This window comes from Pseudomonas sp. B20(2017), assembly GCF_002113125.1.
In the GTDB taxonomy this organism is placed as follows: Bacteria; Pseudomonadota; Gammaproteobacteria; order Pseudomonadales; family Pseudomonadaceae; genus Aquipseudomonas.
In genome coordinates, this window is sequence record NZ_NEJP01000015.1 from 57,672 (window position 1) to 115,342 (window position 57,671).

Below are 57,671 nucleotides of genomic sequence, written 5' to 3' on the forward strand. Positions count from 1 at the left end.
ATGTCCGGACATTCTGGTCATCGCCCGACTCTCGGACGGATGCCTGCTGGAAGTCAACGAAGCCTTTGAAGAACAGATCGGGCTCAAGGCCGAAGAAGTCATTGGCCAGACCGCCACCGAACTCAACATCTGGGGTATTCCCGGAGTCGGCCCGGGCCTGCTTCAGCGCCTGCAGGCCGGCAGCATTCGCAACCTTGAGATGCCCTTTCGTCGCAACAATGGCCAGGTGTTCACCGGGCTGATTTCCGCCGAACCCTTCGAGCTCGACACCACACCGGCGCTGGTTGTGGTGGTCCGCGACATTACCCAGCTCAAGGAAACCCAACAGCAATTGCAAACCTCCGAAGAGAAGTTCGCCAAGGCCTTCCACGCCTCGCCGGACGGTCTGCTGTTGTCGCGCCAGAGCGATGGCCTGCTGCTTGAGGTCAACGAGGGTTTTAGCCGCATCACCGGTTTCAATAGCGCCATGTCGGTGGATCGCTCGGCGCTGGATCTGGGCATCTGGGTCAACCTCAACGAACGCAAACAAATGCTCGACCTGCTGCACCGCGACGGGTTCGTTCGCGACTTCAGCTGCCATATCCGCCGCAGCGACGGGCAGATCCGGCTCTGCGAGGTGTCCAGCCGTCCACTGCCGATCGGCGACGAAGAGTGCATGCTGACCATCGCCCGGGACATCACCGAACGCCACCTGATGCAGGAAAAACTGCAGCAGGCCGCGACCGTGTTCGAAAGTACCGCCGAAGGTGTGTTGATCACCGACACCCAGCAACACATCAGCGCTGTAAACCGAGCGTTCACCGAAATTACCGGCTACAGCGAAAGTGAAGCGCTGGGGCACACTCCGCGCCTGCTGGCGTCCGGCCTGCACGACAGCGCGTTTTACGCGGCGATGTGGCATCAATTGACCGACGAAGGTCACTGGCAGGGCGAAATCTCCAACCGACGCAAAAATGGCGAGCTGTACCCGAGCTGGCTGACCATCAGCGCCGTGCGCAATCGCGACAAGTTCATCACGCACTTCGTTGCGGTGTTCGCCGATATCTCCAGCCTTAAGCACGCCCAGGCCAAACTCGACTATCAGGCGCATCACGACCCGCTCACTGGCCTACCGAATCGCACGCTGTTCGAAAGTCGTCTGTTGATGGCACTCAACAGCCAGCAGGAAAACGGCGGTCAGGGCGCAGTGCTGTTCCTTGACCTCGACCGCTTCAAGCACATCAACGACAGCCTCGGTCACCCGGTCGGCGATCTGTTGCTCAAGGGCATCGCCGTGCGCCTCAAGGAGCAACTGCGCGATATCGACACCGTCGCGCGCCTGGGTGGCGACGAATTCATCATTCTGCTGCCCGGCCTGCAGCAGCCCGGGGATGCAGACAACATCGCCACCAAACTGCTGAACTGCTTTGGTGCGCCATTCCAGGCTGGTGAGCATGAGTTCTTCATCAGCGCCAGCATCGGCACCAGCCTTTACCCGCGCGACGGCTGCGATGTTGCGACCCTGATCAAGAACGCGGACGCGGCGATGTATCGCTCCAAGGCCAAGGGCCGCAACCGGGTCGAAAGCTACACCCGCGATCTCACCGCCCAGGCCAGCGAGCGTGTGGCGCTGGAGCACGAACTTCGCCGAGCCATCGAGCGCGAGGAGTTGTACCTCTATTACCAACCGAAAATCAGCCTCGACGATCACAGTCTGGTCGGCGCCGAAGCCCTGATCCGCTGGCGCCATCCGAACTTCGGCGACGTGCCGCCGGAGCATTTTATTCCGCTGGCGGAAGAGAACGGCATGATTCTGCAAATCGGCGACTGGGTGCTGGAAACTGCCTGCCGACAGATGTTCGAGTGGGGCCAGATCTACGAATCCCTCGGCCCGCTGTCGGTGAACCTCGCCGGCGCTCAACTGCGCCAGCCGAACCTGTTGGGACGCATCGAGCAACTGCTCAAGGACAACCGTCTGCGGCCGGAATTACTGCAACTGGAAATTACCGAAAACTTCATCATGAGCCAGGCCGAAGAAGCGCTGGCGGTGCTGCACCAGCTCAAACACCTGGGCGTGCAACTGGCCATCGACGACTTCGGCACCGGTTATTCCTCGCTGAGCTACCTCAAACGCCTGCCACTGGACATCCTCAAGATCGACCAGTCTTTCGTCCGCGGCCTGCCCGATGACCCGCACGATGCGGCGATCGTGCGCGCCATCATCGCCCTGGGCCGCAGCATGCAATTCACCGTGATCGCCGAAGGCGTGGAAACCCAGGCCCAGCAACAATTCCTCGCCGCCGAAGGCTGCGAACAGATCCAGGGCTACATCGTCAGCCTGCCGCTACCGCCAGAAGAGTTTGCCGCGACGTTTCTTCGTATAGCCGTATCAGATTTTTCGGATAGCACAGCCGAGAAACCGTCGCTATAATCCGCGGCCTACTGAGGGCCTATAGCTCAGTTGGTTAGAGCAGAGGACTCATAATCCTTTGGTCCACGGTTCAAGTCCGTGTGGGCCCACCAAACATGAAAAAGCCGCGCTTATGTGCGGCTTTTTTTCGCCTGTTGTCTCGTCCTGAATAAGGTTTACACCTTCTGGCTTCTTATCAGGAGTGTGCAATGGATTCGGGCGCAAAACGCAGTCAACGCGATTACACGCTGACTTTTAAATTGTCGGTTGTCGACCAAGTCGAAAAAGGCGAGTTGAGTTATAAAGAGGCTCAACGGCGCTACGGAATTCAGGGTCGGTCGACGGTGTTGGTTTGGTTACGCAAGCATGGTCGGCAAGACTGGAGCCAAGGCGCCTCCATTCGTTCCCAAAGGAACCGACCGATGGACGAGCCCACTTTGCCCTTAACTCCCGAGCAGAGAATCAAAGAGCTTGAGGAGCAGTTGGCGCTGGCGAATCAGAAAGCCAAGTTTTTTGAAGACGTGGTGGATGTACTGAAGAACGACTACGGCGTCTCTGTCGTAAAAAAGCGGCCCGGCAAGTCGTTGCGCAAACCCAAACCCTGAGTGTCAGCAGGGCTTGCCAGTTTATGGGGATCAGTCGCCAAGCCTTTTACAAACGTAATCGCGTCTGTCGGGCTCGCATCGAGCAAGATCAGAAACTCATCCAGTTTGTGCAGACAATCCGAGTGCGCCAACCCTGCATTGGCGCCCGCAAACTGCACTCGTTGATGCACGCGGAGCGTGAGAAACAGTAGCTGCATGTCGGCCGCGATCGGTTATTGGCGGTCTTGCGTGATTACCGCCAACTGGTCCGCAGGAAGCGGGCTTATCACAAAACGACCGATAGTCATCATCACTTCCGCTGCCATCCCAATCTGCTTAAACCAGGCCCGTCGCAAGTTGTCGCTACCGGTCCGGAACAGGTTTGGGTGGCCGATATCACGTATCTGTCCACCAAACGTGATGATCCGGTCTATTTGAGTCTGGTGACGGATGCCTTCTCAAGAAAGATCGTCGGCTATCACGTGCATGGCAGCTTGCATGCCGACTCAGTGGCTCAAGCCTTGCGTATGGCCTTGAAGACGCGTCGAACACGCCAGAAACTGGTTCATCACTCGGATCGAGGTGTGCAGTACTGCTCGGCGCTATATCAAAAGCTCCATGCCAAACATGGCATCACGTGCTCAATGACTGATGGGCTACGACTGCTACCAAAACGCCTTGGCAGAGCGGGTCAATGGCATCTTGAAGACAGAGCTCTTGCTCCATCGGCCAACAGACCTGGCGCAAGCGGAGCAAATGGTGCGGGAGGCCATCTTGATCTACAACCAGGAGCGCCCGCACCTGTCCTTAAAATACAAAACGCCCGATGCGGTGCATCGGGCGTTAGGGTGAAACATGTGTAAACCTATTTCAGGACTAGACATGTCGTTTGGCGATTACGGTCGTTACAAGCGCCATACTCGGAAGACTACCGCGAGGTCTGTAGGTTATTTCCCAAGCTGTGTTTTCACTCAGTTTTCGGCCTTGTTGGCCTTTTCTCCGAACGAGTAATCTCCGGGCGCCGCTGTTCGCCAGGGATTACTTTCATGCTCGTGAATGCTGCGCCACTTATAAAAGAATCAGGTGGCCAACAAACATGGATCGACTTAGCTTTGCCCGACCTGCGAACACTGGCCAGGGAGCTTCGCTCGGCCACAATTGATGAAGTGAAAAGGGCAGACGATGCGCAAGGAGCCCTCAGAATTCTCCTGACTCATTTCGGATTCATCGATGAGGCATTACTCGCAGTCACTATCCTCACACCGATCGGAAACGTTGCGGTCATGAGGGACAAACTCGCCCACATCGTCGAAAAACGCGCTGACTCACGAGAGCGCTACGTTCGGCATGCGATTGACACGCTGACGGGGCCGTTTGAAATATGGAGAGTGCTGTACGACAACGGCGGATACCGCATGGCTTTCATCAACGCCTATGAGGCAAAAAATGACATGCTCGTCGTGGTAGATGTCAGGCACGGCCACGTCCTGTGGAACTTCATGCATGCTCCGGCAAGAGCGATGAACAAGCACCGTCAGGGCGAACTTCTCTACAAGAGATACATTCTTCAGGACAAACAAAAAGAGGAGCCTGTTGGCTCCCCCTTGAATATTTGAATCCTGATATTGGCATCCTCAGGAAATGGGATGAAGAGGTCTCACCTTACACCGATGTTGCAGCATCGCTGAGGTACCTACGTCTGCTGAGGCCCTGCAAGGCAGCAGATTTCGCGCTCTTGAGGCCATTTTTGATAAAGGCAGCAGGCAAGTCAAATCATTTGTCTGTTCTTTTGTTTCAGTAAAATCCCCGGTGACTGCCTAATCCCTCGCCACTCAATCAGCGCTCACAAGCGCCTCGCGTGACGAGCCTGTAACATGCAGCCACATTGATCCGTACCGCTGGAGCCTGCCCTTGCCCGACATCCGCCCACCCGTGCTCGATGAAATCGACCGCCAGCTGATCGCAGCCCTGCAAATCAATGCCCGTGAGAGCGTGGCGATGCTGGCCCGGCAATTGGGGATCGCCCGTACCACCGTGACTTCGCGACTGGCGAGGCTGGAAAAGGCCAAGGTCATCACAGGTTATGGCGTGCGTCTGGGCCAACGCGTGGTGGATGGCGGTTTGCAGGCCTACGTCGGGATCAAGGTGCAGCCACGCTCCGGCAAAGAGGTACTGCGCCGCTTGAGCGCAATGGCTCAGGTACAGCAATTGTGCGCAGTGAGTGGCGAATTCGATTACGTGGCGTGGCTGCGTACCGATTCACCGGAACAGCTCGATCAGCTTCTGGATCAGATCGGCAGTGTAGATGGGGTAGAGAAGACCACGACGTCGATCATCCTCAGCAGCAAGATTGATCGCGGACATCCAGTCTGATCACTGCCTTCGTCATATTGCAGCATCAACGCTCAAAACGACGACACATTGCGTCTTATTAACGTGTTCTACGCTCCCTAGAATGGCTGGCATCTTTTCCTATACTCAGACGCGCATCCAGCGTCGGGTCGCCAGCAAGGTCAGCCATGAACAAGAACAATCGCCATCCTGCAGACGGTAAGAAACCAGTCACCATTTTCGGCCCGGACTTTCCTTTCGCCTTCGACGACTGGATCGAACACCCGGCCGGTCTGGGCAGCATTCCCGAGCACAACCACGGTGCCGAAGTGGCAATCGTCGGTGCTGGTATCGCCGGTCTGGTGGCGGCTTATGAGCTGATGAAACTCGGCTTGAAACCCGTCGTGTATGAGGCCTCGAAGCTTGGCGGCCGTCTGCGTTCGCAAGCGTTCAACGGTACTGATGGCATCGTCGCCGAGCTCGGCGGCATGCGCTTTCCGGTATCTTCCACCGCGTTCTATCACTACGTCGACAAACTCGGTCTGGAGACCAAGCCCTTCCCCAACCCGCTGACGCCGGCTTCCGGCAGCACCGTGATCGACCTGGAAGGCAAAACCCATTACGCACAAAGTCTGAAGGACCTTCCTGCACTGTTCCAGGAAGTGGCTGACGCCTGGGCCGATGCTTTGGAGGCCGGTTCGCAGTTCTCGGATATCCAGCAAGCGATTCGTGACCGTGATGTGCCACGCCTCAAGGAGTTGTGGAACACCCTGGTGCCGCTGTGGGACGACCGCACGTTCTACGACTTCGTCGCCACGTCCAAAGCCTTCGCCAAACTGTCGTTCCATCACCGTGAAGTATTCGGCCAGGTCGGTTTCGGCACCGGCGGCTGGGACTCGGACTTCCCCAACTCGATGCTGGAAATCTTCCGCGTAGTGATGACCAACTGCGACGATCACCAACATCTGGTGGTCGGCGGCGTCGAACAAGTGCCGCAGGGCATCTGGCGTCACGCGCCGGAGCGCTGCGTACACTGGCCGCAAGGCACCAGCCTGAAATCGCTGCACCACGGCGCGCCGCGCTCCGGGGTGAAGAAAATCGCCCACGCGCCTGACGGACGTTTCGCAGTCACCGACAACAACGGCGACACCCGCGAATACGCCGCCGTACTGACCACCTGCCAGAGCTGGCTGCTGACTACCCAGATCGAATGCGACGAAAGCCTGTTCTCGCAGAAGATGTGGATGGCGCTGGACCGCACGCGCTACATGCAATCGTCGAAGACCTTCGTAATGGTCGACCGCCCGTTCTGGAAGGACAAGGACCCGGAAACCGGCCGCGACCTGATGAGCATGACCCTCACCGATCGCCTGACCCGTGGCACCTATCTGTTCGACAACGGCGACGATAAACCGGGCGTGATCTGTCTGTCGTACTCGTGGATGAGCGATGCGCTGAAGATGCTCCCGCACCCGGTAGAAAAACGCGTGAAGCTGGCGCTGGATGCATTGAAGAAGATCTACCCGAAAGTCGACATCGCCGCGCGGATCATCGGCGATCCGATCACCGTGTCGTGGGAAGCCGACCCTCACTTCCTCGGCGCGTTCAAGGGCGCCCTGCCCGGCCACTATCGCTACAACCAGCGCATGTATGCGCACTTCATGCAGGACGACATGCCGCCGGAGCAGCGCGGGATTTTCATCGCCGGCGACGACGTGTCGTGGACGCCGGCCTGGGTTGAAGGCGCGGTGCAGACCTCGCTCAACGCGGTCTGGGGAATCATGAAGCACTTCGGCGGGTCCACACATAAAGAGAACCCCGGCCCGGGTGATGTGTTCAACGACATCGGCCCGATCACCCTGCCCGAGTAAGAGGAATCCCTGATGCGTGTAGCCCTTTACCAATGTCCACCGCTGCCTCTGGAACCCGCCGCCAACCTCCAGCGCCTGCATCAACTGGCGATGGAGGCCAAAGGCGCCGACCTGCTGGTGGTGCCGGAGATGTTCCTGACCGGCTACAACATCGGCAAGGAGGCGGTTGCGACATTGGCCGAGGTCTTCAACGGTGAGTGGGCGCAGCAAGTCGGACGGATCGCCAAGGCTGCCGGCCTGGCGATTCTCTACGGTTACCCGGAGCGCACTGCCGAAGGACAGATCTACAACGCCGTGCAGTTGATCGATTCGAACGGTGAGCGCCTGTGCAATTACCGCAAGACGCATCTGTTCGGCGATCTGGATCGCTCAATGTTCAGCCCCGGTGAAGGCGAGTTTCCCATAGTCGAGCTCAACGGCTGGAAGCTCGGCTTCCTGATCTGCTACGACCTGGAGTTCCCGGAAAACGCCCGGCGCCTTGCTCTTGAAGGCGCCGAGCTGATTCTGGTGCCGACGGCGAACATGATTCCTTTCGATTTCATTGCCGATGTTTCCGTGCGCTCCCGCGCGTTCGAAAATCAGTGCTACGTGGCTTACGCCAACTACTGCGGCCACGAAGGCGACATTCATTACTGCGGGCAAAGCAGCATCGCCGCGCCGGATGGCAGCCGCATCGCCCAAGCCGGACTGGACGAAGCCTTGATCGTCGGTGAGCTGGATCGCCAGTTAATGGTCGACTCCCGCAGCGCCAACCGTTACTTCAACGACCGCCGCCCCGAACTTTACGACGCGCTCAGCAAGCGCTAATCCGCTAGCATTGGCACTTCACTGTTCTGGAAGTGCCCATGTCTGCGCCGACCCATCCCCGTGCCCACACCGAAACCCTGGCCAACGGCTTGCGCGTGACCCTGCGTCACGTGCCCGGCCTGAAGCGCAGCGCCGCCGCGTTGCGGGTAGCTGCCGGCAGTCATGACGTGCCATTGGCGTGGCCAGGGCTGGCGCATTTCCTTGAGCATTTGCTGTTTCTCGGCACTCAGCGTTTTCCTGCACAGCAAGGGCTGATGGCCTACGTGCAAGGACGTGGCGGCCAGGTGAATGCCAGCACCCGCGAGCGCACCACCGATTTCTTCTTTGAGTTGCCGCCAACGTCCTTCAGCGGTGGGCTGGAGCGTCTGTCGGACATGCTCGCTCACCCGCGTATGAATCCGGACGATCAGTTGCGGGAACGGGAAGTGCTGCAGGCGGAGTTTGTTGCGTGGTCGCAGGATGCTGCGGCTCAGCAGAAAGAGGCGCTGTTTGAGGGATTGTCGGCGGCGCACCCATTGCGCGGCTTTCATGCCGGAAATCGCGAGAGCCTGCCGGTAGAACAAGCGGATTTTCAGCAGGCGTTGAAAGACTTCCATCAGCAGTTTTACCGCACCGGGCAGATGACTCTGAGCCTGGTCGGACCGCAGAGTGTGGAAGAACTGCGAGCGCTCGCGGAGCAGTTTGCCGCCGCGCTGACGGCTGGGGATAAAACTGCACAGGCAGCCCCCGTTCGCTTGATGGACAACACACAGAAAAGTTATCAACAGGCTGGCGAGCAACGCGGTGATCTGCTGTTTGCGCTGGAGGACTTGCCGGAGTCGTCGGCCGAAGCGCTGGCGTTTCTCTGTCACTGGTTGAACAGCGCCAAACCCGGTGGGTTGCTCGCGCATTTGCAGCAGCAGGGTCTCGCCGACGGCTTGCACGCCAGCGTGCAGTACCAGTTCGGCGGGCAAGCCTTGCTGCATCTTCAGTTCACGGCGACATCCGGATCACTCGACGCCATCCGCGCACAGTTTCTCGACTGGTTGAGCTTCTTCGCAGCGCAGCAGGACTGGCCGGCGTTGCGTCAGGAGTATGCAACGCTGCTTGAACGGCAGCAGCAGGTCAGCGGTGCATTGCATTTGGCCCGACTCGACAGCGAACAACTCGAGAATGAAATCTCCGAATCGGCCATTGCAGTGCTCAAAGCAATCCTCGGCAAAATCGGCACTGTGGATAACTTCAGCAGTCACTGGCATCTGCCCGCCGCCAATCCGTTCCTGCGCACAGCCGAGCCACTGGCCAACGCGGGTCTGATCCGCGGCCAGACCAGCGCCCACCGAGGCCTGCGCACGTTTGCTCAGGATCGCTCGCGCAGCCGCCGCGAACGTTCGCCGATGCAATTCAACCAGGCGCTGCCGGATAACGGTGACGAAGGGGCGGTGTATGTGCGCTGGCAGACAGAGGCGGCGGCCACGGCCGAGCTGCAGGCGAAACTGCAACGCAGTCTGCGGGAGGTTTCCGGCGACGCACGTCAGGCCGGAGTCGAGTTGTCCTTCAGCGCCATAGGCAATCAGTGGCTGCTGAGACTCACCGGCCTGCAGGACACGCTGCCTGTTGTGCTGGAACACGCGCTGAAATCTCTGACACAGGTGGGCGTCGATTGCGCAAAAGGCGAACCGAAAACGGCGCTGATACCGATCCGCCAGCTGCTCAAAGTACTGCCCGAACTGTACCTGCCAGCGGTAGGCGAATCCGATGACGCCGCGCACCTGTGGACAACTTCTCGCTGGGACGGTCTGGCTTTGGGGCTAAACCCACAGACCCAGTCAGCCATGGGCCTGGCCCTGAGCCGCATCCCGGGCATCCCGGACAATCAAATCCCCTCACCGTCGGCAATCCATAACGGATACCGGTGGAGTCAGATCGACAGCGCGTCCAGCGAACACGCCTTGCTGCTGTTCTTTCCGACTGCCAGCCGTGAAATCGCCGACGAAGCCACGTGGCGCCTGCTTGCGCAACTGTGCCAGACACCTTTCTACCAACGCCTGCGAGTTGAATTACAACTCGGCTATGCGGTGTTCAGCGGCCTGCGCCAGCTCCACGGCCAGACCGGCTTGCTGTTCGGTGTGCAATCGCCCTCGGCCACCGCCGCGCAATTGCTCGAGCACATTCAGCAGTTTCTCGAAGGACTGCCAGCCCTTGTCGAACAACTCGACGACGCCGGCCTCGCCCGGCAACGCCAGACACTTGCCGATCAATTCGATGACAGCGTCCTGTCCGGCAAAGATGCGTCCGAGATCCTGTGGCAGGCCCGACTCGCCGGCCACTCGTCGGATTATCTGCCCCAGCTACGCCATGCCATCGCTCAACTGGATCGCCCGGCATTGCTGACCGCCGCAAAACGTCTGATCCGCGCCGAAGGCGGCTGGCACGGCCTGGCCAACGGCCCTGCGCCAGGCGCGCCATGGCAATCGGCAAAATGATCATTACCGGGGCTGCAAGGAGCTTTCTCAAAGATTCACGGGCCAACCCCCTGAAATTTTGAGTAACATAGCCACCTAACTATTTGGAACATCCCTGCGCTGCCGTGGACTATACCTATGGATAGCGCTATCTCACCCACCTGAAAAAGGAGTCACCCGATGGCTTGGACCAAACCTGCTTACACCGACCTGCGCATCGGCTTCGAAGTCACCATGTACTTCGCCAGCCGCTGAGTCCTGCCTCAAGCAGAACACTGCAGTGCAACGCCTCGGCTCGCCGGGGCGTTTTATTTTCAGCGTTGAAATGATGGAGCGTTCATGTTCGTCCAGATTCTGGGTTCGGCCGCCGGTGGCGGTTTTCCGCAGTGGAACTGCAACTGCGTCAATTGCGCCGGTTTTCGCGACGGCAGCCTGAATGCCCAGGCCCGTACCCAATCGTCCATCGCGATTTCCGATGACGGCGTGAACTGGGTGCTGTGCAACGCCTCGCCGGACGTCCGCGCGCAGCTTCAGAGCTTCGCCCCGATGCAACCGGGCCGTGCCCTGCGTGACACCGGCATCAGCGCGATCATCTTGATGGACAGCCAGATCGACCACACCACCGGCCTGCTCAGCCTGCGCGAAGGCTGCCCGCATCAGGTCTGGTGCACGGACATGGTTCACGAAGACCTGAGCACCGGTTTCCCGCTGTTCACCATGCTCAAGCACTGGAACGGCGGGCTGGACTGGAACCGCATCGAACTCGACCAGAGTTTCACCGTCGCCGCGTGCCCGAACCTGCGCTTCACTCCGCTGCCGTTGCGCAGCGCCGCGCCGCCCTACTCGCCGCACCGTTTCGACCCGCACCCGGGCGACAACATCGGCCTGATCGTCGAAGACCTCAGCACCGGCGGTAAACTGTTCTACGCGCCGGGTTTGGGAAAAGTCGATGCGCCGCTGCTGGAAATCATGGCCGGCAGCGACTGCGTGCTGGTGGACGGGACGATGTGGGACGACGATGAAATGCAGCGCCGTGGCGTCGGCACCCGCACCGGCCGTGAAATGGGCCACCTGGCCCAGAACGGCCCTGGCGGCATGCTCGAAGTGCTGGAACAGCTTCCCGAGCAGCGCAAGGTGCTTATCCACATCAACAACACCAACCCGATTCTCGACGAAGACTCCCCGGAGCGCGCGGAACTTGTTCGGCGCAATGTTGAAGTGGCGTATGACGGCATGAGTATCGTCCTGTAACGAATGGCCCGGAGAACCGCTATGACCGACACCCCGCTGTCCCCCGCCGAATTCGAAGCGGCCCTGCGCGCCAAGGGCGCCTACTACCACATACATCACCCGTATCACGTGGCGATGTATGAAGGCCGGGCCACCCGCGAGCAGATCCAGGGCTGGGTCGCCAACCGCTTCTACTATCAGGTGAACATTCCCCTGAAAGACGCGGCGATCCTCGCCAACTGCCCGGATCGCGAGATCCGCCGCGAGTGGATCCAGCGGCTGCTCGACCACGACGGCGCTCCCGGTGAAGACGGCGGCATCGAAGCCTGGCTGCGACTGGGCAAGGCCGTCGGTCTCGATCCGGATCAATTGCGCTCCCAGGAACTGGTGCTGCCCGGCGTGCGGTTCGCCGTCGATGCCTACGTCAACTTCGCCCGCCGCGCCAGTTGGCAGGAAGCCGCCAGCAGCTCGTTGACCGAACTGTTCGCGCCGCAGATTCACCAGTCGCGGCTCGACAGCTGGCCGCAGCATTACCCGTGGATCGACCCGGCCGGCTACGAATATTTCCGCACCCGTCTCGGTCAGGCCCGGCGCGATGTCGAGCATGGTCTGGCAATCACGCTCGAGCACTACAAGACCCGCGAAGGCCAAGAGCGCATGCTGGAAATTCTCCAGTTCAAACTGGACATTCTTTGGAGCATGCTCGATGCCATGAGCATGGCCTACGAACTGAACCGCCCGCCGTATCACAGCGTCACCGATCAACGGGTCTGGCATAAAGGAATCGCCTTATGAGTTTCGACCGCAGCAAGACCCCGAACTGGCGTCCCGGCTACCGTTTCCAGTACGAACCGGCCCAGAAAGGCCATGTGCTGCTGTACCCGGAGGGCATGATCAAGCTCAACGAAAGTGCCGCGCTGATCGGCGGCCTGATCGACGGTGAGCGGGATGTCGCGGCGATCATCGCCGAACTCGACAAACAGTTTCCCGGCGTACCCGAGCTCGGTGACGACATCGAGCAATTCATGGAGGTTGCCCGTGCGCAGCACTGGATCGAACTTGCCTGAGTCATCGGTGCAAGTCCCGGCCAAACCGGAAATCGGCCTGCCGCTGTGGCTGCTCGCCGAGCTGACTTATCGCTGCCCGCTGCAATGCCCGTACTGCTCCAATCCGCTGGATTTCGCCGAGCAGGGCAAAGAGCTGAGCACCGAGCAGTGGATCAAGGTGTTCCGTGAAGCGCGGGAGATGGGTGCGGCGCAACTGGGCTTTTCCGGGGGTGAACCGCTGGTGCGCCAGGACCTTGCCGAGCTGATCCGTGAAGCGCGTCAGTTGGGTTTCTACACTAACCTGATCACCTCCGGCATCGGCCTGACCGAACAGAAGATCAGCGACTTCAAGAAGGCCGGGCTCGATCACATCCAGATCAGTTTCCAGGCCAGCGACGAGCAAGTGAACAACCTGCTCGCCGGCTCGAAAAAAGCCTTTGCGCAAAAACTGGAAATGGCCCGTGCCGTGAAAGCCCACGGCTATCCGATGGTGCTGAACTTCGTCACCCATCGGCACAACATCGACAAGATCGACCGCATCATTGAACTGTGCATTGCGCTGGAGGCCGACTTCGTCGAACTCGCCACCTGCCAGTTCTACGGCTGGGCGCAGCTCAATCGTGTCGGCCTGTTGCCGACCAAAGAGCAACTGGTGCGGGCCGAACGCATCACCAACGAATACCGCGCCAAACTGGAAGCCGAAGGGCATCCGTGCAAGCTGATTTTCGTCACCCCGGACTATTACGAAGAGCGCCCGAAAGCCTGCATGAATGGCTGGGGCAGTCTGTTTCTGACAGTCACACCGGACGGCACCGCCCTGCCCTGTCATGGCGCCCGACAGCTGCCGGTACAATTTCCCAATGTGCGCGACCACAGCATGCAGCACATCTGGTACGACTCGTTCGGCTTCAACCGTTTCCGCGGTTATGACTGGATGCCCGAGCCATGCCGCTCCTGTGACGAAAAGGAACAGGATTTCGGCGGCTGCCGCTGCCAGGCGTTCATGCTCACTGGTGATGCCAGCAATGCCGATCCGGTGTGCAGCAAGTCCGAACATCACGGCGTGATTCTCAAGGCCCGCGAAGAAGCCGAGCACGCCACCCAGACCATCGAACAACTGGCCTTTCGCAATGAACGAAACTCGCGCCTCATCGCCAAAGGCTGAGCCTTTCAGCGCCACCGCTGCGGTTGCTGCCGGCGTGGATTTCGCCGAATTGCAACTTGGTGCCCATGGTTTGTTCTGGAATGAATATCGCCCGACCGACGCCGCCTGCCGGATCTGGCACTGGCGCGATGGCGCGGCGAAATGTCTGACGCCTGCGGGTTTCAGCGTCCGCAGCCGGGTGTACGAATATGGCGGAGGGGCGTTTTGTCTGACGCCTGACGGGGTGGTTTTCGTTAACGAGGCGGACCAGCAGCTGTACCGACAGACGCTGGGCGGCGAGCCGGTGGCATTGACGTCCGGGGAATGCCGATATGGTGATCTGCACTTTGCCGATGGGCAGGTGCTGGCTGTTGAAGAGAATGGTGATCGGCATCGGCTGGTGGCTATCGATCTGGCGAATGGCGACGGCCATAGTCTGGTTGAAGGCGCGGACTTCTACGCTGCGCCGATCGTCAGCCCGGACGGCCAGCGCTTGGCGTGGATCGAGTGGAGCCGTCCGCATCAGCCGTGGACATCCACCCGACTGATGCTCGCCGAGCGCTCTTCCAATGGATTTTCCGCCCCGCGTTGTGTGGCGGGTGAAGCGTTTGAAGAGTCGATCCAGCAACCGCGTTTCGATGCCAATGGCCGACTGGGCTGTCTGAGCGATCGTGGCGGATATTGGCAACCGTGGTTCGAGTCGGCAGACGGCTTGCAACCGTTAGCCAGCGCCGAAGCCGATCATGCGCCGGCCCCATGGCAACTAGGCGGCTGCACTTGGCTGCCCACCGACGAAAGCTTTATGGCGAGCTGGAGCGAAGGCGGTTTCGGTCGTCTGGCGCTCAACGGTGAAGACTTCACCGGCGACTACAGCCGCTTCCGTCATCTGGCTGTCGATGATCAGTTCATTTACTGCATTGCCGCCTCACCGATCAGCCCTTCAGCGGTGATCGCCATTGATCGCGAATCTCATGAGGTGAATGTCCTGGCTGGCGGTGTCGCACCGCTGCCAGCCGAGCGCATCAGCCGCCCGCAAACCCTGCGCTATCCCAGCGATTCGGGTGAAGCACACGGCTTCTTTTACCCGGCAACGAATGGTGATGTGAAACCGCCGTTGGTGGTGTTCATTCACGGCGGCCCGACGTCGGCGTGCTACCCGATGCTCGACCCGCGCATTCAGTACTGGACGCAACGCGGCTTCGCCGTCGCCGACCTCAATTACCGCGGCAGCAGCGGCTATGGGCGGGAGTATCGGCAGGCGCTGCATCTGAGTTGGGGAGTGGTGGATGTCGAGGATGCCTTTGCAGTGGTGGCCTATCTGGCCGAACGCGGGATGATCGACGGTGAGCGTGCATTCATTCGTGGCGGCAGCGCCGGTGGTTACACGACACTTTGCGCACTGGCATTCCATCAAGTGTTCCGCGCCGGCGCCAGTCTGTACGGCGTCAGTGACCCGGTGGCCCTGGCCCGCGCGACACACAAGTTCGAAGGCGACTACCTGGACTGGCTGATCGGCGATCCGGAGAAAGATGCCGAACGCTACGCGGCTCGCACGCCGTTGCTGCACGCAGGCAACATTCGCGTACCGGTGATTTTCTTCCAAGGAGAACTGGACGCCGTCGTCGTGCCGCAACAGACCCGCGACATGGTCGCGGCCCTGGAGCAAAACGGCATTGAAGTCGAAGCGCATTACTACGCCGATGAACGCCACGGCTTCCGCCGGGCCGACAACCAAGCCCATGCGCTGGAGCAGGAATGGCGGTTCTATCGGCGAGTGATGGGTTTGACGGACTGAGACTCAGCGCTTGGCGATGATGTACACCGCGTGCACGATCCCCGGAATATAACCGCACAGCGTCAGCAGAATGTTCAGCCAGAACGCGCCGCCAAACCCGACCTGCAGAAACACACCCAGTGGCGGCAAGATAATGGCGATGATGATGCGGATAAAGTCCATGGGGTAGCTCCTGATTGGGGGTTGGCTCACCTGAGCCATACAAGCTAATCGACCCGTGCCGTTTGTCAGGGTTCAGTGCAAACTGCAATCCCGCCATCTGATTGCCATTACCCGCCACAAAAAAAACGCCCCACGCCAAAAGAATCAGGCGTGGGGCGTGCGTTATACCGCGAGACGGTTCTTGAATTCGGGTGGGAAACTTCAGCTCAGACGGCAATCCCTTTGCGGCATTGCAGTTGCGCGGTGCGTACCCGGGAGAAGGCGCGAGCCAGGCGCAGGAGCATTTCGTCGATGTTGGCCTTGCTGACGTTGAGCGCCGGGGTGAAGCGCAGGCAGTTGGCTTGAGGAGCGTTGAGCAGCAAGCCTTCGTGAAGCGCGGCTTTTACCACGGCCTCAGCGGAGTCTTCCGACAGGGTCAGTCCCCAGAACAGGCCTTGCCCGCGCAACTCGCCATGTTCATAACGATGGGCCAGACGGGCGAGCCCTTCGCGCAGATGCTGGCCGTTGTCCCGGATCTGTTCGAGGAAGGCGCGATCCTGCACGCTGTCGAGCACCACCAGGCCGGCGGCGGTCATCAGCGCGTTGCCATGATGAGTGCCGCCCAACTCACCTGAGTCGAAACAGCAGGCCTTGCCTCGCGCCAGCAACGCCGCCAGTGGCACGCCACCGCCGAGGCCTTTGCCGAGCACGACGATATCGGCGCGCACGCCGTAGGACTGTTCGGCGAGCAAGGTGCCACAGCGGCCGATGCCGGTCTGAACTTCATCGAGAATCAGCAGAATCCCCAACTCACGACACAGGCGTTCGACACCCTTGAGGTAATGCTCGGTCGCAGGGATTACCCCGGCATCGCTCTGGATCGGCTCGAGCATGATCGCCACGGTCTGCGCATCAACCGCCGCGTGCAGCGCCGGCAGGTCATTGAACGGCACCAGATCGAAACCCGGCAGCAGCGGCGCAAAACGGTTGTGCAGGTTGCAACTGTCCGACGCCGAAATCGTCGCCAGACTACGTCCGTGGCAGCCTTGTCTGGCAACAATGATCCGCGAGGCGCCGCCGCGATGCAGTTGGCCCCATTTACGCGCCAGTTTGATCGCCGCTTCGCAGGCTTCGCTGCCGCTGTTGAGCAAGTAGGCCTGATCGCTGGCAGTGCTCGCACAAAGACGTTCGGCGAGGCTGAGCATGCCGCGGTTGTGCAGATTGAAGCCGGGATTGATCAGGGCCTGAGCCTGGTTGGCAATAGCTTTGACCAGTGCCGAAGGGCTGTGGCCGAGGCTGTTGGCGCCACCACCTTGGGAAAAGTCCAGGTAGGCGCGGTCATTGCTGTCCCATAGCCAGGAGCCCTGGCCGCGAACGAATACTTGCTGCGGGCGCTCGACGCTGGGCATCAGGCGCTCGGCATTCAGGCCATCAGCGGCGTCCGATTCCTGGGTTTCAAAAGCCAGGTCATCGAGGCTCGGCGTCTGGCGCCGCAAACTGAACAGATTCATTGAAAAAAACCTCGCTCGAGGTTTTTTGAACTGCCTATGCAAACACTTTCAAAACAAACGCTGGTCATTGCGCTTTCCGGCCCTGTAAGCCTTGTGAATGCGGTTAGACTAGGCCGGTTCACGGCGTCGAGCCATTTCGATTTCCCAGCATTTTCGATAAGTATTACTTATGGATTTCAAACAACTGCGTTATTTCGTCGCGGTCTACGAAGAAGGTCATGTCGGACGCGCCGCCGAACGCCTGTCGATCTCTCAACCCGCGCTGTCCCAGCAGATTCGCCATCTGGAACAAAACCTCGACGTCATCCTGTTCGAACGCAGCAGCAAGCGCCTGTTGCCGACCCTCGCCGCCCACACCTTATACAACCACGCTTTGCCACTGCTCGACGGCATGCAGCGGGCGCGAGAGGCGCTGGGCAACTTCAAGGGTCAGGCACTGCGCACATTGGCGATCGGCGTGCTGCAAACCGTGCACACCAGCCTGGTGCCGCAAATGCTGGAACGAGTGCGCAAGGCCCAGCCGCATCTGGTGGTACAGATTTATGAACTGACGGGACTTGAGATCGAGCGGCGTTTGCTCAACGGCTCGCTGGACATCGGCATCAGCTATCTGCCGCCACGCCAGCCGGGGCTGCACGGCGTGATGCTGTACGAAGATGAACTGACGCTGGTCATCCCGGCGGATCATCCGCTGCGGGAATTCAAGAAAGTCTCCATGAGTCAGGCGGCCGAATTGCCGATGTTGCTACTGGGCGAAGAGTTTCAGATCCGCCAGATCTGGCAGGCGCAACTGGCCAGCCTCGGGCGACGCCCGCAAGTGCAGGCCGAATTGAACAATATGGTGGGGATTCTCGACAGCCTGCCGCATACCCGTCTGGCGACGGTGCTGCCCGGCCGCTCGCAAAAGGAGTACGACGATCAGGATCTGCTGTGGAAACCGTTGAGTGAGCCGCGCGTGCCGTTGAAGGTCGGGCTGGTGTGTCGCGATGTGCAGCGCCAGCAGGCGCCGTTGGCCTTGCTGCGAACGTTGCTGGAAGAGGTGATGCAGCGTGAGGACAAACCGCTGAAAGGGGCGCCACCGCTGGACGCGCTGAGCTGAAAACTTTTCTGCGGGCATAAGAAAACCCCGCCGAAGCGGGGCTTTGCAGACTGTTTCCCTGACATCCATTTCACTCCGCCACCCTGGCAGAATCCTACGTGTCCGTGTTGTTGCTTTGCGCTTCCTGCGCGACGTCCATGGAAAGTAGATTAGCTCTGGATCCAATCTACGCCTATGGGAGAACAGCAGCACGTCATGTAAGAGATCGCTTACATGACGTTACATCATCAGAACTGCGCAGCGTCCAGCAGGAACAGCGACTCGCTGCCGGCCTTGACCGACGCGCTCAACGAGTGAATCCGCGGCAGCAGACGGGCGAAATAGAACCGCGCCGTGCCGAGTTTGCTCGCATAGAAATCGTCCTGCGCTTCTTTGCCCAGCGATGCCTTGGCCATCAGCGCCCACATGTAGGCGTAAGCGGTGTAGCCGAACACCTGCAGGTACTCGACCGATGCCGCGCCGATTTCGTTCGGGTTGGTTTTCGCCCGGTCCAGCAGCCACGAGGTCAGCTCGTCGAGGGTGTCGACAGCGTCATTCAGCGGCTTGGTGAACTCGCCCAGATCGGCACTGGCGGTTGCAGTGAAATGGCGGATCTCGTCGGCGAACAATTTGTAGAACGCGCCGCCGCTGCCGACGATCTTGCGACCCACCAGGTCCAGCGCCTGAATGCCGTTGGTGCCTTCGTAGATTTGGGTGATGCGCACGTCACGCACCAGTTGCTCCTGGCCCCACTCACGGATGTAGCCGTGGCCGCCGAAGATCTGCTGACCGTGGACGGTGGTTTCCAGACCCAGATCGGTCAGGAACGCCTTGGCCACTGGCGTCAGCAACGCAACCAGATCTTCCGCACGTTTGCGGGTGGCGGCGTCTTCGCTGAACTTGGCAGTGTCGAGCTGCATCGCCACGTAAGTGGAGAACGCACGGCCGCCTTCGTTCGAGGCTTTCATGGTCAGCAGCATGCGACGCACGTCCGGGTGGACGATGATCGGGTCGGCCACCTTGTCCTTGTTCTGCGCGCCGGTCGGCGAACGGCTTTGCAGGCGGTCGCGGGCGTATTCGATGGCGTTCTGGTACGAGCGCTCGCCGGTGGCCAGGCCCTGGATACCGACGCCCAGACGCTCGTAGTTCATCATGGTGAACATCGCGGCCAGGCCCTTGTTCGGCTCGCCGACCAGGTAACCCACGGCTTCGTCGAAGTTCATCACGCACGTAGCGGACGCCTGGATGCCCATCTTGTGTTCGATCGAACCGCAGTTCGCCGGGTTGCGTGCGCCCAGGCTGCCATCGGCATTGACCATGAACTTCGGCACCAGGAACAGCGAAATGCCTTTCGGCCCCGCCGGTGCGTCCGGCAGTTTGGCCAGCACCAGGTGGATGATGTTTTCGGTCAGATCGTGTTCACCGCCGGTGATGAAGATCTTGGTGCCGCTGACCTTATAGGAACCGTCGGCCTGAGGCTCGGCCTTGGTGCGGATGATGCCCAGGTCGGTGCCGGCATGCGGTTCGGTCAGGCACATGGAACCGGCCCAGACGCCGGCGTACATGTTCGGCAGGTACGCGGCTTTCAGCTCTTCGCTGGCGTGGGCGTTGATCGACAGGCACGCGCCGGCGGTCAGCATCGGGTACAGGCCGAAAGCCAGACTGGCGGAGTTGACCATTTCTTCGACCTGAGCCGACACGGCTTTCGGCATGCCCATGCCGCCGTAGGCCGGATCACCGCCCACACCGACCCAGCCGCCTTCGGCATAAGTCTGATAGGCCTGTGGGAAACCGGCCGGCGTGGTAACGGCACCGTCGGCCCAGTGGCAGCCTTCTTCGTCGGCGGCACGGCTCAGGGGCGCGATGCTTTTGCTGGTGACCTTGCCGGCCTCCTCGAGAATGGCTTCAACGGTTTCCGCATCCACGGTTTCGGCCAGGGCCGGCAGTTCGGCCCAGAGTTTGGCGACTTCGAACACTTCATTGAGGACGAAGCGCATATCGCGCAGCGGCGCTTTGTAGTCAGCCATGGCAAACCTCGCAAAGATCTAAACAGGTGGTTCGTGGAAAGGTGATTTCGTTGAGCCGGAGTGTAACCCAACAACTTTTGCGACACATAGGGTCAGGCGGTGACTGTTTTGTTATTTTTAGTCATCAGCAATCAATCATAAAGAAGCCCGCAATCAGCGGGCTCTTTTGTTTAACAGGGGCTTGTTACAGCGAGAACAACTGAGCCGGCAGTTTCATCAGGCAATCGCTGCCCGCCTCGATCGCCGAACAATGCGCTGCGGTGCGCGGCAACAGACGCTTGAAGTAGAACTCGCACGTCGCCAGTTTGCCCTGGTAGAAATCGCCATCACCCTCGCCCGACTCCAGCTGCGCCTGGGCGACCAGCGCCATGCGCAGCCACAGGTAGCCGAGAGCGATGTAACCGCTGTACATCAGGTAATCCACCGACGCGGCGCCGACTTCATCGGGATTCTTCATCGCGGCCATGCCGACCTTCACGGTCAGCTCGCCCCATTGCTGGTTGAGGCCATCGAGCTGCGCGACAAACGCGCCCAGTTGCGGATGCCCGGTGTTGGCGGCGCAGAATTTGTGGACGATTTTGGTGAAGTTGCGCAGCAGCTTGCCCTGGCTGCCCAGCACTTTGCGCCCGAGCAGGTCCAGCGCCTGAATGCCGTTGGTGCCTTCGTAGATCGGCGCGATCCGGCAATCGCGAACCAGTTGCTCCATGCCCCACTCGCGGATAAATCCGTGGCCACCGAAAATCTGCATGCCGTGGTTGGTCACCTCAAGGCCGGTGTCGGTCATGAACGCTTTGCAGATAGGCGTCAGGAACGCCAACAGATCTTCGGCTTCCTGACGCGCGTCGGCGTCCGGGCTAAGGTGCGCGACATCGAGCATCTGCGCGGTGAAATAAGTCAGCGCGCGGTTGCCTTCGTTGAAGGCTTTCATGGTTAGCAGCATGCGTCGCACGTCCGGGTGGACGATGATCGGGTCGGCCGGTTTGTCCGGGGCTTTGGCGCCGGTCAGGGCACGCATCTGCAAGCGGTCGTTGGCGTATTTGATTGCGCCCTGGAAACTCGCTTCGCCCAGACACAGGCCCTGCATTCCGGTGCCGAGGCGCGCGTGGTTCATCATGGTGAACATGCAGTTCAGGCCTTTGTTCGGCTCGCCGATCAGGAAGCCTTTGGCGTCGTCGAAGTTCAGCACGCAGGTGGCCGAGGCCTTGATTCCCATCTTGTGTTCGATAGAACCGCAGGAAACGCCGTTGCGCTCGCCGGCCTCACCGGAGGCGTCCGGAAGGAATTTCGGCACGATGAACAGCGAGATGCCTTTGGTCCCCGCCGGCGCGTCCGGCAGTTTGGCCAGCACCAGATGAATGATGTTGTCGCTCATGTCGTGCTCGCCGGCGGAGATGAAAATCTTGCTGCCGGTCACTGCGTAACTGCCGTCGGCCTGCGGCACGGCGCGGGTCTTGATGATGCCCAGGTCGGTGCCGCAATGGGCTTCGGTCAGGCACATGGTGCCGGTCCACTGACCGGCGGTGAGTTTGCGCAGGTAGGTGTTTTTCTGTTCGTCGGTGCCGTGGGCGTGGATCGCCGACATGGCGCCGTGGGTCAGGCCCGGGTACATGCCCCACGAGGTGTTGCTGGAGGCGACCATTTCGCTGATCACCAGCCCCAGCGAACTCGGCAGGCCCTGGCCGCCGTAGGTCGGATCTGCCGCCAGACCGTGCCAGCCACCTTCCACGTATTGTGCGAAGGCCTGCTTGAAACCTGTAGGCGTTGTCACCACGCCATTGTCGAAATGGCAGCCCTCTTCGTCACCGCTGCGATTGAGCGGTGCCAGAACGTTCTCACAGAACTTCGCACCTTCGTCGAGGATCGCGTTGATCATATCCGGGCTGGCGTCGTGGGCGCCGAGGGCCGCGTACTGGGTGTGGAAGTCAAAGACGTGGTCGATCAGAAAGCGCATGTCGCGCAGGGGAGCTTTGTATTCGGGCATCGTGGCTTCTCCTTCAGCAGATTGCTTCAACCTACTGCCGGCCACCCTGCCCCACAATCACTGTCCAGACGCTGAATGCGCCGTCATCACTCAACCTGCGGCGTTGTCCATGCGCACCGCGCCACGGCGGTTCTGCCCGAACGCCATCACGCAGTTACGGCCTGCGCCCTTGGCGCTGTAGAGCGCCTGGTCGGCGGATTTCAGTACCTCTTCCGGAGTGCGCTGTTCCAGACGTTCGGCCACGCCGATGCTGACCGTGACCGACACACTGGACGCGCCCGAACCCGAGCGCCGCTGGCGGCCCTGCTGATCATCCTGCGGGCGGCTTTCCTGATTTCGCAGCTGGATGTTGTAGGACGCAATCGACTCGCGGATGACCTCAAGGTGGGGCATGCACTCCTCGAGGGTCTTGCCCGCAAACACCAAGGCAAATTCCTCACCGCCATAGCGATAAGCCCTACCGCCGCCGCTGATTTTGGACAGCTTGCTGGCGACCAGTCGCAGGACCTGATCCCCCACGTCATGGCCGTGGGTGTCGTTGAATTTTTTGAAGTGATCGACATCGCTCATCGCCAGCACATAGTTGCGACCCAGACGCTGCATGCGCTCGTTGAGTGCGCGGCGCCCGGGCAGACCGGTGAGTTCGTCGCGGAAGGCCATTTGATAAGCCTCGTGCGCCACCGCCGCGGCAATCATCAACATCACCTGGCTGCACATGATGTTCAGGGTGAACGGCAGGATGAAGGTCTTCGGCAGCATCCAGAACACGCCGAGCAACCCCACCAGTTGCGCCGCATGCAGCGGACGCGGGTTGCGCCAGTATTGCCAGGCCAGCAACAGGAACGCCGAGAGGAACACCGGATAGGACATCTGGATCAGGCTCATCCACGCGCCGTGCAGCGCCGGCCAGCGGATCTCGGAAAGCCACATCAGCAACGCCTGCGGATAACTTTGCTCAAGCCCCAACGCCACGCTGCCAAAGGCCAGCAGCACGGCGAAGCGCGCGACCATGTCCTGAAACAGGTGCGTGCGCTCTTGCCACGCGGCGAACAGACCGAATAGCAGCGGCAACAGCAGACAGACCAGATGGAACACCACGGCCGCGTCTTCGCGAACCTTGCCATTGTCGCGGTAATAGTCGGTCTGGGTGTCGAGCAGGAAGTAGGCGATGTACACCGTGACCATCAGAAACAGCTCGCGCTGGCGTCGGTAAACCGCGCAATACGACCCACCCAGCAACAGCACCAAGGTTGGCAGCACGTTGAACAGCGAGGTGAAGAACACGTTGAGGTCTTTGACGTACGCAGCCGCCAACCCCGCGAGCAACAACAGCAGTGAAGGCAGGAAATGACTGAAACGTACAGCGGAAGAACGCGGCAAGGGTAAAGCTCCGACCCGTCATGGCAAAGAGATAGCATTGTGCCTGCAATGTGGCCAGTTAAGCACACACAATGTGATCCAGATCACAGGCTGTCTCTTTAACGGCCGAAATCTGCGGTTGCTGAGGGATTTAGTAAGGTTTTTTGCGGAATGGCCGTTAGACGGCCACCATGGCCATCATTCTTGATGGCCATGGTCTGTTTTTCTATTCAGAGATCGTTATAGAAAGGCTGTAATGGCCCTTCGGACGCCGGCCGGCCTTCAGCACCGTAAGGCTTGAGATTGAGCGATGCGTCCATCGCCTGACGGGTGGTGACTTTTGGACTGGCCGGGCGCTGGGTCACGGCATTTTCATCGCCGATATGGCCTTGCGGGATCACTAACGACGGATGATCGAACGGTGCTCGCTCCCAGGCTACGCGCGGATCGGTCAAGCCGACTTCCATGAATTTCACCAGCGCGTCGATTTCATCAGGCGTCAGGTTCAGCGCCGTCATGTCCGGGTCGAGGTTGGAAGTGTTGTGCTGGTTCACCGCCGGATGCTCGAAGCCGCTGGTGTTGTTGGCGTCTTCCCCGCGCCGGTCCCCGCCACGGTTGTAGAACTCCATCACCTGTTTGAGCGTCGAGCGGCTGCCGTTGTGGAAGTACGGCCCGGTCAGCGCGATGTTGCGCAGAGTAGGCGTCTTGAACGCGCCGTCGACCGAATCGCGGAAACCGACATTCGGCTTGAGCGTGGCATCGCATGGAATGGCCGCGCTCAACGGCGCCTCGAACGTGCAGACATCGACGTCCAGCGGATCGACCGATTTTCCGCCCTGCAACACCGTGTTGTACTGCCGAGTGAACGACCACGGATTGCCCCACGCATCCGCGCCGCCGAGGGCCAGGTCTTCCGAGGTCGGACGCACGCCGGTGTTGTAGAAGCCGTTGTCGTAGAGGGTGGTCAGGTTGTCGGCCATCACCATCCGTTCGATGCGTTCGCGCGGATGCATCAGCAGGCGGCTGGCGGCGTTGGTCAGCTCCGGACCGCCGTGGCAATTGACGCATTTACCCTTGCCGAGAAACAGGTTCATGCCTTCGACCTGTTGCGCGTTCATTGCGGTGTGATCGCCTTGCAGGTAGGCGTCGATCGGCGCCTGATCGGACACCAGCGTCGCCTCATACATCTGGATCGCCAGGCCGAAGAACAGCGGGAAGTTGGCCTCCATCTGGGTGTACGGCGCGCCGCCCACCAGAACGTTTTGCGTGGCGTTCCACAGCCGGGGCTGGAAGGCGTTCTTGATCAGCTCGCGATAGGTCGGCCGCCGTGCGCCGGACACAGGGCCCAGCACCGAATCGGTGGATGAGATCCGCTGCTGCTTGAGCATCAACGTGTCGAGCATCCTGCGGCCGATGTCGGCAAAGGTGCGACCGCCGCAGGACATTTCCACCGGGCTACCGGGCGGGCCGACGGCTTGCGAGGCGGCTGACGCATCGTTGAGCGCCAGCCGCACTTTGGTCGCGATTGTGCTGCGCTCGCTGGTCACGTAGATCCCGGCATCCGGATCGCGATTGCCGAATGGCGAGAAGCCGTTGAACACGTTGTTGGCCCGACCATCCCAGAAGTTGCGCACGTTGAACGCGGCGTTGATCACCGACGGCGCGTTGCGTCCGGTGCTGCGCCGTACGTTGATGCCGCCGACCTGGAAAATACCGTCCGGCTGCTGAGTACATTTGTCGAAACGCGCCTGATTGGGTTTGACGAAGTTGGCGTCGAACACGCCTTGCGAGCCGACCACATCGTCCGTCGAGTAAACGATGGGTGAGTTGCGCTCCAGCGGATTGCTCAGCACGTGAGTCGGGAAGTCGGTTTTCTTCAGCGTGTAGTTCGGGCCACCCTTGCCGCCGGACAACGTTGCGTAGGACGCCACATCACCGGGAATATCCGACGCCACAAACGGCTTGTTGAAGATCGACGCGACGTTGGCGTTGGTATGCGCCTGGCCGGGGTTGAGCTGGTTGGTGATGCGGTGATCGACGCCGGCGTGGTAGTGGCAGGAGGCGCAGGCGGTGGCGCCATCGCTGCCGATCTCCATGTCCCAGAACAACGCCTTGCCCAACAGGATCGCGGCCTGGCGATTGAGCACGTAGTCGGTCATCAGGTCGACCTTGCGCCCGCCTTCGGTTCCGGACGGATCGGGGGGCACCATCCCGCGCAACGATTGCAGCGACGGCACCTCCGGCACGGGAGGATCGACCTCGGCGGGGTCGGCGGCCCATGCGCTGTGGACTGACAGCGAGATGGGTAACCAGAAGGTCAAACGAGCGAGTCGACTGATGTTCATAGGCTTCACCCTGACTGTTGTTGTTAAGTGCCGGGCGTCTTGCTTCTTTGAGCAGGCAGTTCTGATAAGCACCGGTAAATCGGGCAGTGCAATTAATTGGCCACTCTTCTGGAAACATTTTGAATCAATAAGCGCAAGGGTTCGGCTGAGCAGCGCCCTTATCCATGCTGGGGAATGAGCCCCGGGATTGGGGAAATCCGGGTACAAAAAAAACCGCTGCCCCCGAAGGAGCAGCGGTTTTTTGAAGGACTGCGTTAAGGCTTAGTAGCCCAGTGCGAAGTCTTCTTCTTTCATGTCCATCAGGTTGTTAGCGCCCGACAGCATGGTGGCCACGTGCGTACGGGTACGCGGCAGGATGCGCTGGAAGTAGAAGCGCGCGGTTTGCAGCTTGGCGGTGTAGAACGCCTCGTCGGTGGTGCCGGCAGCCAGTTTTTCGGCAGCCAGACGCGCCATGTCGGCCCAGAAGTAGGCCAGGCAGGCGTAACCGGAGTACATCAGGTAGTCCACGGAGGCCGCGCCGACTTCTTCGCGATCTTTCATGGCGGCCATACCGACCTTCATGGTCAGTTCGCCCCACTCTTTGTTCAGTGCAGCCAACGGTGCGACGAATTCTTTGACCGCTTCGTTGCCTTCGTTGTTCTGGCAGAACTTGTGGACGATCTTGGTGAAGCCTTTGAGAGCCTCGCCTTGAGTCATCAGCACTTTACGGCCCAGCAGGTCGAGTGCCTGGATGCCGGTGGTGCCTTCGTACAGCATCGAGATGCGGCTGTCGCGAACGTTCTGCTCCATGCCCCACTCGGCGATGAAGCCATGGCCGCCGTAGATCTGCACGCCGTGGTTGGCGGATTCGAAACCGACTTCGGTCATGAACGCCTTGGCGATCGGAGTCATGAAGGCCAGCAGTGCGTCGGCTTTCTTTTTCTCTTCTTCGTCCACGCCGTATTTGACGATGTCGACCTGTTTGGCGGTGAAGTACACCATCGCACGGTTGCCTTCGGCGAATGCCTTCATGGTCAACAGCATGCGGCGTACATCTGGGTGAACGATGATCGGGTCAGCGGCCTTGTCCGGCGCTTTCGGGCCAGTCAGGGAACGCATTTGCAGGCGATCGCGAGCGTATTTCAGGCCGCCCTGAAAGCCGATTTCGGCGTGGGCCAGACCTTGCAGCGCGGTACCCAGACGTGCGGTGTTCATGAAGGTGAACATGCAGTTCAGGCCTTTGTTCGCCGGGCCGATCAGGAAACCGGTCGCGCCATCGAAGTTCATCACGCAAGTGGCGTTGCCGTGGATGCCCATCTTGTGTTCGATCGAACCGCAGGTCACAGCATTGCGTGCACCGACGGTGCCGTCGGCGTTCGGCAGGAACTTGGGAACGATGAACAGCGAGATGCCTTTGGTGCCGGCCGGTGCGTCCGGCAGGCGGGCCAGCACGATGTGGACGATGTTGTCGGCCATGTCGTGTTCACCGGCCGAGATGAAGATCTTGGTACCGGAAACTTTGTAGGAACCGTCGGCCTGAGGCTCGGCCTTGGTGCGCAGCATGCCCAGGTCGGTGCCGCAGTGCGGCTCGGTCAGGCACATGGTGCCGGTCCATTCGCCGGAGACCAGTTTGGTCAGATAAGCTTCTTGCTGCTCTGGGGTGCCGTGTTCGGAGATGGTGTTCATCGCGCCGTGCGACAGGCCCGGGTACATGCCCCACGACCAGTTGGCTTCGCCGACCATCTCGCTGACAGCCAGACCCAGCGACTCAGGCAGACCCTGACCGCCGTGCTCGACGTCATGGGCCAGGCTCGGCCAGCCGCCTTCCACGAATTGCTTGTAGGCCTCTTTGAAGCCGGTCGGGGTTTTCACGCCGGACTCGCTCCAGGTGCAGCCTTCGGTGTCACCCACGCGGTTCAGCGGTGCCAGCACCTGCTCACAAAACTTGGCGCCCTCTTCAAGAATGGCGTCAACCATGTCCGGCGTTGCTTCTGCGCACGCTGGAAGGCTCTGATAGTGCGCTTCGTAGCCGAGCAGTTCGTCACGAACGAAGCGAATATCACGCAAGGGGGCCTTGTAGTCAGGCATAGCGATAAACCTCTGCTGATGTAACCGGGAATGAACGACCGCGTTGATTTGTTGTGACGGTCAAACAGTTGTTTGAAACATACGTTTACGCCGAAATCTTGTCAAGCATCGTTCTTTTGCCATTCGTCATCACATTTTCCGAACGCCGGACACAGCAACACGACATTCGCCCGACCGAGCCATGTGCACTGAAAAAAGATTAGTTGAGGGAGAAGGACTTACAACGAAAAACGCCGCGAACAGTCGCGGCATCTGGCAAAGCGCAGGTCAGAAAATCAGGCGAACGTATCGATGATCGTACCGAGCATTTCATCGGAAGCCTTGGCGACTTTCGTGCCCAGTTCCACTTGAAACTTGCCCTGGGCCATCTCGGCCATGGCGCTGCCCGGATCCATTTGCTGGCTGCGATCCACGCCACGCAGGCGATCGATCTGGGCCTCGGAGGACTGGCTGGTGACCGAACGCTCAATGGTGTTGTTGGCGATCTGGCTGGCGGCCTGATCGACACGGTTCTGTCCGGTCTGAATGGTGCTCAGACCTGCATAAAAAGCTGTGTTTCCAGAGATTTCCATGGGAGCTCTCATCCTTGGGAAGGATCAATGGGTGCCATTGAACCAGAGGCGTCAGAAAAACACCCGTCAAAAACACTAATGGCACAGTGCCTTGTCATAGCCAAAATCAGTCGAGCAGATCCAGTTGCAAGTGATCGGCGACCGCTTCGGCGCTGACCGCCTTGAGTTTCGGCACCCGCCCCAGGCACGGCGCCGGAATCCGCTCCGCCAGTGTCGCCAGGTTTTCCTCCAGCCGCGACGTCTTCGGATCAATGATGTTCGCCACCCATCCCGCCAGTTGCAGCCCGTCCCGGGCAATCGCCTCGGCAGTCAGCAACGCATGACTGATGCAACCCAGACGCACGCCGACCACCAGAATCACCGGCAGATTCAGCGCAATCGCCAGATCCGACAGATTGTCCTGATCCGCCAACGGCACCCGCCAGCCACCCGCGCCTTCGATCAGTGTGAAGTCGGCGTTCATGGCCAGAATCTCGCGCATCGGCGCCAGCAACGATTGCACGGTCAGCGCCACACCCGCCTCACGCGCTGCCAGGTGCGGCGCGATCGCCGGCTCGAACGCCACCGGGTTGATCTGTTGATACGTCAGCGGCACCGAGCATTCGGCCTGCAACGCCAGCGCATCGGAATTGCGCAAACCTCTGGGCGTCACCACACAACCGGACGCCACCGGTTTGCCCGCTGCCGTGCTCAACCCCGCCGACCGAGCAGCGTGCAGCAACCCGGCAGCGACGGTGGTCTTGCCGACGTCAGTGTCGGTTCCGGTGATGAAATAGGCTGCGCTCATAAGGGTTTCTCCAACACGGCGTAGACCACCTGATAAGTCGCCGGCAAGCCCTGCGGCTGACGGAACTGCTCGTAGGCCTCGACCAAGCCCAGAATCCGCGCCCGTCCGGTCAATCCACCCGGCCGGCCAGGGTTCAGGTTATGTGCGCCCAAGGCCTTGAGTTCATGGGTCAGGCTGCGCACATCCGGGTAATGCAGCACATGTGGCCGGGTCTCCAGACAAACATTTCGCAAACCACTGGCAGCACACAATTGCTCGTAGCGGGCGAACTCGCGGAAGCGGTTGACGTGCACCAGACCATCGATCTGACGCCAGCTGTCGCGCAATTCGTACAGCGTCCCTACACAAAGACTAGCAAACGCGAAAATCCCCCCCGGCTTCAGCACCCGAAACGCTTCGCCGAGCACCGCTTCGAAGTCCGCGCACCACTGCACGGCGAGGCTGGAGAAGATCAGATCGCAGGTCGAATCCTGCAACGGCAAACGTTCGGCATCGCCAGCAATGAAGTGCATGGCACCACCCAACGGCCGCGCGTGATTGAGCATGCCCTCCGCGATATCCAGCGCCAGCCCCTCACCAAATCGCTCGGCCAGCGCCCGTGTGAAATACCCGGTGCCGCAGCCCAGATCCAGCCAGCGTGCCGGCCGAAAATCCACTGGCAAGCGATTCATCAACTGCGTACCGACATCGCGCTGCAACTCGGCGACGCTGTCGTAGCTGGCCGCTGCGCGAGAAAAAGAAGCCGCGACCTGGCGCTTGTCAGGCAAGCCGCCGGGCAACGCAGCAACAGACAAATCAGTCATCACCGCACTCACTTAAAAACGCCTGGATCGCGCCGGCCACGCCGTGGGGGTCCTCCAGAAGAAACGCATGGCTGGCCTGCTCGATCAGGCCGACCTCGACATCCGCCAGCAACGCGAACAACTCGCCCGCAGCTTCCGCCGGCACCAACCCGTCCAGCCCGCCAAACAGATGCAATTGCGGGCCACGAAACGCCTGCAAGGCTTCGCGCGTATCGATCTGCGCCAACAATTCCAGACCGGCCATCAACGCGGCCGGCGAGGTATTCGGCGCGCCGCCGAGCAACAGCCGCGACAAGCCGCGCGCATCTTGCGCGCCCTGGGCGCACAACAGAGAGAATCGTTTGAGGGTCGTGCGCGGGTCGGCGCTGCAACCGGCCAAGAACGCATCGAAGGTCTCGCCGGGCATCGCGCTCGGCCATTGTTCATGGGCGACAAACGAAGGGTTGCTGGCCAGGGTCAGCAAGCCGCAACAATGTTCGCCACGCCGCGCCGCCAACTCGGAAGCGAGCATGCCGCCCAGTGACCAGCCCCCGAGCCAGGCATCTTCGGGGATGCGTTCATCGAGCTCGTCGAGCCAGTCTTGCAAATCGCTGGAATCCAGCCCCGGCAACGGCTCGATGTCGACCTGCAGGTGCTCGTCGAGTCCGCGCAACGCAGCGGCCAGCGGCTCCAGCGGCGAAACGCCGAGCCCCCAACCCGGTAGCAGAATCAGGCGATCACGCATGGCTTGGCTCCGACTTGAGTTGAGCAAAGCAATCGGCCAGTCCTTCTAACAATAGCTGCACCTGCGCCTCGCTGTGGGCAGCGGTCAGCGTCACCCGCAACCGCGCGCTGCCGGCAGGTACGGTCGGCGGGCGGATCGCGGTGACCATCAGCCCACGCTCGCGCAGCATCTGCGACAGACGCACAGCGCGGCCGGCATCACCGATCATGATCGGCTGGATCGGCGTGAAGCTGTCCATCAACTCCAGACCGATCTGTTCGGCACCGTGGCGGAACTGGCGGATCAGCGTTTGCAGATGCTCGCGACGCCAATGCTCGCTGCGCAGCAGTTCCAGACTTTTCAACGTTGCGCAGGCCAGCGCAGGCGGCTGGCTGGTGGTGTAGATGTAGGGGCGGGCGAACTGGACCAGGCTTTCGATCAGCTCTTCACTGCCGGCGACGAACGCACCCGCCGTGCCAAACGCTTTGCCGAGGGTGCCGACCAGCACCGGCACGTCTTCCTGGCTCAAACCGAAATGCTCGACGATCCCGCCACCGTTTGCCCCCAACGGGCCGAATCCGTGGGCGTCATCGACCATCAACCACGCACCTTTGGCCTTGGCTTCGCGGGCCAGCGCCGGAAGATCGGCAAGGTCGCCGTCCATGCTGAACACGCCGTCAGTGACCACCAAAGTATTGCCGGTGGCTTTCTCCAGACGCTTGGCCAGACTGTCGGCGTCGTTGTGCAGATAACGATTGAAGCGCGCGCCGGACAACAGTCCGGCATCCAGCAACGACGCATGATTGAGCCGGTCTTCCAGCACCGTATCGCCCTGCCCGACCAATGCGGTGACCGCGCCGAGGTTGGCCATGTAACCGGTAGTGAACAACAGCGCGCGGGGCCGTCCGGTGAGGTCGGCCAAGGCTTCTTCCAGCGCGTGATGCGGGCCGCTGTGGCCGATCACCAGATGCGAGGCACCGCCGCCGACGCCCCACTTCGAAGCACCGGCGCGCCAGGCTTCGATCACTTGCGGATGATTGGCCAGGCCCAGGTAATCGTTGTTGCAGAACGCCAGCAATGGCTGACCGTCGACCACCACTTGCGGCCCTTGCGGGCTTTCAAGCAGCGGTCGCTGGCGATAAAGATTTTCGGCACGACGGGCAGCAAGGCGTGCGGCGAGATCGAAAGACATGCAAGCCTCGACATTCAAGTGACACAGATCCCTTGTGGGAGCGAGCCTGCTCGCGAAGAGGCCTTCACATCCGACATCAATGTCGACTGAAGCACCGCTTTCGCGAGCAAGCTCGCTCCCACAGGGGTTTGCATTCCTTCAGAGTAATCCGCGCAGGTTTTTACACCGCCGCGTTGTAGAACTGCTCGCTGCTCTTCTGCTCCACCAGCGCCTGCTCGATGGCGGCCTGATGCACTTCGTCGGCATGCTCTTCACGGGCTTCCGGCTGAATGCCCAGACGTGCGAACAGTTGCATGTCCTTGTCGGCCTGCGGGTTGGCGGTGGTCAGCAGTTTGTCGCCGTAGAAGATCGAGTTGGCGCCAGCAAAAAACGCCAGGGCCTGCATTTGCTCGTTCATCGCTTCGCGGCCGGCGGACAGGCGCACGTGGGATTGCGGCATAAGAATGCGCGCCACGGCGAGCATGCGGATGAAGTCGAACGGATCGACGTCGTCGGCGTTCTCCAGCGGCGTGCCGGCGACTTTCACCAGCATGTTGATCGGCACCGATTCCGGATGCTCCGGCAGGTTGGCCAGCTGAATCAGCAGGTTCGCGCGGTCATCGAGAGACTCGCCCATGCCGAGAATGCCGCCGGAGCAGATTTTCATCCCCGCATCGCGCACGTACGCCAGGGTTTGCAGGCGTTCGCTGTAAGTGCGGGTGGTGATGATGCTGCCGTAGAACTCCGGCGAGGTGTCGAGGTTGTGGTTGTAGTAGTCGAGCCCGGCCTTGGCCAGCGCTTCGGTCTGATCCTGATCGAGACGACCGAGGGTCATGCAGGTTTCCAGGCCCATGGCCTTCACGCCTTCGACCATCTTCAGTACGTAAGGCATGTCCTTGGCCGACGGGTGTTTCCACGCCGCGCCCATGCAGAAGCGGGTTGAGCCGATAGCTTTGGCGCGGGCAGCCTCTTCGAGGACTTTCTGCACTTCCATCAACTTTTCTTTTTCCAGCCCGGTGTTGTAGTGACCGGACTGCGGACAATATTTGCAATCTTCCGGACAGGCGCCGGTCTTGATCGACAGCAGGGTGGAAACCTGGACGCGGTTGGCGTCGAAATGCGCGCGGTGCACCGTTTGCGCCTGGAACAGCAAGTCGTTGAAGGGCTGAACGAAGAGTGCTTTGACTTCGGCCAAAGTCCAGTCGTGACGCAGGGTGGCAGTGGTGCTGGCGCTCATGGGCGTTTCCTTGGTTATGCTTGGCTGGCGCCTGGGGAAACGGAATACCCACAGGCACGACACGGATGTTCGGCATATTTAAGGAAGAGCCATGCGCTGTCAACCACACTACAAAAGGCCGGTTTACATCTGGTTAAAAAACAAACAACACTGTTTATTGTGTGACGAACCGGCAGACGGGCAAATCCCGATCTGCACCGCCTGTGAAACCGATCTGCCGTGGCTGGGCGATCAATGCGTGACCTGCGCCCTGCCCCTCGCCGCCAGCCTGACCTGTGGTGCCTGCCTGCAGGATCCACCGGCCTTTGAACAAGTCGCCGTGCCATGGACTTACAGCTTTCCGATGGACACGCTGATCACCCGCTTCAAGCACAACGGCAAATGGCCGCTTGGCCACTTGCTCGCCGACGTTCTCGGCGAGTTCCTGCAACATCGCTTCGAAGAAGACCTGCCTCGCCCGGACGCCCTGCTGCCGGTGCCGCTTGCACCGAAACGCCTGCGCCAGCGCGGCTTCAATCAGGCGGCGATGCTGGCGCAATGGCTGGGAAAATCACTTGACCTACCTTGCGAAGAACACAGTCTTTTGCGCGTGCAGGATACCGACGCCCAGCAGACCCTCAACGCCAAGGCCCGTAAACGCAATCTGCGCCACGCCTTCGCCTTGAGCCCCGATGCCCAGGTGAAGGGCCGGCACCTGGCCCTGGTCGACGACGTGCTGACCACTGGCGCCACCGCCCAGGCGCTGGCCCGTTTGCTGATGGACGCCGGCGCCGCGCGGGTGGATGTGTACTGTCTGGCCCGCACGCCAAAACCCGGCGACCCGGCTTGACGGATACGCCTCGAGCCGCCAACGTCCTCCCTCAACCCTTCAGCAAAGCGTCCGCCATGTCCTTGCCCACCCTGTTGTCCCAGCACATCGTCCGCCGTCCGCAGCGCATCGCCTTGCTGCAACACATCGCCGAACAGGGTTCAATCACCCGCGCTGCGAAAAGCGCCGGCCTGAGTTACAAGGCGGCGTGGGATGCCATCGATGAGCTGAACAATCTTGCGCAGAAACCTCTGGTCGAGCGCGCGGTCGGCGGCAAGGGCGGCGGTGGCGCCAAACTGTCGAGCGAAGGCGAACGGGTGCTGCGCCTCTATCAAAAGCTGCAAGCCCTGCAGGCCCAGGTGCTGGAAGCGGCCGAGGACGCCAGCGATCTGGACCTGCTCGGTCGGCTGATGCTCAGGACCAGCGCGCGCAATCAACTGCACGGCAAAGTCGTGCAGATCGAAGGTCAGGGCCGCAACGACCTGATCCGCCTCGAACTGGCCGAAGGTCTGTCGATCGACGCACAGATCACCCACGACAGCACCGTGCACCTGGAGCTGCAGCCGGGCACCGAAGTGGTGGCGCTGATCAAGGCTGGCTGGCTCGAACTGCTCGCGCCAGAGGCCACGCCTGCCGCCGGCCACAACCTTTTGAGCGGTCGGATCGAGGCGATTCTCGACGCCGAGGACGGCCCGAGCGAAGTGCGCATCGCCCTGCCCAACGGCCAGACCTTGTGTGCGCTGGCCGAACCGCTGGACTTGCGTACCCGTGGCCTGACGGTCGAGCAACCGGTGCAGGTGCAGTTTTCGCCGTCCAATGTGCTGCTGGGAACACCACTCTAAACAGCGCTGCAACGAAAGCGTCATCGACCCGCATTAAGGTGGCTGCCAAAACCATGCAGGGAGCCTGATGTGAGCCTATTAGAAGAAAACCAATCCACAGACCTGGAAAAAATGGTCGGCCTGAGCCGTCGCGGTTTCATCAGCGCCGGCGCGCTGTGCGGCGCAGCGATGTTCCTCGGCGGCAACCTGCTGAGCCGCAGCGTGCTGGCCGCCAGTGTCAGCGCCGGCAACAGCCGCCTGCTCGGCTTCGACAGCATTCCGGCAGCCACCACCGACGTGATCAGCCTGCCGAAAGGCTACAAGTCGTCGGTGCTGATCAGCTGGGGCCAGCCGCTGCACAAGAACGGTCCGGCCTTCGACCCGAGCGGCAATGGCACCGCGGCTGCGCAGGAAGTGCAGTTCGGCGACAACAACGACGGCATGAGCCTGTTCGAATTCCCGGGCGAGAAAAACCGCGCGTTGATGGCGATCAACAACGAATACACCAACTACCGCTACCTCTATCCGCACGGCGGCATGCCGCAATCGGCCGAAGACGTGCGCAAGGCCCTGGCCTGCGAAGGCGTGTCGGTGATCGAAGTGCAGCGCAAAAACGGCCAGTGGCAGTTCGTCCAGGGCTCGCGCTACAACCGGCGCATCCACGGTAACTCGCCGCTGCGCATCAGCGGCCCGGCCGCCGGTCACGAGCTGATGAAAACCAGTGCCGACAAGCACGGCAAGAAAGTTCTCGGCACCTTCCAGAACTGCGCCAACGGCAAGACGCCGTGGGGCACTTATCTGACCTGCGAAGAGAACTTCACCGACTGCTTCGGCAGCAGCAACGCCCAGCAACAGTTCGATCCGGCGCAGAAACGCTACGGCGTGTCGGCCGCCAGCCGCGAGATCAACTGGCATCCGTTCGATCCACGCTTCGACATGGCGAAGAACCCCAACGAGCTCAACCGTCACGGCTGGGTCGTGGAGATCGACCCGTTCGATCCGCAATCGACCCCGGTCAAACGCACCGCGCTGGGCCGCTTCAAACATGAAAACGCCGCACTGGCCGAGACCGACGACGGTCGCGCCGTGGTGTACATGGGCGACGACGAACGCGGCGAGTTCATCTACAAATTCGTCAGCCGCGACAAGATCAACCACCGCAACGCCAAGGCCAACCGCGACATTCTCGATCACGGCACGCTGTACGTGGCCAAGTTCGATAACGGCGACAGCAACCCGGATCACCCGAAAGGCCAGGGTCAGTGGATCGAACTGACCCACGGCAAGAACGGCATCGACGCCAGCAGCGGTTTTGCCGATCAGGCCGAAGTGCTGATTCACGCGCGTCTGGCGGCCAGCGTGGTCGGCGCCACGCGCATGGACCGCCCGGAATGGATCGTGGTCAGCCCGAAGGACGGCCAGGTTTATTGCACCCTGACCAACAACGCCAAGCGCGGCGAGGACGGGCAACCGGTGGGCGGGCCGAACCCGCGCGAGAAGAACGTCTACGGGCAGATTCTGCGCTGGCGTACGGACCGCGACGATCACGGTTCGAAGACTTTCAGTTGGGATCTGTTCGTGGTGGCCGGCAACCCGAGCGTGCATGCCGGTACGCCGAAGGGCGGTTCGTCGAATATCACGCCGCAGAACATGTTCAACAGCCCCGACGGCCTCGGTTTCGACAAGGCTGGCCGACTGTGGATTCTCACTGACGGTGATTCGAGCAACGCCGGGGACTTTGCTGGAATGGGCAACAACCAGATGCTCTGCGCCGATCCCAAGACTGGCGAGATTCGCCGGTTCATGGTCGGACCTATCGGTTGTGAAGTCACCGGGATCAGTTTCTCGCCGGATCAGAAAACCCTGTTCGTCGGGATTCAGCACCCGGGCGAGAACGGCGGTTCGACCTTCCCCGAGCATTTGCCGAACGGCAAGCCGCGGTCATCGGTGATGGCGATTACCCGTGAGGATGGCGGGATCGTCGGCGCCTGATAATCCGCTTTCGCGAGCAGGCTCGCTCCCCACAGGGAATTGCATTCCAAATGTGGGAGCGAGCCTGCTCCGAGCGGCGTTCCGACGAATGGGCCGATAGACACCAACCAACTACCCCGCTGCCATCTGCGCTACCATGCTGGGCCGGACGCGGCAGCCTGCTGCGCGCAGGAGTCAGCATGGCCCACCCGTTTGAAACCCTCACCCCAGACCTCGTGCTCGATGCCGTCGAAAGCATCGGTTTCCTGAGCGACGCGCGCATTCTGGCGCTCAACAGTTACGAAAACCGCGTCTATCAAGTTGGCATCGAAGACTCGGAGCCGCTGATCGCCAAGTTCTACCGCCCGCAGCGCTGGACCAATGAAGCGATTCTGGAAGAGCACCAGTTCACCTTCGAACTGGCTGACGTCGAGATCCCGGTGGTGGCCCCACTTATCCACAACGGCGAAACCCTGCATGAACATGCCGGTTTTCGTTTCACCCTGTTTCCCCGTCGCGGTGGCCGGGCGCCGGAGCCGGGCAATCTCGATCAGTTGTATCGCCTCGGCCAGTTGCTCGGGCGCATGCACGCAGTCGGCGGAACCAAACCGTTCGAACACCGCGAGGCGCTGGCGGTGAAGAACTTTGGTCACGACTCGCTGACCACTTTGCTGGAAGGCAACTTCATTCCCAAGAGCCTGCTGCCGGCCTACGAATCGGTCGCCCGCGACCTGCTCAAGCGTGTGGAGGACGTCTACGCCAACACGCCTCACCAGAACATCCGCATGCATGGCGACTGCCACCCCGGCAACATGATGTGCCGCGACGAGATGTTCCACATCGTCGACCTTGACGACTGCCGCATGGGCCCGGCGGTGCAGGACATCTGGATGATGCTCGCCGGCGATCGTCAGGATTGTCTGGGACAGTTGTCGGAATTGATGGACGGCTACAACGAATTCCACGACTTCGACCCGCGCGAACTGGCACTGATCGAACCGCTGCGCGCCCTGCGCCTGATGCATTACAGCGCTTGGTTGGCACGGCGCTGGGACGATCCGGCGTTCCCCCGCAGCTTTCCGTGGTTTGGCAGCGAGCGGTATTGGGGCGATCAGGTGCTGGCATTGCGTGAGCAACTGGCGGCGCTGAACGAAGAGCCGTTGAAGCTTTTCTGATTGACCACTACCCCTGTGAGAGCGAGCTTGCTCCGGGCGGCGATCCGACGAATGCGTACGGACATTCAACATCAGTGTCGGCTGATACAACGCCTTCGCGAGCAAGCTCGCTCCCACAGTTCTAGCCGGGTTCACAATTTCAGAATCAATCACCTAAAAATCTCCTTACAATCGCTGCTTTGTTAGCTGCCTAAGCAAGGATTCTGCATGCAAGCCGCCAACCCGCGTCGCGGGTACATTCTGGGCCTGAGCGCCTACATCATCTGGGGCCTGTTCCCGCTCTACTTCAAAGCCATCGCCGAAGTGCCGGCGGTGGAAATCATCATTCACCGGGTGCTGTGGTCGGCGCTGTTCGGCGCGCTGCTGTTGATGGTGTGGAAGCATCCCGGCTGGTGGCAGGAACTGCGCGACAACCCGAAACGCCTGGCAATTCTTGCGCTCAGCGGCACCTTGATCGCGGCCAACTGGCTGACTTACGTCTGGTCGGTGAACAACGGCCGGATGCTGGAAGCGAGCCTCGGTTACTACATCAACCCACTGGTGAACGTGCTGCTAGGCATGCTGATCCTCGGCGAACGCCTGCGGCGCATGCAGTGGATCGCGGTGGGGCTGGCAGCGGTCGGCGTGGCGCAGCAGGTCTGGCAGGTGGGCAGTCTGCCGTGGGTGTCGCTGGTGCTGGCGCTGACCTTCGGTTTCTACGGGCTGATCCGCAAGCAGGCGCCGGTCAAGGCACTGCCGGGGCTGGTGGTGGAAACCTGGATGCTGGTGCCGATTGCTCTCGCGTGGCTGCTATTCAATCCGACAGCGACCAGCGCTCAGGCCGAGTTCTGGACCACCTCCGAAGCCTGGTGGCTGGTGGCGGCCGGTCCGGTGACGCTGGTCCCGCTGGTCTGCTTCAACGCGGCAGCACGACATCTGCCCTACACCACCCTCGGCTTCCTGCAATACCTGGCGCCAACTTTGGTACTGCTGCAAGCCGTGCTGCTGTTTGGCGAGCACTTGTCGTCCAGCACGCTGATCGCCTTCATGTTTATCTGGGCCGGTCTGGCGGTGTACAGCGTCGATGCGTGGCTGAGCTTGCGCCGGCGCAGCTGATCAAAAAACGCACAAACCTCCACAGGCCACGGTTCTCGTGGCCTGTATCGTTCCTTCCCAAGGTTATCCACAGCGTGATCCCCGCCGTTTGTGCGCAAGTCACTGAATGCTGGCGGTTTTTTGATCAACCTTCGCCAAGCCACGGCGGACGTGGCCTGGCGCTCAGTCTCTACAGGTTATCCACAGGCAGGTGCACGTTTAAACTGGATAACCCGTTCCGCGCTCAAGGATCAGTGCGCAGCACCAATTCCACCATCAAGTCATCGGCCAGGGTCTCCAGCCGCGATTGCAGCACGTCCAGCGACAAGGTCAGCGGCACTGCCAGAATCGCCTCGGCGTGGAACAGCGGTTCACTGCTCATCGGCGCCGGACGCACTTCGGTCACCAGCCGTTCGAGATTGACGCCCTGCTCGCTCAGCAACCGGGTGATGTCGCGCACGATGCCCGGACGATCATTGCCCACCAGTTCCATGGCGATCGGTTTCCAGGTGCAGGCCTGCTCGATACCGCTTTCGGCCACCAGCACGCGAATGCCCTGTGCCGACAGTGCTTGTAGGGCATCGACTAATTCGTCGTAAGCCTCCGCCGGTACAGCGACCCGCAGGATCCCGGCGAACTGCCCGGCCATTCGCGACATGCGGCTTTCCAGCCAGTTGCCGCCGTGTTCGGCAATGCATTGGGCGATGCGCTCGACCTGCCCGGGCTTGTCCGGTGCGAAGACGGTGAGTACGAGGTGATCCATGGCGCAGCCCTCTTGTCATGACTTTTGTTATAGAAAAGCAAGTATAGGCAAGCGTTCGACAGACGCCTCAGACGCTCGAAGCCACAAATCGTGTACAACTTTTTATATTTAGCTGGAACAATCTATTGGTTTTTTGAGAACATCCCGTTCCGCGCCGTGACCGCAATGCGTCATGGGGTCGCAGAACGACGTAATTAGTCTGATTTTCACAACCGCAACTCATCATGTAGTATGCCGCAGCGCGCACTACATAACGCTGGATCGATGTCTGCCCAAGGCACGTTCGCAACCCTGAAAGCCCCGTCAGCAAGGCCCCCAAGCCGTTGATTGGTCCCAGCCCAGCCGCCAGCGATGGCATGTACTGGTCGAGGGGTTTGTGGTTTAAATGGCCAGAGGCTTCATTGTTAAATTGAAGAGCTGAAAAGCGAAATAGCTGAGCAGAGTGAGGCAAGCAATGACTGAACACGTTCAAGTCGGTGGCCTGCAGGTCGCCAAAGTCCTGTTCGACTTCGTGAACAACGAAGCCATTCCCGGTACCGGCCTCACCGCCGACAAATTCTGGGAAGGTGCCGACAAGGTCATTCACGACCTGGCGCCGAAGAACAAAGCCCTACTCGCCAAACGCGATGACTTCCAGGCTCGTATCGATGGCTGGCACCAGAGCCGTGCCGGTCAGCCGCACGACGCCGTGGCCTATAAAGCCTTCCTGCAAGAGATCGGTTATCTGCTGCCAGAAGCGGCTGATTTCCAGGCAACGACGCAAAACGTCGATGACGAAATCGCCCGTACCGCCGGCCCGCAACTCGTGGTTCCGGTGATGAACGCCCGCTTCGCCCTCAACGCCTCGAACGCCCGCTGGGGTTCGCTTTACGACGCCCTGTATGGCACCGACGCCATCAGCGAAGCCGGCGGCGCGGAAAAAGGCAAAGGCTACAACAAGGTGCGTGGCGACAAAGTCATCGCCTTCGCCCGTGCGTTCCTCGACGAAGCCGCGCCACTGGCGACCGGCTCTCACGTCGATTCCACCGGCTACAAGATCGCTGACGGCAAACTGGTCGTCACCCTCAAGGGCGGCAGCACCAGCGGCCTGCGCAACGACGCACAGCTGATCGGTTTCCAGGGTGACGCCAATGCGCCGATCGCGATCCTGCTGAAGAACAACGGCCTGCACTTCGAAATCCAGATCGACGCCAGTACCCCGGTCGGCCAGACCGATGCCGCCGGCGTCAAAGACATCCTGATGGAAGCGGCGCTGACCACCATCATGGACTGCGAAGACTCCGTGGCAGCCGTCGATGCCGACGACAAGGTTGTGATCTACCGCAACTGGCTCGGCCTGATGAAGGGCGACCTGGCGGAATCCGTGTCCAAGGGCGGCCAGACCTTCACCCGCACCATGAACCCGGATCGTACCTACACCAAGGTCGACGGCAGCGAACTGACCCTGCACGGCCGCTCGCTGCTGTTCGTGCGCAACGTCGGCCACCTGATGACCATCGACGCGATCCTCGACAAGCACGGCAACGAAGTGCCAGAAGGCATCCTCGACGGTCTGGTGACTTGCCTCGCGGCGATGCACAACCTGAACGGCAACACTTCGCGCAAGAACACCCGCACCGGTTCCGTCTACATCGTCAAACCGAAGATGCACGGCCCGGAAGAAGCGGCGTTCACCAACGAGCTGTTCGGTCGCATCGAAGACGTGCTGGGCCTCAAGCGCAACACCCTGAAAGTCGGGATCATGGACGAGGAACGCCGCACCACGGTCAACCTCAAGGCTTGCATCCAGGCTGCCAGCGAGCGCGTGGTGTTCATCAACACCGGCTTCCTCGACCGCACCGGCGACGAAATCCACACCTCCATGGAAGCCGGCCCGATGGTGCGCAAGGCTGACATGAAGGCCGAGAAGTGGATCGGCGCCTACGAGAACTGGAACGTCGATATCGGTCTGAGCACCGGCCTGCAAGGTCGTGCGCAAATCGGTAAAGGCATGTGGGCGATGCCCGATCTGATGGCAGCGATGCTCGAACAGAAAATCGTTCACCCGCTGGCCGGCGCCAACACTGCCTGGGTTCCGTCGCCGACCGCCGCTGCGCTGCACGCGCTGCACTACCACAAGGTCGACGTGTTCGCCCGTCAGGCCGAGCTGGCCAAACGTGCCCGCGCTTCGGTCGATGACATCCTGACCATCCCGCTGGCGGTCAACCCGAACTGGACCCCGGAGCAGATCAAGAACGAACTGGACAACAACGCCCAGGGCATTCTCGGTTACGTGGTGCGCTGGATCGACCAGGGCGTGGGTTGCTCGAAAGTGCCGGACATCAACGACGTCGGCCTGATGGAAGACCGTGCGACGCTGCGTATTTCCAGCCAGCACATCGCCAACTGGCTGCGTCACGGCGTGGTCACCGAAGCGCAAGTGATGGAAAGCCTCAAGCGCATGGCGCCGGTGGTGGACCGTCAGAACGCCAACGACCCGCTGTACCGTCCACTGGCCCCGAACTTCGACAGCAACATCGCCTTCCAGGCGGCGGTCGAACTGGTGATCGAGGGCACCAAACAGCCGAACGGCTACACCGAGCCGGTCCTGCACCGTCGTCGTCGCGAGTTCAAGGCTGCCAACGGCCTGTAACCTGCGCGGATGCCAGACATGAAAAAGCCCTGATCTTTCGATCAGGGCTTTTTTGTTTGCGCCGGAATGGCTAGGGCTCGATACCCAACTCATGTCTGACGAGACCGAGCAATTTGGCGGTATCGATCGGTTTGAGCAGGAAATCCACCACGCTCAGATGCATCGCCGCAATCGCGTCCTTCACGTCGGCATCGCCCGAAACAATGATGATCGGCATCGCCGCCCGTACCGATTCACGCACCTGACGAATCAGGTCCAGGCCGTCAACATTGCCCATCCGCAGATCGGTGATGACCAACCCGATCCGTCGTCTGTTATCCGTATCGGGCATCAACATCCTGAGCGCTTCTTCACCGCTGGCGGCCGTCACACAATCAATGCCATCCAGCCCCAGAATTTCCGCCAACAACTCCCGAGCGTCTCTGTCGTCGTCGACGATCAATACTCGCTGAGGGGGCAACTCGGGCTCAAGCATGAGTTCCCGCAGCGCCTCCTGTTCGGCGTCGCTCAAAATATCGTGGTCGGACATGGCGTTCTCTACGTGTTCTAAATCGATCCTCTGGCAAGAGGTCAGACATCGCGATACAGCGCTTCAATGTGCACTTCGTCGGATATTTTTCCAAGGGGCGAACCGAAGAATTTCCGACTGATTTTGTAGGGCATATCCGAAAACTACTCAACGGCATGCCGAACCTAGACTTACGTCCAATGGGCACCCTTCGCGATGGGGTCGACCATGGCTGCAACGATCCGACAACAACAATTCGAAAAAGACTGCGGTAATGGTTATGAGTAAAGCGGACGCCTTCACCCAGGCAGGGAAAACCGCGGTGTTGCAGAACATTCAGGGCACTTTGCAATTCCTCCAGCGCTTCCCCCCATTCAATCAAATGGAACATGCCCACCTGGCCTACCTGGTGGAGCAATGTCAGCTGCGCTTCTACGGTCAGGGCGAAAGCATCATCAAACCCGCCGACGGGCCGGTCGAACACTTCTACATCGTCAAGCAGGGCCGGGTGGTCGGCGAGCGTCCGCACACGGCCAAGGGCGGCACCGAAACCACGTTTGAAATCACCACCGGCGAGTGTTTTCCCCTCGCCGCGCTGCTCGGCGAACGGGCAACCCGCACCGAGCATCTGGCCGGTGAAGACACCTTCTGCCTGCAACTGAACAAACTGGCGTTCATCAAGCTGTTCGCCCTCTCCAACACCTTCCGCGATTTCGCGCTGCGCGGGGTCAGCAGCCTGCTCGATCAGGTCAATCAGCAAGTCCAGCAAAAAGCCGTGGAAACCCTCGGCACCCAATACTCGCTGAACACCCGTCTCGGCGAATTGGCCATGCGCCATCCGGTAACCTGCAGCCCTTCCACCCCAGTGCGCGAAGCGGTGAAGCTGATGCACGAACAACAGGTCGGCAGCATCGTCGCGGTGGACGAACACAAGGCGCCGCTGGGGATTTTCACCCTGCGCGACCTGCGCCATGTAGTGGCTGAAGGCGTTGGCGATTTCAGCGAGCCGATCGAACGCCACATGACGCACTCGCCGTTCTATCTGTCGCCGGATCACAGCGCCTTCGACGCGGCGATTGCCATGACCGAACGGCACATCGCCCATGTGTGTCTGGTCAAGGATCGACGCCTGTGCGGCGTGGTTTCCGAGCGGGATCTGTTCTCGTTGCAACGTGTCGATCTGGTGCATCTGGCGCGCACCATTCGCAGCGCCCAGCGAGTCGAACAACTGGTGACCCTGCGCGGCGAGATCGGCCAACTGGTAGAGCGCATGCTCGCTCACGGCGCATCGTCGACCCAGATCACCCACATCATCACCCTGCTCAACGATCACACCGTGTGCCGGGTGATCGAACTGACACTCGCCGAAAAAGGCGATCCCGGCGTGCCGTTCAGTTGGCTGTGCTTCGGCAGCGAAGGCCGACGCGAGCAGACGCTGCACACCGATCAGGACAACGGCATTCTGTTCGACGCGCGGGATGCGGCCCATGCGGCAGAGATTCGCGGCAAGCTGCTGCCTATCGCCCAGCAGATCAATACCAGCCTGGCGCAGTGCGGCTTCACCCTGTGCAAGGGCAACGTCATGGCCGGCAACCCGCAGTTGTGCTTGTCCCGCGCCGAATGGGCCCGACGCTTTGCCGCGTTCATTCGTGAGGCGACGCCGGAGAACCTGTTGGGCTCCAGCATCTATTTCGACCTGCGCGTGGTCTGGGGTGATGAACAGGGTTGCGAGCAATTGCGCCGGGGGATTCTCGATCAGGTCGGCGATAATCGGCTGTTCCAGCGGATGATGGCCGAGAACGCCTTGCGCAACCGTCCACCAGTGGGACGTTTCCGTGAGTTCGTGCTCACGAAAAAGAATGGCGAGAAGGCCACGCTCGACCTGAAAATCCAGGGCCTGACCCCGTTTGTCGACGGTGCCCGCCTGCTCGCGCTGGCCCATGGCATCGATGCCAACAACACCCTCGAACGCTTTCGCCAGCTGGTGGATAAAGAAGTCATCGACCGGCTGGATGGCGCCGCGTACGAAGAGGCTTATCACTTCATCCAGCAGACGCGCATGCAACAGCATCAACTGCAGACCCGGGAAAACCTGCCGTACTCGAACCGGGTCGATCCCGACAGCCTCAATCATCTGGACCGGCGCATCCTGCGTGAATCCCTGCGCCAGGCCCAGCGCCTGCAAAGCAGCCTGACCTTGCGGTATCAGCTATGAGCCTGTTTTCGTGGCTGCGTCCGGCCAGCCCCGTTGTGCCGGACGACCTGCAACAACGCCTGACGAAACTACCGGCCATCGGCGAACTGCGTGAATGCAGCCTGCGCGAACAGCGTTGGGTGGTGCTGGATCTGGAAACCACCGGACTGAACCTGAACAAGGATCGGGTGCTGTCGATCGGCGCGGTGGTGATCGAGGACGGCGCGATCGACTTCAGTCAGCAGTTCGAACGCACCCTGCAATGCCGCGAGCTGAAACTCGGCCCGAGCGTGTTGATTCATGGTCTGGCACCGAGCGCAATTGCCGCCGGCAGCGAGCCCACGGAAGCGCTGGTCGAACTGTTGGAGTTTATCGGCGACAGCCCGGTGCTGGCGTTTCACGCTTCCTTCGACCAGCACATGCTCGGCCGTGCATTGAAGGAACATCTGGGGCACAAGTTGCAGACGGTGTTTCTCGATGTGGCGCAGATTGCCCCGCTGGTTTGCCCGCAGGCGCACATTCGCGAGGCGGGGCTGGACGAGTGGATCGACTGGTTCAAGCTCGAAGTCTTTGAGCGTCACCATGCGAGCGCCGACGCTCTGGCCACGGCGGAACTGGCGCTGATCCTGTTCAGCCGGGCACGCCAGCAGCAGATCCACAGCCCGCTGAATCTGCAACAACGCCTGAGTCAGTGGAAACGCCGCCAGCAGACGCATTCGTTCTGAATCCGGGTTGTCGCCCGACAACCCGACCGGTGGCCAATTGCTAACCATTCCCACCTCTGCCACAATCGCGAACAATTCTCGTTAGTTAACACTTCCCAGTCGGTGTCGTCGTGTCTTCAGCCCAAAGCCCTCACAGTGAGCTCGTCGGTGCGTTGTATCGCGACCACCGCGGCTGGCTGCTGGCCTGGCTGCGCCGCAATGTGGCCTGCCCGCAACGCGCAGAAGACCTGAGCCAGGACACCTTTGTCCGCCTGCTCGGCCGCGATGAGCTGCTGACACCCCGCGAACCCCGGGCGTTTCTGGTGGCAATCGCCAAGGGCTTGTTGTTCGACTACTTCCGCCGTGCAGCGTTGGAACAGGCGTATCTGACCGAACTGATGCTGATCCCCGAGGGCGAACAGCCCTCGGTCGAAGAACAGCAACTGATCCTCGAAGACCTCAAGGCCATCGACCGCATGCTCGGCAAGCTGTCGACCAAGGCCCGCGCCGCTTTCCTCTATAACCGCCTCGACGGCCTGACCCATGCCGAGATCGCCGACAAACTCGGCGTGTCGGTCCCGCGCGTGCGCCAGTACCTGGCCCAGGGCATCCGCCAGTGCTATATCGCGCTGTACGGTGAGCCGACATGAGCCCGGCCAGTTCCCGACCGGTCCCGGCCCATGTATTGGACGCGGCGATTGCCTGGCAATTGACCCTCGATTCCAGCACGCCGCTGGAGCGCGAAGAGTTCGCCAAATGGCACGCAGCCAACGAAGAACACGCTCGCGCCTGGCGCCAGTTGGGCATGCTCGACCAGCGTTTCAGCGTCGCCAACGGTCCGGCACGCGCTGCGTTGCTGCAATCGCGCGAAGGCATCCGCCGTCGGGTGCGCAAGCTGGGCAGCGGGCTGGCCAGTGTTGTCGCCGTGATCGGTCTAGCGTTGTTTGCCGGCGAACGTTATATGCCGCTGAATTACTGGCTTGCCGACCAACGCACCGCCACCGGCGAACAGCGCACCGTGCGCCTGGCCGACGGCACCGTGCTCAACCTGAATACCCACAGCGCGGTGGATGTCCGCTTCGATGAAAAGCAGCGGCTGATCGTGTTGCAGGAAGGCGAAATCCTCGTCGAAACCGGTCACGGCGATGCGCGACCGTTTATCGTCAAAACCGCCGAGGGCAGCATGCGCGCCCTGGGCACGCGGTTCCTGGTCAAGCGCGAAGACGCCGGCACCCGTCTGAGCGTGCTGCAATCGGCGGTCGCGGCGCATCCGCAATCCAATCCGCAGGAACAGATCCTGCGTGAAGGCCAGCAAGTGCTGATCCGCCACAACGGTCTGGATTCGGTGATGGCGCTCAACCCCGGTGCCGATGCCTGGACCCGCGGCATGCTGGTGGTGGACAACGCACGCCTCGAAGACCTGGTGCATGAGCTCGGTCGTTATCGTCGCGGCCATTTGGGCATTGCGCCGGAAGTCGCCGACCTGCGCATCACCGGCAGCTTCCCGCTGCACGACACCGACAAAGCGCTGAACGCCCTGCTGCCGACCCTGCCGGTGCAGATCGAGCAGCACACGCCATGGTGGGTGACCGTGGCCAAGGCTGATCCGAAGCCCTGACATTCAGCACTTCCTGAGCAATCGCTGTCACGAGCAGGTCGCGACAGAAACCCCCATCACACCCCATGAAAACGGACTTTCTGCTGACTTGTGCAGCGATGTCGTTCGTTAATCGAAATTATTTTCATCCAGCCCTATCACTTTTCGAATCTCGTCCGGCACACAGGCAATTGAGAAATATTTCCATTCAGGAGCCGCCGTATGTCCCGTTCGCTAGACACCTTGTTGCGCCCCAGTTTGCTGGCGGTCGCCATTGCCCTCTGCACCCCGCTGGCCAGCAGCCAACTGATCGCCGCTGAACAGGCGTCGAGCGTACGCGCCTACAACCTGCCGGCGGCTCCGTTGTCGACCACCCTGAACCAGATCGCCAGCCAGGGCGGCCTGACGCTGTCGCTGAACCCGTCGCTGGCGGCGGGCAAGACCTCGGCGCCGGTCAACGGCCAATATGACGCGGCCGGCGCCCTGCGCGCGGCGCTGCGTGGCACCGGTCTGCAACTGGAACAGAGCAGCGCTGGCACCTACACCCTGGTCGCCGTGCCGGAAGGCGCGATGGCCCTGCCGGAAACCTCGGTAATCGGCGTGGAAAACTATGAAAGCGCCTGGGGCCCGGTCGAAGGCTACACCGCCACCCGCACCGCCGCCGGCACCAAGACCGACACCGCACTGGTCGAAGCGCCACGTTCGATTTCGGTCGCCACACGTCAGCAAATGGAAGACCGTGGCGTGCACAGCCTCGATGACGCCGTGCGCTACATGCCGGGCATCACCGCCAGCAGCTACGGCAGCGACACCCGTATCGACTGGCTGCGCGTGCGCGGTTTCGAACCGACCCAATTCCTCGACGGCCTGCCGCTGCCTCGCGGCATTTATGCCAACCCGAAACCGGAAACCTGGAACCTCGACCGCCTCGCCCTGCTGCGCGGCCCGGCTTCTTCGGTGTACGGCCAGACCCCGCCGGGCGGCCTGCTGGACATGGTCAGCCGTCGCCCGAGCGATGTGCAGAGCAGCGAAATCCAGTTGCAGTACGGCAGCGACAACCACCGTCAGATCAACTTCGCCAGCACCGGCAAGATCGATGACGCCGGTCAGTTCCTGTATGGCATCAGCGGCGTCGTGCGTGACAGCGACACGCAGATCGACCACATCGAAAACAAGCGCTACAACATCGCCCCGAGCCTGACCTGGAACATCGACGAAGACACCAAGCTGACCTTGCTCTCGCAGTTCACCCGCGACGATACCGGTGTCACCAGCCAGTTCTACCCGATCCAGGGCACCAAGATCGACATGCCGTTCGGCAAGATCTCCCATCACAAGAACCTGGGCGATCCTGACTACGACTTCTACGACCGTACCTACTACGCGCTCGGCTATGCCTTCGAACATCGCATCAATGACGTGTGGCAGTTCAAACAGAATCTGCGTTACACCAAGTCCGACCTGTCGTTCCAAACGGTGACCGTCAACAGCTACAACCCGTCCTTCGCCGGTTTCACCGTCGACGATCAGGGCAATGTCGGTCGTGGCACCACCAACGTCGATGAGGACATCAGCCAGTTCGCCGTGGACAACAACTTCCAGGCCGACTTCGCCACCGGCGATATCCGTCACACCCTGTTGCTCGGTCTCGATCACCAGCGCAGCAACGACAACTACACCTCGATCTTCGGCTCCGCACCGTCGATCAACGTCAACAACCCGATCTACGGCCAGCCGATCACTCGTCCACCTCGTTCCTCGGCGTTCTATGACTACAACCAGAAAACCTACCAGAGCGGCCTCTACGTGCAGGACCAGATGGCCCTGGACCAATGGCGCGTGACCCTCGGCGGTCGTGAAGACTGGGTGCACACCAGCACCAAGTTCTTCAACAAGGGCGACGCCACCAACACCCAGCGTGACAAGGCGTTCAGCGGTAACGCGGCGATCAGCTACGTGTTCGACTCGGGCTTCGTACCGTACCTGTCGTATGCCGAATCCTTCCAGCCAACCAGCGGCGCCGATGCCACTGCCACCGACTCGTTCAAACCGACCGAAGGCAAGCAGTGGGAGCTGGGCATCAAGTACCAGCCACCGGGCAGCAAAACCCTGCTCAGCGCAGCGGTATATGACCTGACCCAGAAGAACGTCTCGGTCAACACCATCGTCAACAACGTGACGGTCACCAGCCAGACCGGCGAAGTGAAAGTCAAAGGCCTGGAACTCGAAGCCGTCTCCGACGTTACCGATAACCTGAAAGTCATCGCCGCTTACACCCTGGCCAAATCCGAAGTGCAGAAAGGTGTCGACAAGGGCAACCGTCTGCAACTGATGCCGAACCAGCAAGCCTCTCTGTGGACCGACTACACCTGGCACAGCGGCGTGCTCGACGGGTTCGGCATCGGCGGCGGTGTGCGCTACACCGGCAACACCTACGGCGACAAGGCCAACACCTGGCTGGGCAAGGCGGACGCCTACACCGTGTTCGACGCCGCCGTGCATTACGACCTCGGCCGTCTGGACAACAGCCTCAAAGGCGCGTCGCTGGCACTCAACGCGACCAACCTGTTCGACAAGGACTACATTTCCACCTGCGACGGTTTCTACTGCTACTACGGCGACCAGCGCAGCGTCATCGCCAGCGCCACCTACAAATGGTAAGCGCCTGAGCTGAAACAGGCCCTGCAACCAGGCCGTCCCTCATGGACGGCTTTGGTGTTTCTGAAGGTCATGAAATGAAAAGTAAAACAATTCGCCGCTGGTCCTTCGTCCACACCTGGACCAGCTTGATCTGCACCGTGTTTTTGCTGCTGCTGGCCCTGACCGGTTTGCCGCTGATTTTCCATCACGAAATCGACCACCTGCTGGGCGATGCGCCCGAGTTGCGGGTGATGCCGGCGGACACGCCGCATCTGAACCTGGCGCAACTGGTCGAAGCGGCGGAAAAGCATCGGCCCGGTGAAGTCGTGCAGTATTTCGGCTTCGAAGACGACGAGCCGAATGCAGTGCTGACCATCATGGCCAAGACCGCCGGCACCGAGCCCAACTCCTCGCACACCTTCATGCTCGATGCGCGTACCGGCGAAGCGCTGGAGATGCCATCGGCCAACGGGGGGCTGATGCTGTTCATCCTGCGTCTGCACGTCGACATGTTCGCCGGGCTGCCGGGCAAGCTGCTGCTGGCGTTCATGGGTTTGCTGTTCGTGATCGCGATCGTGTCCGGCACGGTGTTGTACTTGCCGTTCATGCGCCGCTTGAAGTTCGGCACCGTGCGCCAGGACAAATCCACCCGCCTGCGCTGGCTCGACCTGCACAACCTGATCGGCGTGGTAACCCTGACCTGGGCGTTGGTGGTTGGTGTGACCGGTGTCATCAGCGCCTGCGCCGATCTGCTGATCGCCGCGTGGCGGGCCGAAGCCCTGACGACCCTGATCGCGCCCTACCGCGATGCCCCGCCGCTGACGCAACTGGCCCCGGCCACCCGGGTGCTGGAGATTGCCAGTGACGTCACACCGGGGATGAAACCGGACTTCATCGCCTTCCCCGGCACCCGCTTCTCCAGCGAGCACCATTACTCGGTGTTCATGAAGGGCGGCACCCACCTGACCTCGCACCTGCTGACCCCGGTACTGATCGACGCCAGCACCCTGCAAGTCACGGCGGTGGCAGAACGACCGTGGTACATGGACGCCATGGGCATGTCGCAGCCGCTGCACTTCGGTGACTACGGCGGCATGCCGATGAAAATCCTCTGGGCCACGCTGGACGTGCTGACCATCATCGTCCTCGCCAGCGGCGTGTACCTGTGGGTGGTGCGGCGCAAGGCCGCGAAACAGGTGCTGGAAGCGGCGGAGGTCTCTGCATGAAGCCGCGTCAGTCGAATTTCTGGAAGGTCTTCAGCACACCGTTGGTGATCACGCTGCTGAGTGCCGCGGGCCTGTTCGCCGCGCTGCTGGGCGACGGGATCTGGGATGGTTTGAGCTGGGTGGGTCTGGGTATTCCGGCCGCCATTGCCCTGCGTGGGTTGCTGCAACGCCGCTGAGATTTGCATTGGCTGGACTGGCCTCTTCGTCGGATCGCCGCCCGGGGCAAGCCCGCTCCCACAGGGGTCGCGGTGTTCACGGGATCGGTGAACACCCGAGAACGTGTGGGAGCGGGCTTGCCCGCGAAGGCGTCTGCAAAGGCGCTATCAAACTCTCGCCAGCCACGCCGGAACTTACTAGGCTACGCCTTTGCACTTTGAAGACTGCCGAGGAATGTCCATGTCCGCTCCCAGCATGACCCTGTTCCACAACACCCTGTCCCCGTTCGTGCGCAAAGTCATGGTGCTGCTGCACGAGACCGGCCAGCAGGATCGCGTCGCGCTGCAGGACTGCGTGCTCAGCCCTGTCAGCCCGGACGCTGCCCTCAACGAAGACAACCCGCTGGGCAAGATCCCGGCCCTGCGCCTGGCCGACGGCAACGTCATCCATGACAGCCGGGTGATCCTCGATTACCTCGACCACCAGCACGTCGGCAACCCGTTGATCCCTCGCGACGGTTCGGCCCGCTGGCGGCGCCTGACCCTGGCCTCGATGGCCGACGGAATCATGGACGCCTCGGTCATGGTGCGTTACGAGCAAGCGCTGCGTGCCCCGGAAAAACACTGGGACGAATGGCTCGAGGCCCAGCGCGAGAAGATCCGCCGCGCCCTCGCCCTGCTGGAGCGCGACGCGATTGCCGAGCTGACCTGCAACTTCGACGTCGCTTCGATCAGCGTGGCCTGTGCCCTGGGTTATCTGGATCTGCGCTTCCCGGATCTGGGCTGGCGTGAAGCCAACCCGCAACTGGCCAACTGGTTCTTTGAAGTGAGCCAGCGACCGTCGATGATTGCGACCATGCCGAAAGTCTAGGCCGACTGTTCCGCCCCCTTCGCGAGCAAGCTCGCTCCCACACTGGTCCTGGATGCGACGGAGCAATCTGAAGCAACACCCTTCCTGTGGGAGCGAGCTTGCTCGCGAATGCACCAGCGCGGTTCAACTGGCAGAAACCCGATAATCAGCGTCATCAACACCTCGGCCTCCCGCTGCTCCTCACGCAATCCCACAAACCGGCTCATTGCACCGCTCCGATATCGAACTCCAAAGATTTGGCCGGTTTCTGCCCGATCCCGTACCAGTCCAGATTGCGGGTCAGCACCATGAACACACCGAGTAGACCGAACAGCAGCAGCGAGCCCATCAGCAGCGCGTAATCCTCGGCGCTCAGCAAGCCGTAGAGCAAGCCGTACAACGCCGCCAGCCCCGCCGAAAAACTCACGCCATGCCGCACGCTGCGCAGCACGTGGCAGACGTAGAACCCGATCAACAGCACACAACCGCTGGCCGACAACAGGTACGCCAGGGCGAAACCGATGTGCTCGGACAACGACAGCAGCAACAGATAAAAGAACGCCAGCGCCACGCCCACCAGCGCGTATTGCACCGGGTGCACCGCCAGGCTTTTCAGCACTTCGAACAGGAAGAAACCGGCGAACGTCAGGACAATGAACAGCAGCGCATATTTGATCGCCCGGTCGCTCTTCAGGTACTGATCCACCGGATCGATGAAGCTCACGCCGAAACTGCGCCCGTTGAACGCCTCGCAATCATTGCCCGACACGCAGCGGCTCATCGCTTCTTGCAGGTTGGTGGAGAAAAACGAGGTCTGCCAATCGGCGGTGAAACCCTGATCGGTGATCTCGCGTTTGGCCGGCAGGAAGTTGCCGATGAAACTTGGGTGCGGCCAGTTGGCAGCGAGGTTCACGCGGCTGGTCTTGCCCACCGGCAGCACCTGCAACGAACCGGTGCCTTGCAGGCGCAAGTCGAAACCGAAGGCCAGCTCCGTGGTCTTGCCGGTGTCCAGCGCCGGCAGCGTCACTCGCACACCCTCGCCCAGCCAGCCGACCTGAGTACCGGGCACGAAGTCCAGGCGTTGCGCGCCCAGTTCCAGCTTCAGCGCGTTTTCAATCCCGCGAATATCACTGATACCGACCGCCAGGAACGGCGCATCGAAGGTGTAATCGGCAAAATCCTCCTTGATCCCCAACTGCGCCGGCAGCGAGAAATGCCCGCTGATACGGTTGTCGGCATGGAACAGCCGCGCTTCGTAAATGCCCCGGGCGCGCAGCTCTGTCTGCACCTGGCCGTCGAGCTCAAAGCGCTCGGGCAGGAAATACAAGCGTCCACGTTCTTCGCCGATTTCCTGATATCGCTCGTCGCTCTTCTCTTTGGTTTTCCAGGTGCGCACCACTTTGCGATACGGCACAACCATCACCGGCCCGCTGATTTGCTGGCTGTAGCTCGAGCTTCTGGCAATGTCTTCCAGCACACCATCACGCAGTTGCTGGCGATCATCGATGATGCCGTCGATCATCAGCAGCGGCACCAGCAACACCAGGATCAGCAGGGCAATGGCCCCGAGTTTTATCGTCAGACTTTTGTTCATGGGACTCTCCCTGTTTCGATGGGCAGAGTCTGCAAAGGGGATGTGGGGGTTTTGTGGGAGGAATGTGGAGTTTGTGTGGAGACTACAACTGCAGAACGACTTCCACCCCGCCTTCGACGTTGCCGATGCGAATCGAACCACCGTGCAACTTGACCACCTCTTCGACGAAATTAAGTCCGAGACCGGTGCTTTTACGCCCGCTGTCGGGGCGTGGCAGAGAGTAGAAACGCTCGCTCAGACGAGGCAAGGCATAGTCGGGAATCGGCGTGGTTTCGTTGAACAGACGAAGCTCGACCCGCTCGCCGATTCTTTCGGCACCAAAGCGCAGCAGACCGTGCGACGGGGTGAAATCCAGTGCGTTCTCCAGCAGATTGCCCAGCGCCTGACGCAACAGAAACGGCTCGCCGATCAACGCCAGATCCGGCGCGATGGTTTGCTCGATCCGCAGTTGTCGGCCTTCGATGCGCGCCATTTGTGCCTGTAACAGCTCATTCACCAACGCAGCCAGCGGCACTGCAACGCGCTCCTCAAGACCCTGCCGCTGTTCGACCTGAGCAAGATTGAGCAGGCGCTCGATCAACTGCTGCATCCGTGCACTCTCACTGTCGATGTTGCCGACGAAACGCAATCGCTGATCCGCCGGCATCTCGCCCTGCAACAACTCGGCGGCACCGCGAATCGCCGCCAGCGGGCTCTTCAATTCATGGGTCAGGGTGTGCACATAGCGCTCGACGTAGGCCTTGCCTTCGAGCTGGGTGCGCATCTGTTCCACGGCGGTCGCCAACTGCTCCAGCTCGCCGCCGCGATAGTGCGGCACCGCCACCCGACGGCCCTCGCTCACCGCCTGGGCGTACACGGTCAAGCGGTGCAACGCGCGACTCAGCCACCACGACAGCACGGCGCCGAGCAGCAGGCCGAGGCCGATCAACCCGGCGCCGTAGCCGAGCAAACGGCGTTCGGTGCGATCGACGTAGGGTTGCAGTGAACTGTTGGGTTTGGCCACGGTGACCACGCCGATGATCGCGCCGTTGTCGCGGATCGGCGCGCCGACGTGCATCACTGAAGAATTCGGATCATTCGGGTCACTGCGACTGGAGCGTGCGCCGTATTCGCCGCGCAGGGTCAGGTAGACGTCGTTCCAGCGCGAATAGTCCTGGCCGACCGCGACACCACTGGAGTCCAGCACCACAATGCCCTTGGCGTCGGTGACGTAGATACGGTGATTGACCTGGTTTTTCGCCAGTCCCCAGATCGTCGCTTTCGGCTGGCGCTCACCATAGGCGCGGAGCAATTCGGGCCAGCGATTCTGGTTGAGGGTGCCGGCCTTGAAATCGTCCCGCAGGATTTCCGCCATCAGGTTGGCGGTGTCGACCAGGGTTTCTTCGGTGGACTGGCGCACGCCGGGGCGGATTTCTTCCATCACGGTGTTGAGCACGAAATACCCGGTCAGGCCGATGAACAGCACATACACCATGAAAATCCGCAGCCCCAGCGACATCAGCTGTGCCCCGGACTGTAGCTGTAACCGAGGCCGCGATGGGTCTGGATCGGCTCGGCCTCGGCGCGCACCAGTCGCAATTTGGCGCGCACGCTTTTGATGTGGCTGTCGATGCTGCGCTCGTAACCGGCATCCGCCGCCACGCCCAGCGCATCGAGCAATTGCTCGCGGCTGAACACCCGCTCGGGTTGTTCGAGCAGGCATTGCAGCAGACGGAATTCGTGGCGGGTCAGGCTCAGAGGCTGGCCGCGATAGCTGATTTGTACGCGTTCGGGATCGACGCGAAACAGCGCCGAGGAGGCTTCGATGACCGGACGTGGTGCCATGCGCTTGAGAATCGCCCGGACCCGAGCCGCCACTTCTCGCGGTGAAAACGGTTTGACGACATAATCGTCGGCGCCGATTTCCAGGCCCACCACCCGGTCAATTTCAGCGTTGCGAGCGCTGAGGAACAGCACCGGCACTTCACTGAAGCGACGCAGCTGCTTGCAGGTTTCAAAGCCGCTGATGTCCGGCAGACCGATGTCGAGGATGATCAGATCCGCCGGGGTCTGGCGCTGATGCTCCAGCGCCGCCGCCCCCAGATTCAGCCAGGTCGTGGTGAAACCCTCGCCCTGCAAGGCAAAAATCAGCGTGTCGGCAATCGCCGCTTCGTCTTCGACAATCAGGATATGAGGCATGGCGTCCGAGCCTGTGGGTTAAGTGCGCGAACGGTGCCCCAAGCCCGGCGTTACGTCAATGAGACCACTTTGGTTTAGCAGTCCGGCTTATCCGCGGTAAAGCGTCGTGCCGGGTTCACCGCCGCGCCAAACTCGCGCAGGGCCTTGGCACCGATCAGCAACGGGTAGTTGAAGTTGCTGCGATCAGTCAGGTTGACCTCCACGGTACGCTTGACGTCGCCCAGGCACAGTTCCAGATCGACCACCGGGCGCTTGGCCACTTCGGTGCTTTCGCCCTCGTCTTCTTCATCCGAGCGGCTCTTGATTTTGCTGATCCGCGCGACCTTGTGCTCGTACACCTTGTTGCTGGCGTCCTTGGTGGCCAGGCGGAAACGCACCCAGTCTTCGCCGTCGCGTTTGAACGTCTCGATGTCCTTGGCCGACAGCGAGGCGGTCAGCGCGCCGGTGTCCATCTTGGCCTTGAGCACTTCACCGCCGATTTCCGGCAGCGCGATGTATTCGTAACGACCGTACAGGGTCGGTTCGGCGGCCAGCACCGGCAGGGCGACAAGGGAAAGCAGTGCAAGGAGGGATTTCACGTAAGGGGCTTCCTTGGGAAATGGGGGCGTCAGACGCGAGATTTTAGACAGTCAGCGAACAATTGGTTCGCCCGTAAATCGCTTTCGCGGGCAAGCCCGCTCCCACAAGTACGGCGACGCTCACAGATTGTATGTACGACACCAACCCTGTGGGAGCGGGCTTGCCCGCGAAGAGGCCGGCACAGTCAATACAGAACAGGAAGCTCAGCATACCCAGCCACAGGTGAAACATTCGTCACCAGCGGATTTGGCCTGCCGGCCGAAGCCACTTATCATGGCGCGCCCATCCGTTTTCCAAGAGTTGCTTATGCGCCGCCTGCTCACCGGCTGTCTCGTCACCCTGCTGCTGTTGTCCAACACCCTCGTGCTCTTTGGCCCGCTGATGGTGTTCGCCCTGCTCAAGCTGATCCTGCCGGGGCGCTTTCGCGACTACGCCTCGTGGGCGGTGATGTGGATCGCCGAAACCTGGGCGGAAATCGACAAGCTGATCTTCCGCCTGTGCATCCCTACTCAATGGGACATTCGCGGCGGCGAAGATCTGCGCAGCGACACTTCCTACCTGGTGATCAGCAACCATCAGTCCTGGGTCGATATCCCGGCGCTGATCCAGACCCTCAACCGGCGCACGCCGTTCTTCAAGTTCTTCCTCAAGAAAGAGCTGATCTGGGTGCCGTTCCTGGGCCTGGCCTGGTGGGCGCTGGATTACCCGTTCATGAAGCGCTACAGCAAAGCGTTTCTGGCGAAGAACCCGGAACTGGCCGGCAAGGATCTGGAAATCAC

47 protein-coding genes, 1 tRNA gene and 1 pseudogene (2 of these 49 cut by a window edge) are annotated in these 57,671 nt (G+C 61.0%); 30 read left to right on the top strand and 19 right to left on the bottom strand.

Annotation, left to right across the window (positions count from 1 at the left end; translation table 11 throughout):
• The 14 genes and pseudogenes from CAF63_RS21225 to CAF63_RS21290 form a co-directional block, all read left to right on the top strand.
• A protein-coding gene (locus CAF63_RS21225; RefSeq protein ID WP_085688482.1) for a bifunctional diguanylate cyclase/phosphodiesterase crosses the window boundary here: on the top strand, window positions 1–2,410 show its 3' portion. 1,337 nt of this gene lie to the left of the window's left edge; only the last 2,410 of its 3,747 coding nucleotides appear in the window; its start codon lies beyond the left edge, outside the window; the stop codon is at window positions 2,408–2,410.
• A 15-nt stretch (window positions 2,411–2,425) separates the two neighbouring features.
• Window positions 2,426–2,502 (top strand) — tRNA-Ile (locus tag CAF63_RS21230).
• Between the two features lie 96 nt (window positions 2,503–2,598).
• Window positions 2,599–3,825 (top strand): annotated as a pseudogene (locus tag CAF63_RS21235) (IS3 family transposase).
• A 194-nt stretch (window positions 3,826–4,019) separates the two neighbouring features.
• The gene (locus CAF63_RS21240; RefSeq protein ID WP_085688484.1) at window positions 4,020–4,589 is read left to right on the top strand and encodes a PBECR2 nuclease fold domain-containing protein; all 570 of its coding nucleotides are present in this window, start codon (window positions 4,020–4,022) and stop codon (window positions 4,587–4,589) included.
• Between the two features lie 295 nt (window positions 4,590–4,884).
• On the top strand, window positions 4,885–5,346 hold the full coding sequence (locus tag CAF63_RS21245) for an Lrp/AsnC family transcriptional regulator (RefSeq protein ID WP_007959884.1): 462 nt from the start codon (window positions 4,885–4,887) through the stop codon (window positions 5,344–5,346).
• A gap of 146 nt (window positions 5,347–5,492) precedes the next feature.
• Window positions 5,493–7,175, top strand: coding sequence for an NAD(P)/FAD-dependent oxidoreductase (locus tag CAF63_RS21250; RefSeq protein WP_085688486.1), 1,683 nt, complete (start codon window positions 5,493–5,495; stop codon window positions 7,173–7,175).
• A 12-nt stretch (window positions 7,176–7,187) separates the two neighbouring features.
• A complete protein-coding gene (locus CAF63_RS21255) occupies window positions 7,188–7,982 on the top strand; it encodes a carbon-nitrogen hydrolase family protein (RefSeq protein WP_085688488.1) in 795 nt (264 codons plus the stop codon).
• Window positions 7,983–8,020: 38 nt separating this feature from the next.
• Complete coding sequence (gene pqqF, locus CAF63_RS21260) at window positions 8,021–10,447, top strand: pyrroloquinoline quinone biosynthesis protein PqqF (RefSeq protein ID WP_085688490.1); 2,427 nt, start codon at window positions 8,021–8,023, stop codon at window positions 10,445–10,447.
• Window positions 10,448–10,606: 159 nt separating this feature from the next.
• The gene (gene pqqA / locus CAF63_RS21265; RefSeq protein ID WP_003444522.1) at window positions 10,607–10,681 is read left to right on the top strand and encodes a pyrroloquinoline quinone precursor peptide PqqA; all 75 of its coding nucleotides are present in this window, start codon (window positions 10,607–10,609) and stop codon (window positions 10,679–10,681) included.
• Between the two features lie 84 nt (window positions 10,682–10,765).
• Entirely contained in the window at window positions 10,766–11,677 is a 912-nt protein-coding gene (pqqB, locus tag CAF63_RS21270) for a pyrroloquinoline quinone biosynthesis protein PqqB (protein ID WP_085688492.1), read from the top strand.
• Window positions 11,678–11,698: 21 nt separating this feature from the next.
• Window positions 11,699–12,451 (top strand): pyrroloquinoline-quinone synthase PqqC, encoded by a 753-nt coding sequence (gene pqqC, locus CAF63_RS21275; protein WP_085688494.1) that lies wholly within the window; start codon window positions 11,699–11,701, stop codon window positions 12,449–12,451.
• Window positions 12,448–12,723, top strand: coding sequence for a pyrroloquinoline quinone biosynthesis peptide chaperone PqqD (gene pqqD / locus CAF63_RS21280; protein WP_085688496.1), 276 nt, complete (start codon window positions 12,448–12,450; stop codon window positions 12,721–12,723). Before pqqC ends, pqqD begins: the two co-directional genes overlap by 4 nt.
• Window positions 12,724–12,730: 7 nt before the next feature.
• Window positions 12,731–13,867 (top strand): pyrroloquinoline quinone biosynthesis protein PqqE, encoded by a 1,137-nt coding sequence (gene pqqE, locus CAF63_RS21285; RefSeq protein WP_371807421.1) that lies wholly within the window; start codon window positions 12,731–12,733, stop codon window positions 13,865–13,867.
• The gene (locus CAF63_RS21290; protein WP_085688498.1) at window positions 13,833–15,641 is read left to right on the top strand and encodes a S9 family peptidase; all 1,809 of its coding nucleotides are present in this window, start codon (window positions 13,833–13,835) and stop codon (window positions 15,639–15,641) included. The genes pqqE and CAF63_RS21290 overlap by 35 nt, the downstream gene beginning before the upstream one ends.
• 3 nt (window positions 15,642–15,644) lie before the next feature.
• Here the strand turns inward: CAF63_RS21290 and CAF63_RS21295 are convergent, their stop codons facing one another.
• The gene (locus CAF63_RS21295; RefSeq protein WP_065259115.1) at window positions 15,645–15,803 is read right to left on the bottom strand and encodes a YqaE/Pmp3 family membrane protein; all 159 of its coding nucleotides are present in this window, start codon (window positions 15,801–15,803) and stop codon (window positions 15,645–15,647) included.
• A 206-nt stretch (window positions 15,804–16,009) separates the two neighbouring features.
• On the bottom strand, window positions 16,010–17,293 hold the full coding sequence (locus CAF63_RS21300) for an aspartate aminotransferase family protein (RefSeq protein ID WP_085688500.1): 1,284 nt from the start codon (window positions 17,291–17,293) through the stop codon (window positions 16,010–16,012).
• Between the two features lie 169 nt (window positions 17,294–17,462).
• Between CAF63_RS21300 and CAF63_RS21305 the strand changes: the two genes are divergently transcribed.
• Window positions 17,463–18,392 carry a LysR family transcriptional regulator gene (locus CAF63_RS21305; protein WP_085688502.1) on the top strand — a complete coding sequence of 310 codons (930 nt, stop codon included), beginning with the start codon at window positions 17,463–17,465 and terminating at the stop codon, window positions 18,390–18,392.
• A gap of 227 nt (window positions 18,393–18,619) precedes the next feature.
• Here CAF63_RS21305 and CAF63_RS21310 read toward each other — a convergent pair whose 3' ends face one another.
• From CAF63_RS21310 to bioB, 11 genes are all read right to left on the bottom strand, one after another.
• Window positions 18,620–20,398, bottom strand: a complete 1,779-nt coding sequence (locus CAF63_RS21310; protein ID WP_085612949.1) for an acyl-CoA dehydrogenase C-terminal domain-containing protein — start codon at window positions 20,396–20,398, stop codon at window positions 18,620–18,622.
• Between the two features lie 184 nt (window positions 20,399–20,582).
• Complete coding sequence (locus CAF63_RS21315; RefSeq protein WP_085688504.1) at window positions 20,583–22,379, bottom strand: acyl-CoA dehydrogenase C-terminal domain-containing protein; 1,797 nt, start codon at window positions 22,377–22,379, stop codon at window positions 20,583–20,585.
• Window positions 22,380–22,469: 90 nt separating this feature from the next.
• The gene (locus tag CAF63_RS21320; protein ID WP_085688506.1) at window positions 22,470–23,759 is read right to left on the bottom strand and encodes a GGDEF domain-containing protein; all 1,290 of its coding nucleotides are present in this window, start codon (window positions 23,757–23,759) and stop codon (window positions 22,470–22,472) included.
• A 209-nt stretch (window positions 23,760–23,968) separates the two neighbouring features.
• On the bottom strand, window positions 23,969–26,083 hold the full coding sequence (locus CAF63_RS21325; protein WP_085688508.1) for a cytochrome-c peroxidase: 2,115 nt from the start codon (window positions 26,081–26,083) through the stop codon (window positions 23,969–23,971).
• A gap of 261 nt (window positions 26,084–26,344) precedes the next feature.
• Entirely contained in the window at window positions 26,345–28,150 is a 1,806-nt protein-coding gene (locus tag CAF63_RS21330) for a phenylacyl-CoA dehydrogenase (RefSeq protein ID WP_074692190.1), read from the bottom strand.
• A 275-nt stretch (window positions 28,151–28,425) separates the two neighbouring features.
• Entirely contained in the window at window positions 28,426–28,722 is a 297-nt protein-coding gene (locus CAF63_RS21335; RefSeq protein WP_011336239.1) for a hypothetical protein, read from the bottom strand.
• A 106-nt stretch (window positions 28,723–28,828) separates the two neighbouring features.
• Window positions 28,829–29,509 (bottom strand): dethiobiotin synthase, encoded by a 681-nt coding sequence (bioD, locus tag CAF63_RS21340; RefSeq protein ID WP_085688510.1) that lies wholly within the window; start codon window positions 29,507–29,509, stop codon window positions 28,829–28,831.
• Complete coding sequence (gene bioC / locus CAF63_RS21345; protein ID WP_085688512.1) at window positions 29,506–30,312, bottom strand: malonyl-ACP O-methyltransferase BioC; 807 nt, start codon at window positions 30,310–30,312, stop codon at window positions 29,506–29,508. Before bioC ends, bioD begins: the two co-directional genes overlap by 4 nt.
• Entirely contained in the window at window positions 30,305–31,036 is a 732-nt protein-coding gene (locus CAF63_RS21350) for an alpha/beta fold hydrolase (RefSeq protein ID WP_085688514.1), read from the bottom strand. Before CAF63_RS21350 ends, bioC begins: the two co-directional genes overlap by 8 nt.
• Window positions 31,029–32,207: an 8-amino-7-oxononanoate synthase gene (bioF, locus tag CAF63_RS21355; protein WP_085688516.1), complete on the bottom strand. Its 1,179-nt coding sequence runs from the start codon at window positions 32,205–32,207 to the stop codon at window positions 31,029–31,031. Before bioF ends, CAF63_RS21350 begins: the two co-directional genes overlap by 8 nt.
• A gap of 160 nt (window positions 32,208–32,367) precedes the next feature.
• Complete coding sequence (bioB, locus tag CAF63_RS21360; protein ID WP_007959840.1) at window positions 32,368–33,423, bottom strand: biotin synthase BioB; 1,056 nt, start codon at window positions 33,421–33,423, stop codon at window positions 32,368–32,370.
• A gap of 91 nt (window positions 33,424–33,514) precedes the next feature.
• Between bioB and CAF63_RS21365 the strand changes: the two genes are divergently transcribed.
• The 5 genes from CAF63_RS21365 (at window position 33,515) to rarD (ending at window position 39,293) form a co-directional block, all read left to right on the top strand.
• Window positions 33,515–34,252 carry a ComF family protein gene (locus CAF63_RS21365; protein ID WP_085688518.1) on the top strand — a complete coding sequence of 246 codons (738 nt, stop codon included), beginning with the start codon at window positions 33,515–33,517 and terminating at the stop codon, window positions 34,250–34,252.
• 56 nt (window positions 34,253–34,308) lie between these two features.
• Window positions 34,309–35,073 carry a TOBE domain-containing protein gene (locus tag CAF63_RS21370; protein ID WP_085688520.1) on the top strand — a complete coding sequence of 255 codons (765 nt, stop codon included), beginning with the start codon at window positions 34,309–34,311 and terminating at the stop codon, window positions 35,071–35,073.
• Window positions 35,074–35,142: 69 nt separating this feature from the next.
• Window positions 35,143–37,044: a PhoX family phosphatase gene (locus tag CAF63_RS21375; RefSeq protein ID WP_085688522.1), complete on the top strand. Its 1,902-nt coding sequence runs from the start codon at window positions 35,143–35,145 to the stop codon at window positions 37,042–37,044.
• Between the two features lie 179 nt (window positions 37,045–37,223).
• Window positions 37,224–38,198 carry a serine/threonine protein kinase gene (locus CAF63_RS21380; RefSeq protein WP_007959832.1) on the top strand — a complete coding sequence of 325 codons (975 nt, stop codon included), beginning with the start codon at window positions 37,224–37,226 and terminating at the stop codon, window positions 38,196–38,198.
• 207 nt (window positions 38,199–38,405) lie between these two features.
• Window positions 38,406–39,293 (top strand): EamA family transporter RarD, encoded by an 888-nt coding sequence (gene rarD, locus CAF63_RS21385; RefSeq protein ID WP_085688524.1) that lies wholly within the window; start codon window positions 38,406–38,408, stop codon window positions 39,291–39,293.
• Between the two features lie 223 nt (window positions 39,294–39,516).
• Here rarD and CAF63_RS21390 read toward each other — a convergent pair whose 3' ends face one another.
• Complete coding sequence (locus tag CAF63_RS21390) at window positions 39,517–40,035, bottom strand: glycine cleavage system protein R (RefSeq protein WP_085688526.1); 519 nt, start codon at window positions 40,033–40,035, stop codon at window positions 39,517–39,519.
• Window positions 40,036–40,489: 454 nt separating this feature from the next.
• Here CAF63_RS21390 and CAF63_RS21395 point away from each other — a divergent pair, with 454 nt between their 5' ends.
• Complete coding sequence (locus CAF63_RS21395; RefSeq protein ID WP_085688527.1) at window positions 40,490–42,667, top strand: malate synthase G; 2,178 nt, start codon at window positions 40,490–40,492, stop codon at window positions 42,665–42,667.
• Between the two features lie 70 nt (window positions 42,668–42,737).
• Here the strand turns inward: CAF63_RS21395 and CAF63_RS21400 are convergent, their stop codons facing one another.
• Window positions 42,738–43,196 carry a response regulator gene (locus CAF63_RS21400; RefSeq protein ID WP_085688528.1) on the bottom strand — a complete coding sequence of 153 codons (459 nt, stop codon included), beginning with the start codon at window positions 43,194–43,196 and terminating at the stop codon, window positions 42,738–42,740.
• Between the two features lie 253 nt (window positions 43,197–43,449).
• Here CAF63_RS21400 and CAF63_RS21405 point away from each other — a divergent pair, with 253 nt between their 5' ends.
• From CAF63_RS21405 to CAF63_RS21440, 8 genes are all read left to right on the top strand, one after another.
• On the top strand, window positions 43,450–45,390 hold the full coding sequence (locus CAF63_RS21405; RefSeq protein ID WP_085688529.1) for a putative nucleotidyltransferase substrate binding domain-containing protein: 1,941 nt from the start codon (window positions 43,450–43,452) through the stop codon (window positions 45,388–45,390).
• A complete protein-coding gene (locus tag CAF63_RS21410) occupies window positions 45,387–46,094 on the top strand; it encodes a PolC-type DNA polymerase III (RefSeq protein WP_064599916.1) in 708 nt (235 codons plus the stop codon). The genes CAF63_RS21405 and CAF63_RS21410 overlap by 4 nt, the downstream gene beginning before the upstream one ends.
• Before the next feature lie 110 nt (window positions 46,095–46,204).
• Window positions 46,205–46,723: an RNA polymerase sigma factor gene (locus CAF63_RS21415; RefSeq protein ID WP_039768032.1), complete on the top strand. Its 519-nt coding sequence runs from the start codon at window positions 46,205–46,207 to the stop codon at window positions 46,721–46,723.
• On the top strand, window positions 46,720–47,691 hold the full coding sequence (locus CAF63_RS21420; protein WP_085688531.1) for a FecR family protein: 972 nt from the start codon (window positions 46,720–46,722) through the stop codon (window positions 47,689–47,691). Before CAF63_RS21415 ends, CAF63_RS21420 begins: the two co-directional genes overlap by 4 nt.
• A gap of 201 nt (window positions 47,692–47,892) precedes the next feature.
• Window positions 47,893–50,331, top strand: a complete 2,439-nt coding sequence (locus CAF63_RS21425) for a TonB-dependent siderophore receptor (RefSeq protein WP_085688533.1) — start codon at window positions 47,893–47,895, stop codon at window positions 50,329–50,331.
• Window positions 50,332–50,405: 74 nt separating this feature from the next.
• Window positions 50,406–51,536: a PepSY domain-containing protein gene (locus CAF63_RS21430; RefSeq protein WP_085688670.1), complete on the top strand. Its 1,131-nt coding sequence runs from the start codon at window positions 50,406–50,408 to the stop codon at window positions 51,534–51,536.
• Window positions 51,533–51,712: a hypothetical protein gene (locus CAF63_RS21435; protein WP_085688535.1), complete on the top strand. Its 180-nt coding sequence runs from the start codon at window positions 51,533–51,535 to the stop codon at window positions 51,710–51,712. Before CAF63_RS21430 ends, CAF63_RS21435 begins: the two co-directional genes overlap by 4 nt.
• A 220-nt stretch (window positions 51,713–51,932) precedes the next feature.
• The gene (locus tag CAF63_RS21440) at window positions 51,933–52,562 is read left to right on the top strand and encodes a glutathione S-transferase (protein WP_085688537.1); all 630 of its coding nucleotides are present in this window, start codon (window positions 51,933–51,935) and stop codon (window positions 52,560–52,562) included.
• Window positions 52,563–52,764: 202 nt separating this feature from the next.
• On the opposite strand, the gene creD is transcribed toward CAF63_RS21440, so the two are convergent.
• From creD to CAF63_RS21465, 4 genes are all read right to left on the bottom strand, one after another.
• A complete protein-coding gene (gene creD / locus CAF63_RS21450) occupies window positions 52,765–54,135 on the bottom strand; it encodes a cell envelope integrity protein CreD (protein WP_085688539.1) in 1,371 nt (456 codons plus the stop codon).
• An 82-nt stretch (window positions 54,136–54,217) separates the two neighbouring features.
• Window positions 54,218–55,633, bottom strand: coding sequence for a two-component system sensor histidine kinase CreC (gene creC / locus CAF63_RS21455; RefSeq protein WP_085688541.1), 1,416 nt, complete (start codon window positions 55,631–55,633; stop codon window positions 54,218–54,220).
• Complete coding sequence (gene creB / locus CAF63_RS21460; RefSeq protein ID WP_085688543.1) at window positions 55,633–56,313, bottom strand: two-component system response regulator CreB; 681 nt, start codon at window positions 56,311–56,313, stop codon at window positions 55,633–55,635. The genes creC and creB overlap by 1 nt, the downstream gene beginning before the upstream one ends.
• Window positions 56,314–56,387: 74 nt before the next feature.
• On the bottom strand, window positions 56,388–56,891 hold the full coding sequence (locus CAF63_RS21465) for an ATP-dependent zinc protease (RefSeq protein ID WP_007959815.1): 504 nt from the start codon (window positions 56,889–56,891) through the stop codon (window positions 56,388–56,390).
• Between the two features lie 307 nt (window positions 56,892–57,198).
• On the opposite strand from CAF63_RS21465, the gene CAF63_RS21470 reads away from it, so the two are divergent.
• Window positions 57,199–57,671 carry the 5' portion of an acyltransferase gene (locus CAF63_RS21470; RefSeq protein WP_085688545.1) on the top strand. 415 nt of this gene lie beyond the right edge of the window, so the window shows 473 of its 888 coding nt (coding positions 1–473); the start codon lies at window positions 57,199–57,201; its stop codon lies off the right edge, out of view.

Bases quoted from the DNA above. Each gene is read 5' to 3' on its own strand.
- CAF63_RS21240 (WP_085688484.1), top strand. From the start codon at position 4,020: ATGCTCGTGAATGCTGCGCCACTTATAAAAGAATCAGGTGGCCAACAA.
- CAF63_RS21395 (WP_085688527.1), top strand. From the start codon at position 40,490: ATGACTGAACACGTTCAAGTCGGTGGCCTGCAGGTCGCCAAAGTCCTG.
- CAF63_RS21300 (WP_085688500.1), bottom strand. From the start codon at position 17,293: ATGAATCTGTTCAGTTTGCGGCGCCAGACGCCGAGCCTCGATGACCTG.
- creC (WP_085688541.1), bottom strand. From the start codon at position 55,633: ATGTCGCTGGGGCTGCGGATTTTCATGGTGTATGTGCTGTTCATCGGC.
- CAF63_RS21420 (WP_085688531.1), top strand. From the start codon at position 46,720: ATGAGCCCGGCCAGTTCCCGACCGGTCCCGGCCCATGTATTGGACGCG.
- CAF63_RS21370 (WP_085688520.1), top strand. From the start codon at position 34,309: ATGTCCTTGCCCACCCTGTTGTCCCAGCACATCGTCCGCCGTCCGCAG.
- CAF63_RS21325 (WP_085688508.1), bottom strand. From the start codon at position 26,083: ATGAACATCAGTCGACTCGCTCGTTTGACCTTCTGGTTACCCATCTCG.
- CAF63_RS21430 (WP_085688670.1), top strand. From the start codon at position 50,406: ATGAAAAGTAAAACAATTCGCCGCTGGTCCTTCGTCCACACCTGGACC.
- CAF63_RS21310 (WP_085612949.1), bottom strand. From the start codon at position 20,398: ATGGCTGACTACAAAGCGCCGCTGCGCGATATGCGCTTCGTCCTCAAT.
- CAF63_RS21425 (WP_085688533.1), top strand. From the start codon at position 47,893: ATGTCCCGTTCGCTAGACACCTTGTTGCGCCCCAGTTTGCTGGCGGTC.
- pqqC (WP_085688494.1), top strand. From the start codon at position 11,699: ATGACCGACACCCCGCTGTCCCCCGCCGAATTCGAAGCGGCCCTGCGC.
- rarD (WP_085688524.1), top strand. From the start codon at position 38,406: ATGCAAGCCGCCAACCCGCGTCGCGGGTACATTCTGGGCCTGAGCGCC.
- CAF63_RS21440 (WP_085688537.1), top strand. From the start codon at position 51,933: ATGTCCGCTCCCAGCATGACCCTGTTCCACAACACCCTGTCCCCGTTC.
- CAF63_RS21315 (WP_085688504.1), bottom strand. From the start codon at position 22,379: ATGCCCGAATACAAAGCTCCCCTGCGCGACATGCGCTTTCTGATCGAC.
- CAF63_RS21410 (WP_064599916.1), top strand. From the start codon at position 45,387: ATGAGCCTGTTTTCGTGGCTGCGTCCGGCCAGCCCCGTTGTGCCGGAC.
- CAF63_RS21400 (WP_085688528.1), bottom strand. From the start codon at position 43,196: ATGTCCGACCACGATATTTTGAGCGACGCCGAACAGGAGGCGCTGCGG.
- CAF63_RS21405 (WP_085688529.1), top strand. From the start codon at position 43,450: ATGGTTATGAGTAAAGCGGACGCCTTCACCCAGGCAGGGAAAACCGCG.
- CAF63_RS21435 (WP_085688535.1), top strand. From the start codon at position 51,533: ATGAAGCCGCGTCAGTCGAATTTCTGGAAGGTCTTCAGCACACCGTTG.
- bioD (WP_085688510.1), bottom strand. From the start codon at position 29,509: ATGAGCGCAGCCTATTTCATCACCGGAACCGACACTGACGTCGGCAAG.
- creD (WP_085688539.1), bottom strand. From the start codon at position 54,135: ATGAACAAAAGTCTGACGATAAAACTCGGGGCCATTGCCCTGCTGATC.
- CAF63_RS21250 (WP_085688486.1), top strand. From the start codon at position 5,493: ATGAACAAGAACAATCGCCATCCTGCAGACGGTAAGAAACCAGTCACC.
- CAF63_RS21290 (WP_085688498.1), top strand. From the start codon at position 13,833: ATGAACGAAACTCGCGCCTCATCGCCAAAGGCTGAGCCTTTCAGCGCC.
- CAF63_RS21335 (WP_011336239.1), bottom strand. From the start codon at position 28,722: ATGGAAATCTCTGGAAACACAGCTTTTTATGCAGGTCTGAGCACCATT.
- CAF63_RS21330 (WP_074692190.1), bottom strand. From the start codon at position 28,150: ATGCCTGACTACAAGGCCCCCTTGCGTGATATTCGCTTCGTTCGTGAC.
- bioB (WP_007959840.1), bottom strand. From the start codon at position 33,423: ATGAGCGCCAGCACCACTGCCACCCTGCGTCACGACTGGACTTTGGCC.
- CAF63_RS21380 (WP_007959832.1), top strand. From the start codon at position 37,224: ATGGCCCACCCGTTTGAAACCCTCACCCCAGACCTCGTGCTCGATGCC.
- pqqF (WP_085688490.1), top strand. From the start codon at position 8,021: ATGTCTGCGCCGACCCATCCCCGTGCCCACACCGAAACCCTGGCCAAC.
- CAF63_RS21350 (WP_085688514.1), bottom strand. From the start codon at position 31,036: ATGCGTGATCGCCTGATTCTGCTACCGGGTTGGGGGCTCGGCGTTTCG.
- pqqB (WP_085688492.1), top strand. From the start codon at position 10,766: ATGTTCGTCCAGATTCTGGGTTCGGCCGCCGGTGGCGGTTTTCCGCAG.
- CAF63_RS21305 (WP_085688502.1), top strand. From the start codon at position 17,463: ATGGATTTCAAACAACTGCGTTATTTCGTCGCGGTCTACGAAGAAGGT.
- CAF63_RS21255 (WP_085688488.1), top strand. From the start codon at position 7,188: ATGCGTGTAGCCCTTTACCAATGTCCACCGCTGCCTCTGGAACCCGCC.
- CAF63_RS21390 (WP_085688526.1), bottom strand. From the start codon at position 40,035: ATGGATCACCTCGTACTCACCGTCTTCGCACCGGACAAGCCCGGGCAG.
- bioF (WP_085688516.1), bottom strand. From the start codon at position 32,207: ATGTCTTTCGATCTCGCCGCACGCCTTGCTGCCCGTCGTGCCGAAAAT.
- pqqD (WP_085688496.1), top strand. From the start codon at position 12,448: ATGAGTTTCGACCGCAGCAAGACCCCGAACTGGCGTCCCGGCTACCGT.
- creB (WP_085688543.1), bottom strand. From the start codon at position 56,313: ATGCCTCATATCCTGATTGTCGAAGACGAAGCGGCGATTGCCGACACG.
- bioC (WP_085688512.1), bottom strand. From the start codon at position 30,312: ATGACTGATTTGTCTGTTGCTGCGTTGCCCGGCGGCTTGCCTGACAAG.
- CAF63_RS21365 (WP_085688518.1), top strand. From the start codon at position 33,515: ATGCGCTGTCAACCACACTACAAAAGGCCGGTTTACATCTGGTTAAAA.
- CAF63_RS21295 (WP_065259115.1), bottom strand. From the start codon at position 15,803: ATGGACTTTATCCGCATCATCATCGCCATTATCTTGCCGCCACTGGGT.